Source organism: Glutamicibacter sp. NPDC088483, assembly GCF_044753145.1.
Classification (GTDB): Bacteria; Actinomycetota; Actinomycetes; order Actinomycetales; family Micrococcaceae; genus Glutamicibacter.
In genome coordinates this window covers 455,632-513,302 of sequence record NZ_JBIVMP010000001.1, presented here as the reverse complement: position 1 = coordinate 513,302, position 57,671 = coordinate 455,632, and the positions used below count along the sequence as shown (strand labels likewise).

Sequence of the window (57,671 nt, the reverse complement as noted above, 5' to 3'; positions counted from 1 at the left end):
TCGTACTCAACGGCCGGATGGAATCAAGCATCCCCGAAACCACAAGAGAACGAATCAACCAAACGGCGCGCGAACTGGGCTACCGCCCCAACGCAGCCGCACGAACCTTGGCCAGCAAACGCAGCTCCTGGTTCGGGCTGGTGACCGAAATTGCCACCTCGCCCTTTGCCACTGACGTGATCAAGGGAGCGCAGCAGGCAGCTTGGAAAGACGGCAACTTCCTCCTTATCGCACCCAGCGACGATGATCCAGGCATGGATAACCTCGCCGTTGAGAAGCTGCTTGAACAGCAGGTTGGCGGATTGATCATCGCGACTTCCTGGCACCGCCAAATCACGGTGCCGGAAAATGCAAAATCAGTTCCCTGCGTACTGGTCAACTGCTTCGATGCCGGAGGCCAATTGCCATCAATTGTTCCGGATGAATTCGGCGGCGGATACGCTGCCGCTGAAATCCTGGCCAAGGCCGGGCACACCAGCATCGGGCACATCACTCTCAAAACAGGAATTCCTGCGCAAATCGGACGCCAAGCCGGTATGAAGCAGGCCCTGCGCGATCACGGAATTGAATTCGATGATTCCCGGATCGTGCCTGGTGATGGAACTGCCGACAGCGGGTACCACGGTACGCAAACGCTGCTAAGCCAACTGGATCCGCCTACCGCAATTTTTTGCGGAAATGACCGGATCGCCATGGGCGCCTATGACGCAATCAAGGAACGCGGATTGCAGGTGGGAAAAGACATTTCAATCGTCGGATTCGATGATCAGGAAATTCTGGCACCGCATATGCGGCCAAAGCTGACAACCATTGCCTTGCCCTTCGAAGAACTGGGCATGGCGGGGGTGTCCCTATTGAATCAAATGGTAGAGGGCTCGCCGATCGAGAATCGCCAAATTACCATCGGCTGCCCCCCACGCATTCGTTCGTCTGTGGCCATGCACGGCCGCAGATGAACTTCCCCTCCGCTACACATCACATGAATGGATGAGGAACTTCAATGATAATCAAATACTTACGTCGCGCGCACCTTGCCGTGGCCGCGACCGCTGTGGCCGGCACCCTCGCCTTGAGCGGATGCGTCTCATCGAATCCAGGCGGAACTGATGGGGGCGACGGATCAGCCAACGCCGCGTTCCTGACCATTCCGCGCGAGGACATGGGAACCTTCTCAAAAAACTTCAACCCCTTCTCGCCCAATGCTGCGCCAATGACCGGGCAGTCCATTTACGAATCCATGCTGGTCTACAACCCGGCAGGCGGCGACACCGTGCCTTGGCTGGCCACGGAGTGGAGTGCAGGCAAAGACGGAAAGTCGCTGGCCTTCAATCTGCGTCCGGGCGTTAAATTCTCCGATGGCACCCCGCTGACGTCCAAGGACGTCAAGCTCTCAGTTGAACTGCAAAAGGAACTGCTCGGCGGCTATGACTACCTGAAGTCCATCAAGACTCTCGATGACTCGACCATCGAGTTCCACTTCAAGCAGGCATTCACCCCGGCCCTCTACGAACTGGGCCAGCAGGTGATTGTCCCGGCCCACATCTGGTCCAAGTTCGACAAGCCCGGAAATGAAGAGAACCCGAAACCGGTAGGCACCGGACCATACACCGAAGTAGCCAATTTCCAGGCGCAGTCCTTCGAATTGGGCAAGAACCCATACTATTGGCAACCCGAGAAGCAGAATATCGGCGGCATCCGCATGCTCGCTTTCGCCGGCAACGACGGAGCCAACCTCGCCGCCATCTCCGGCGATGTTGACTGGACGCAAACCTACATGCCGGATATCCAATCGACCTACGTGGACAAGGATCCGGAGCACCGTCATTTCTGGTTCCCGACCACTGGCGCCGAAATCAACTGGCAGCTGAACACTACCAAGAAAGAATTCTCGGATGTTCGCGTACGCAAGGCGTTGAGCATGGCCGTAGACCGCGAACAGGTTGTCAAGGTCGGCATGTCCGACTACGCCAAACCAGCGGACTGCACCGGACTGTCCGGCAACTATGACAAGTGGCGCGACGCTGCGGTCGTCGAACAGTGCGACTGGACCACGCGGGATGTGGAAGGCGCAAAGAAGCTTCTTGATGAAGCAGGCTTCAAGGAGAATGCACAGGGGCAGCGCACCACCGCCGCTGGCAAGCCATTCACCTTCGATATCTCCGTGGGTTCAACCTCCTCGGATTGGCTTTCGGTAGCGAATATCATCGCCCAAAACCTCCAGGACGTGGGCATCAAGGCGACTGTTGATTCGCCGGATTGGGCCGCGGTGACCGCAAGCTACGAAACCGGTGAATTCGACACCGGAATCGTTTGGACCGCTAACGCTCCGACTCCTTACCAGTACTACCTCAACCTCATGGGCAGCCAGAACGTCAAGCCCGTGGGCAAGCAGACCTTTGACAACTACCACCGGTTCAGCGATAAAAAAGCAGATGAGCTGTTGAACAAGTTCGTGGCTGCCGGCGATGAGGGAGAACAGAAGCAGATCGTTAACGACCTGCAGGCTCGCTACAGCGAACTGGCACCGGTAGTACCGCTATTCGCCGGACCGGAATGGGGTGCCTACACCACTGAGAACTTCGTGGGTTGGCCAACCGAAGATAACCCGTATGCCACGTTGAGCAACCGGGCCCCGACCACCGTTCTGGTGCTCACCAGCCTGGAACCAGCGAACTAGCAACATTTTCCCTTCGCAGCGGGCGGATACCGTCCGCCCGCTGCGTTGCGATCCTTAGCCAAGGACACACAACATGAGTTTCCTCCTACGGCGCTTGGGCTTTTATCTCCTAGCCTTCTGGGCGTCAATCACCCTGAATTTCCTTCTACCGCGGCTGATGCCAGGCGATCCCGTCACCCGCATGCTGTCCCGCTCGCAGCAACGGCTTGAGCCACAACAAGTCGAAGCACTTCGAACCCTGATGGGAGTGGACGGCGGCCCCATCATCCCCGAATACTTTGGCTATCTTAGCCGTGTCTTGACCGGCGACTTTGGGATGTCGATTTCCCGTTTCCCCACTCCAGTCTCCGAGGTCATCGCCTCGCAGCTGCCGTGGACCTTGCTGCTGGGACTGACTTCATTGATTTTCGCCGTGATCCTCGGAAACCTCCTGGGCATCCTTGCCGCCTGGCGCCGTGGCGGCTTCTTGGACTCGGTTGCTCCACCGCTGCTGGTGTTCATCGGTTCTTTCCCGTATTTCTGGCTAGCCATGGGGGCCTTGTACATCTTCGGCATCAACATGGGCGTCGCCCCGATGCGCCATGCCTTCTCCGTAGGCCTGGTTCCCGGATTCAATCTCGAATTCATCCTGGACGTTGCAGCGCACCTGGTCCTGCCCGCGCTGACCATCGTGCTGGTTTCCCTGGGCGGCTGGATGCTGGGCATGCGCAACACCATGATTGCCACCAACTCCGAAGACTACATTTTGATGGCCGAGGCCAAGGGGCTGCGACCGCACCGCATCATGCTGAACTACGCGGCACGCAACGCGATGCTGCCATCGGTCACCAGCATGGGCATGAGCATCGGCTTCATCGTCGGCGGCGCACTGCTGACCGAAGTGGTATTCGCCTACCCAGGCGTCGGCTACCAGCTGCTCGGCGCTGTCCAAGGCCTTGACTACCCGCTGATGCAGGGCATGTTCCTGACCATTACTGCCGCGGTGCTGATAGCCAACTTCCTCGTAGACCTTGTCTACGTCCGACTCGACCCTCGCGTGCGGAAAGGCTGATCGCCATGACCCAGAATGCTACAGATCCACAGACTCTGGCTGCCTCGCAACCAGCGGAGGAAAGCGGATCCGCGCGTGCCAGAGTCAGTGCTACCCGGTTGCTGCGGACTTTGCTCCGCAACGGCAAGGCCGTGGCTGGGCTCAGCATCCTGCTTGCCTTTATCATCCTGGCCTTGCTTGCCCCGGCGCTCTTCCCCGGGGATCCGTCGCGGATTACCTCGGCCGGTGCCAGCGCACCAAGCTTGGAGCATTGGCTGGGTACCACCAGCAAGGGCCAAGACGTTTTGGGGCTGACCCTGTGGGGTGCCCGCTCGTCGCTCTTCGTCGGCTTCGCCGCCGGCATCCTCTCCACCATTGTCGGCGTGCTGGTCGGGTTGAGCGGGGCCTACTTCGGCCGCGGCCTGGACGAGGTGCTCTCCCTGGTTACCAACGTCTTCCTGCTGGTGCCCGGCCTGCCGTTGCTGGTGATCCTGGCGGCATTCATGCCGCCTGGTCTTGGCACGGTGATCGTGGTGCTGATGATTACCGGATGGGCAGGCAGTGCACGCGTCATGCGTTCCCAGGCCATGTCCATCCGCGGAAAAGACTATGTTGCCGCGGCTTTGGTATCGGGCGAGCGCCCGCTGCGCATCATGGTCCGCGAAATGCTCCCCAATATGGCCTCGGTCGTCATGACCACGCTGCTTGGCTGCATCATCGGCTCCATCGGCGCACAGGCTGGGCTTGAATTCCTGGGCTTGGGCGACGTGAACACCATCTCCTGGGGTACCAACCTGTTCTGGGCGACCAGCGACGGATCGCTGATGCTGGGCCAATGGTGGATTTTCGTGCCATCGGGCCTGGCCATCGCCTTGGTCGCCTTCGCCTTGGCCCTGTGCAACTACGCGGTGGATGAAATCACCAATCCGCGCCTGCGCCGCCCGAAGCATGCAACGAAAAGCACCGCGGCGACTACCGTGGTGCGAAAGGAAGAAAAATGAGCGTCCCGGTATTGGAAGTCCAGGACCTGACCGTCGAGTACGTCAGCGACGAGAGAGCTGTGCGCGGCGCTGACCGGGTCAGCTTCGCCATCCACTCCGGTGAAATCTTCGGTTTGGCGGGGGAGTCCGGCTGCGGCAAGTCCACCATTGCCAACTCGATCATGCGCTTGCTGAAAGATCCTGCGCGGATCACCCACGGCAAGATCCTCTTTGAAGGCCAAGATGTGCTGGGCATGGACGAAGCGGAACTGCGCGCCTGGCGCTGGAACAACGTCGCCATGGTATTCCAGTCGGCGATGAACTCATTGAACCCGGTCACCCGAATTGGCGAGCAGTTTGTCGACGTGATCCGCACGCACCGTGGCGGCACCCGTGCTGCCGCGGTGCAGCGCGCCGAAGAGCTGCTCACCATGGTGCGCATCGATCCGGCGCGATTGCGGGCCTATCCGCACCAGCTTTCAGGCGGACAGCGCCAGCGCATTGTCATTGCCATGGCCTGTGCGCTGAACCCGCGGTTGCTGATCCTGGATGAGCCCACCACGGCGCTGGACGTAGTGGTTCAGCAAGAAATCCTGGAGCAGATCAGGGAACTGCAAAGCGAACTCGGATTCGCCATCCTGTTCATCACCCATGACATGTCGCTGATGCTTGAGCTCTCCGATCGCATTGGCATCATGTACGGAGGGCGCATCGTGGAGCTGGCACCGGCGCCGTCGTTGCGCCATGGTTCGAAGCACCCCTATACGCAGGCGCTGCTCGGGGCGTTCCCGCCCCTGCACGGACCGAAAGTCAAGCTCACCGGCTTGGCCGAAGGCACCAGATTCACCAACATCAAGGACCTTAGGCAGGTAGGCGAAGGCCATTGGGTCGCCCCGACCCAAGCCCCGGTCCTCACTCAAGGAGAACTGCCATGACCTCGACAGCTGCCAAGCACGCCTCTATGGTGCCAGTGGTGCGTATCCGTTCGCTGAGCAAATCTTTCACCAGCACCGCACTGTTCCGTCGCACGAAGGTTCCGGCCCTGAGGGGTATCGACCTGGATCTGCACCGCGGTGAAATCGTGGCGCTGGTGGGCGAATCAGGTTCCGGTAAATCGACGTTGGCCCGCTGCTTGGCATTGCTTGAGGCACCGGATTCCGGGGAAATGCTGGTCAATGGAAAGGACATATCCGGGCTCAAGGGATCAGCGGCCCGGAACTACCGCAGCGAAGTGCAAATGGTGTTCCAAGACCCTTTCGGTTCGTTGAACCCGGCCTTCCGAGTGGAGCACATCCTGGAACGCGCCTTGGCGCTGCACCAGCCAAGCATCAAGTCCAAGCGCGCAGAAATGGCCAAGCTGGTGTCCACCGTCGGGCTGAGCCCGGATGTGTTGTCCTCATTCCCGCACGAGCTCTCCGGCGGACAGCGCCAGCGCATTGCAATCGCCCGCGTGCTGGCCGCCAAGCCGAAAGTCATCCTGGCCGATGAGCCTACCTCCATGCTGGATGTCTCGGTGCGGATCGGCGTGCTGAATCTGCTGCACAAGCTGCGCGATGAGCATGGGATCTGCATCCTCTATGTCACCCACGACTTGGCATCCGCCCGCTATCTCTCGGACCGGATCGCGGTACTTAACGAGGGGCGAATAGTCGAGTCGGGCGAGTCCGTGCAGCTGCTGGACAATCCCCGGCATCCATACACCCGGCTGCTGGTGGGCGCGGTACCCGACCCGGACCGCGACAGCAGCCAGGATGCGTCGAAGCGCGCGGCCCTGCGTGAACAGATCCACCGCTGGTCGGCCAGCACCACCCTGAAAAAGCACATGATCGATGAATCACGCCAGCACTGGGTGCTGGCCGGCGAAAGCGAAATGAATTGAATCTGGATATGAATGCCGCCTACGGCAGCGCCTCCCGGAGAAATGTTGTCAAAACCCTGGCTGCAGCCACCGCTTTGGGGCTGGCCGGGGTTGGCCCAGATGCAGCCCATGCCGCTCCCGCAGGCAGCTCCAAGACCAAGAAGGGCGTTTCCCCGGCCATGAGCTACCGTCCCAGCTACCACTTCAGCGTCCCCGACAATTGGAAGAACGACCCGCAGCGTCCGGTGTATCTTGATGGCGAATACCTGTACTACTACCTCTACAACGAGGACTACATTCTCGGCGGCAATGGGACCAGCTGGCGCATGGCGAGTACCACTGACCACGTGAATTTCACTGACCGCGGCGTAGCTATCAGCAAGCATGAGAGCCCCAACGGAGACTGCTGGTCCGGATCAATTGTCATCGACCAGCAAAACACCGCAGGATACGGGAAGGGCGCATTGATTGCGTTGGTCACCCAAGCACCCAATGGCATGCAGGCCCAGTACCTCTGGTACTCCACCGACAAGGGGCGCAGCTTCAAGCCCGGAGGGACCGAACCGGTTCTGGCCAACCCGGGCACCGATGCCTTCCGAGACCCGAAGGTGATCTGGCATGAGCAGAGCTCTCAGTGGGTCCTGCTCAATGCCGAGGGAGACCGCATCGGAATCTATGCTTCGGCGGATCTGAAGCAGTGGACGAGAACCAGCGAATTCGTGCGCACCACGCTGGGCATTCTTGAATGCCCGGATCTCTTCCAGATCCAGGCTTCGGATGGTTCCAGGCATTGGGTGCTGGGAACCAGCGCTAACGGCAAGCCCCGCGATTTGCCCGCTACCTACGCCTACTGGATTGGCGACTTCGACGGAAAGGCCTTCACTGCTTCTCAGGCCGAGCCGCAATGGCTGGATTGGGGCTTCGACTTCTACGGCGCGGTGACCTATCCAGACCACCACGCCGATGGCAGCGAAAATCCCGGAATGCGCCGCGCCATTGGCTGGAACAACTTCTGGGATTATCCGCATAATGCTCCGAGCATGGCCACCGATGGCTACAACGGAGACGACATGATTGTGCGCGAGGTGCGGATGGTTGCCGGACCGAATGGCAACTACCTCGCTTCTGTTCCGGTGGCGCAACTGGACAGGCTAGCCCGTGCAACCACCAAGTTCGGCAGCCCTGTGGTTTCGGGGGAGAAGATTCTCCCGTTCTCCAGCAGTGCTTATGTGCTGCAGTGCGAATTGCGGTGGGACCCGGCCAATCCGCCGGAAAACATCGGTTTCGAGCTGTGCCGGGCCGTATCCGGAACGCGTCATGTGGCAACCGGGCTCTATTTGGCCGGCGGGTTCGCCTATGTGAATCGCAAGCCGGGCTTCCATCCGGGGGATAAGGGCGAATCCAAGAGCCCATTGGAGGTACCGAGCGGGAAACTCGACGTGCGCATCCTGGTGGATCGCTCTAGCGTCGAGGTGTTCTTCGGCGACGGGCGGCTCGTCCACTCTCATCGCGTGTTCCCGCTGTCCACTGATGCCGGGATCAAGCTCTTTGTCTCCGGCGGGAAAGCGTCATACAAGAATCTCACGGCGCGCGAGCTGGGCTTCGCATAGGAGGCTGGCTGCTGCCAGGATCCAGGAAGCCCGAGGGTGGCTTGGGGTAAATCGGGTCGCGGGCCATCCTGCGGTGCTTGCCAAGTGCACGACGTAGCCGGCGTTCTGTCCCGAGCAGCAGCACTTGGCGGACGGAAGCGGGCACGCCGCGAGGTTCTGATGCGCTGGATCACAGGATTCGCCGCGTGAAACATCAAACGTCTAATGTTTAAACGTGATCGACAACGCATCAGAATCCGCGGCCCCGCCTCCTGCCAGCAAAGCCGCCAAGCATCCCTGGCGGGCAAGCGCACTGGCAGTTGCGGCGGTGATCCTCGTCGGGCTGAACCTGCGCATGGGTATTGCCTCGGCATCTCCGCTCTTCCATGACCTGCAGGAGATGATGGGGTACGGCACGTTCATCGCTTCGCTGCTGCCGACGATCCCAGTTTTGTGCTTTGCCGTGGCTGGCGCGGCAACGAGCTTGGTGATCCGCAGGACCGGACTGGAACTGGGCATCGCCCTGTCCTTGCTGCTGCTCACCGCTGGGCTGGCCTTGCGCATTGTCGATTCAACTTGGGCTTTGCTGGCCGGCACCGTGGTAGGCATGTGCGGCTTGGCCATCTGCAATGTGGCCATGCCCTCATTTATTCGAGAGCACCATGGGAACCGCGCCGCGTCGATGACCGCGGCCTACACGACCACCATGTCCATCGGCGCGACGCTGGCCTCCGCAATCAGCGTCCCGCTGGCGGTGAAGGCGGGTTCGCCGACGACGGCATTGGCTTTGTGGGCGATTCCCGCCGGCCTGGCTTTGCTGGTCTTTGTGCCGCTGTCCATCTCCGGGAAGCGTTCCGCTGTTCAGAAGGGCACGCATGTTTCTCCATGGCCGCTACTGGCCACGCGCAAGGGCTTGCTGTTCACCACTGTTTTCGGCATCCAGTCGCTGCTGGTCTATACCGTGGTCAGCTGGTTGCCGCATATCCTCATTTCGCGCGGGCTGGAGCCAGTTGATGCCGGCTTGATGCTGGGCATCGTGCAGGGAGTCAGCATCCCGGCAGTCATGATCATGCTCTGGATGGCTTCGAAGCCGGCCCTGCTGCGCAGTGCCTTCGTGCTGACTACCAGCTGCTCGGTACTCGGTTTTATCGCTCTGCTGCTCTTGCCGGTAGAACTGTCCTTGATCAGCTCGGTCTTAATTGGCCTGGGCTTCGGAGTGTTCCCGCTGGTGATGCTCATGCTCAGCCGCAGTGGCGGCAGCGCAGAAGAAACGACAGCAATGTCCACGGTGGCCCAATCTGTCGGCTACCTGATTGCAGCCATTGGACCCTTCGCCCTGGGGCTCATGCAGGGCGCATTGGGATCTTGGACGGTTGGCTTGGTGATCATCCTCGCCTTCGCTGTGGTGCAGCTTCTGTTCTGCTACAAGCTGGGCGGCCTGCGTACCGAAGCCGATTCGCATCCGTTGATCGAAGTGGACGGCTCGGCTGAAGCGGAGCGGCCATGAGCAAGACCCCATTGCGTCCGCCCTTGTCCGAAGAGGTTGTGGCGAAGCTGCAGAGCGCCGTAGCGCAGGGCCGCTGGAAGGTGGGGGACCGCATTCCGGCTGAACCCGAGCTGATGGCGGAAATGGGCGTCTCCCGCGGGACCTTGCGCGAAGCCATCAAGGCGCTGGCCAGCACGGGGATCTTCGAGGTCCGCCGTGGAGATGGCACCTACGTGCGCGCGACCAGCGAGATCAGCGGCACCGCCCAACGGGTGTACCGCGACCACTCCGACCAGGACGTGCTCCAGGTGCGATTCGCCCTGGATACCCAGTCGGCCCGGCTCGCTGCCAAAGCCGCTGATGCAAAAGTAGTCGAACAGCTGCGCGCTTTGCTGGGCCAGCGAAGCGAAGCATGGGGAAACCGGGATTATCCTGCGTGGGCGAAAGCCGACTGGAAATTCCATCTGGAAGTGGCGCGGGCTTCCGGTGTTCCGCTGATGCATGAGATCTATGAGAGCTTCGGGGATGTTTTCCACGGAACCAAGATGGTCCAGAGGCTTTCCGACGGATTCGATGGCTGCCTGCACGAGGGCCACGAATCACTGGTAGACGCAATCGAAGCAGGCGATCCCGAAGCAGCAGCTCGAACTGTTATCAAGAATCTTGATTACTGCATGAGCTGGATGCCTTAATTCCTGACTTCAAGGGCTCTGCCCGGACTAAACAGCCTTCATGCGCCGGACGTTTTCCTGCACCACTGCCTTGAAATCCCCGCCCGAAGCCGCAAAGGTATTGCGCTGCAACTGGTATTCCGCCCCGCGTTCGATCAAGCGGATGATGCCCTGCAGTTCCTCGGCGCATCCCAGCTGCTCGGCAATCGGTGCCAGGCGCTTGACCTCTGAGCGCAGGTGGTCGGTCACGAGCATCTCGTCGCCTTGGGCGTTGAGGATGATGATGGCATCCAGCCCGTAGCGGGCGGCGCGCCACTTGTTCTCCACTCGGAACCAGGCCGGCATGACAGGAATCTTGTAGCCGGCTTCGATTGATAGCGACATGTCGTGCACCAGGCACTGGGTCAGTGCGGTAAAGGCGGCAATGTCATCCAGAGAGCTCACGCCATCGCAGATGCGCATTTCCACGGTGCCCAAACGAGGTACCGGACGCACATCCCAGCGGATCTCGGAGACATCATCAATAACCCCGGTGTGCAGCATGTCTGTAACGTGGGATTCGTATTCGGACCATGAATCGAAGTGGAAGGGGATCCCGGCAGCTGGCAGCTGCTGGAACATCAGCGAACGCTGCGAAGCGTAGCCGGTGTCTTCCCCGCCCCAGTAGGGGGAGGAGGCGCTGAGTGCTTGGAAATGCGGCTGGTAGTTGATCAAACCGTCAGTGATTGGAAGCGCTTTTTCGCGATCGTCCAAGCCCACGTGCACGTGCACGCCGTAGATCACCATCTGGCGGCCCCACCACTGGGTGCGGTCAATCAGCTTGGCATAGCGGTCCTTGTCCGTCACCGGCTGCAAGGTCGGCGCGGCAAAAGGATGGGAGCCCGCGGAATACAGGTCCACGCCGTGGTTTCCGGCGACCTCGTTGAGCATGCGCACGTTGGTGCGCAGTTCCTCAGCCGCGTCTGCCACGTTGGTATGGACACCGGTGACCACCTCCACGGTATTCATCAACAATTCCGGCTTCACTGTCGGATGCTCATCTTCGCGGTCAAGACCGGCCTCATCCTTGAGCTGGTCAAGGATACTCTCGGCAACCGAGCACAAGTCCGCACTTTCGCGATTGACCAAGGCGATTTCCCATTCGACACCGATAGTGGATTGGGAAGAGTGGGCGAACTCGATTTTCTGCACGGCGCTCCTATTGATGACGTCTCGGACGGAATGCTCCGGAGCCGAACAAAGTGGATGGAGCGTCCACCGATTCCTCGATGTTTCTCCATACTCATTGTATGTATTGCGCCGCTCCTGCCGGGACAATGCTCCGGTGGGACCTGCGTCACCCCAGACTAGTGCGGGATGACCTCGAAAGCTACGCGTTTGTCGCCGAGGCGAGCCAGGATCAGCGTTGCCTTGTTCTTGGCGCTCTTGGGGGAGCCTGCCAGCAAAATGCGGCGCAATTCTTCGGGCGTGACGTCGACTCCGCGCTTCTTGATATCCAATGTGCCGATGCCGTTGGATTTCACCCAGCTGCGCAGCTTCTTCACGTTGTAGTCATGCACTGCCATGACTTTGTATCCGCGGGCAAACGGCGTGGAGATCTGCTGGTTATGGGTGAAGTAGGCGATGTGCTCATCGAGCAGGTGGCCGCCAGTGCGCTCCAGCAAGGTCGAGATCAGGTGGGAACGGATCACTGCGCCATCGGGTTCGTAGATGTGCGCTTCCAATTCGCCTACCGGGGCTGGCTGATCATTTGCCGCGGCAGCTGCACTGGCCAACTCGTGGGCGCCGTCCTTGTCGATGACCAGCGCGGCACGGGCGATGTCCTTGCGCTTGAGCTTGCCGAACCAGAGGCAGGCCTCGATGACCGAGCCGTGGTCCGAAATCCAGACAGCCTCGGCGTTCGCCGGAATCGCTTCATGGGGCAGGCCCGGACCAAGTTTCACTCCGACGTCCAGCCCGGAGTCCACCAGCTTCTCCACGAAAGACAGGGGCGGGGAAAACGCCTCGGGGTCAAAGAGTCGGCGGGTGCTTCCCTTCACGTCGGTACGCCGGGCTGGATCCAGCCAGACGCCGTCAACCCCGGTCAGATCGGTGTCCTCGGCGCTGCCGTGGATCACAGTGGCATTGTCGAAGGGCATCAGGTTCAGTGTTGTGGCTGCCGCGGTGGTTTCATCCATCTCTACTGCGGTGACCTGCACGCCAGCGCTGGCCAGCGCAATGGAGTCGGTGCCGATGCCACATCCGAGGTCGGCGACGTGGGTGGAACCGGCATTGGTGTAGCGGCGGGCATGCAGCCCGGCGATGGTCAGGCGCGTGGCCTGCTCCAGTCCGGCCGGGGTCAAGATCAACGAGTCTGCAAAGGGGCCGAATTTCACCCTCGCCCGGAAACGCAGCTCGGCCTGCGCCATGACGGCGCGAACCACCTGGGCGTCGTGGCCTTCCTTGCGCAGCTTCTCATTCAGCGACCAAGCAGCATCCTTGGTGGCCACCATGGACGGGTCGATGGTGGAAAGCAGCTTCCAGCCGTCTTCCGAAAGCAGGGCGGCGAATTGTTCATTGAGCGTGGAGTCATTTGAAGCCTGGGCCATGATCCAAGACTATCGTTGATGCGTCTTGGAACAGACTGGCCCTCTCGGTGTGCCCAGCCCGCAGGGCCAGTGATCTATGTGACAAAAACGCGTCACATTCAGAATTCACAGAATTGCCAAGCGGGCTTCGCCAAGCTCCGGGATCCGGCCGCCCAGCAGTTGCGCCAAGAGCAGTTCGAAGCCGGGAGGTGTGAAGCACTGAAACCAAAAGACTAAGTATCACTATCTCATGGGCATTGATTTGGTTAGAGAGAGTAATGCTTGTTGCTAATTGGATCATCTGGCTAACGAGTAGCCCTATCGCTGTTTTACAGTTCTCCGCCACTAGGAAACGGTTCGCTGGACCAACTCGCCCCGCTTGCTGCAAGCGGCTGCATGTCCTCCGCAAGACCTGAAGTGATCCACGTCGCATTCCCCTGTGGAACTGGTGTTGTATGGCACCTGTGATGAAACCTATGCAGCGAACGACAGTGACGTCGACAACCGGTCCAAAGGCCGTGGATCCCGCACCCCTGGTGCAGAACCAGCTTAAGCGCGGCATGAGCAGCCGCCACCTGCAGATGATCGCCATTGGCGGTTCCATCGGCACCGGGCTGTTCGTGGCCTCCGGCGGCACTATTGCCCAGGCGGGTCCCGGCGGCGCGCTGCTGGCCTACGCCGCGGTGGGTCTCATGGTGTACCTGCTCATGCAGTCCCTGGGCGAGATGACCGCGAAGATCCCGGTGGCCGGATCCTTCCAGACCTTCGCTACCCGCTTCGTTTCCCCCTCCTTCGGCTTCGCCATCGGCTGGAACTACTGGTTCAACTGGGCCATCACTGTCGCGGCGGAACTGGTGGCCGCTGGCATCGTGATGAGCTTCTGGTTGCCTGATGTCCCCGGTTGGGTCTGGGCCGGCTCTTTCCTGGTGGCCTTGACCGCCTTGAATGCTTTGTCCGCCAAGGCCTTCGGCGAAGGCGAGTTCTGGCTGGCCATGATCAAGGTGGTCACCGTCATCGCCTTCCTGGCCGCCGGCGTGCTGATGATCTTCGGGGTGCTCGGCGCGCACACCGATCCGCTGGCCAACTGGCGCGAAGGCAACGATGTCTTCCATGGCGGCTGGCTGTCCATCGTCTCGGTCTTCATGATTGCCGGATTCTCCTTCCAGGGCACCGAGCTGGTGGGTGTCGCCGCAGGCGAAGCCAAGGATCCGCGCCGCGAAGTGCCCAAGGCCATCCGCCGGGTGTTCTGGCGCATCATGCTCTTCTACATCGGTGCCATCTTCATCATCGGCTGCCTGATTCCGTTCACCGACCCGAGCCTGCTGGCCAGCGGCGAAGCCGACGTGGCTTCCTCGCCCTTCACCCTGGTCTTCGAGCGGGCCGGCATCGCTTTTGCCGCTGCTGCCATGAACGCGGTCATTCTCACCGCCATCCTCTCGGCTGGCAACTCGGGGCTCTACGCCTCAACCCGCATGCTCTACTCCATGGCCCACGATGGCAAGGCTCCGAAGATCTTCGGGCGCACCAACTCCCGCGGCGTGCCGATCATGGCTCTGCTGGCCACCGCTGCGGTAGGCCTCTTCGGGTTCCTCACCGCCCTGGTGGGCCAGGGTGCGGCCTATACCTGGCTGCTGAATGTCTCGGGGCTGTGCGGGTTCATCGTCTGGGTGGGTATTGCCGTATCCCACTACCGCTTCCGCCGCGGTTATCTCGCCCAGGGCTACAGCGTGAAGGACCTGCCCTACTTGGCCCCGCTCTTCCCGCTAGGACCCATCGTGGCCTTCCTGATGCTGATTGCCGTGATCGTCGGTCAGAACTACCAAGCGGTGCTGGCCGGCCACGGGCTGGAAGTGCTCTCGGCCTATATCGGGCTGCCGCTGTTCCTCGGACTGTGGCTGGTGCACCGCATGGTGACCAAGTCCAAGATGGTCAAGCTCACCGAGATGGATCTGGACGCTCCGGAGGATATCGAAGAGTCCGCGGCTGTGCGCTCTGCGCGAACCGGTGTGAAGAAGTAGGGCAATGATTAGCACTCGCCTTGACCGAGTGCTAAAGCTCGTCCTAAAGTCATGTGTGGGTGTCACGATGGAAGTCGCATCTGCAGCTTGCAGCGTTACACACCGCCTGACTGGATACCACCAACTGGCACCGCGACGACGGTTGGTCCAATGCCATAGGGCGCACCCCTACAACCATTGGTTCATACACGAAAAGGAGAGACCATGTCTGTCTCCATCAAGCCGCTCGAAGACCGCATTGTCATCAAGCAGGTCGAAGCCGTAACCACCACCGCTTCGGGCCTGGTCATCCCAGACTCCGCTAAGGAAAAGCCACAGGAAGGCGCCGTAGTCGCCGTAGGCCCAGGCCGCATCGATGACAACGGCAACCGCATTCCCCTGGACGTTGCAGAAGGCGACGTAGTCCTGTACTCGAAGTACGGCGGAACCGAGGTCAAGGTCGGCAACGAAGAGTACCTGGTGCTCTCGGCTCGCGACGTACTGGCAGTCGTCGTAAAGTAACGCCAACCTCTCTAAAGTTTCAGGAGAAAATGCATGGCTAAGCAGCTAGCATTCAACGAGGAAGCGCGACGCGCCCTCGAAGCGGGCATTGATAAGCTCGCAAACACGGTGAAGGTCACCCTCGGCCCACTCGGCCGCAATGTGGTGCTTGCCAAGACCTGGGGCGCCCCGACCATCACCAATGACGGTGTCACCATTGCGCGTGAGATCGATCTGGAAGATCCATACGAGAACCTTGGCGCGCAGCTGGCCAAGGAAGTAGCCACCAAGACCAATGACGTAGCAGGCGACGGCACCACCACCGCCACCGTGCTCGCTCAGGCCCTGGTCAAGGAAGGCCTGAAGAACGTCGCCGCAGGCGCCGCTCCGGGCGATGTCCGCAAGGGCATTGAACTGGCTGTGGAGATCGTCTCGGACGCATTGGCCGCTAACGCCGTTGCCGTAGAGGACAAGGTTGCTAACGTAGCCGCGATCTCCGCGCAGTCGGATGAAATCGGCGAATTGCTGGCCAAGGCCTTCAAGACCGTGGGCACCGATGGCGTGATCACCATCGAGGAGTCCTCGACTACCGCTACCGAGCTGGTCCTGACCGAAGGCATGCAGTTCGACAAGGGCTACCTCTCGCCACAGTTCATCACCGACCAGGAGCGCCAGGAAGTTGTCCTGGAAGACGCACTGATCCTGATCAACCCAGCCAAGATCTCCACCGTGGCAGAATTCCTGCCACTGCTGGAAAAGGTCCTGGAAGCGAAGAAGCCGCTGCTGATCATCGCCGAGGATGTCGAGGGCGAAGCCCTTTCCACCCTGGTGGTCAACAAGCTGCGCGGCCTGCTGAACGTGGTAGCCGTCAAGGCTCCAGGCTTCGGCGACCGCCGCAAGGCAATGATGCAGGATCTGGCTATCCTCACCGGTGCCCAGGTTGTTTCCCCGGAACTGGGCCTGTCCCTGGACCAGGTTGGCACCGAGGTACTCGGCTCGGCACGCCGCGTGACCATCACCAAGGATTCCACCACCATCGTTGATGGCGCTGGCACCGAGGAAGATGTCGCAGAGCGCGTAGCCCAGCTGAAGGCTGAGCTGAACCGCACCGATTCGGAGTGGGACCGCGAGAAGCTGTCCGAGCGCCTGGCCAAGCTGTCCGGCGGCATCGGCGTGATCAAGGTGGGCGCTTCCACCGAGGTCGAGCTGAAGGAACGCAAGCACCGCATCGAGGATGCTGTGTCCTCCACCCGTGCTGCCCTGGAAGAGGGCATCGTTGCCGGCGGCGGTACCGCCCTGGTTGACGCGCTGGCTTCGCTGGATACCGATGCCCGCATCGCAGCCACCGAAGGCGACGTAGCAGCAGGCGTTGCGATTGTCCGCCGCGCGCTGGTGCAGCCGCTCTTCTGGATCGCTACCAACGCCGGCTTCGACGGTGCGGTAGTTGCTTCCAAGGTGGCGGAGTCCCCAGCCAACGAAGGCTTCAACGCCAAGACCGGTGTCTACGAGAACCTGCTGCACGCAGGCGTCATCGACCCAGTCAAGGTAACCCGCTCGGCACTGCGCAACGCAGCATCGATCGCGGCCTTGGTTCTGACCACCGAGACCTTGGTGGCAGAGAAGGCTGAAGAAGCTGAAGAGGCGCACGGCCACTAGGGTTTAGCCCGTCACCGAAGCATTGCTTCGTGAGCGAAAGCCGCCGTTGGATCCAGGATTTATCTCCTGGATCCAGCGGCGGCTTTTTGTTCTCAGAAAACGATCCACCCGGGGTGACCCAGCTCATTGACACGATAAATGAGTGCGCTCATAATTGAACTCAGTCAAAGATTGATGCCCATTTCATATCCGTACAGGAGATCTTCCATGCACGCGTTCGTTCTCGAAAACTACAAGGGTGCCCTGGTGCAGGCCGAGGTCGCTGAACCTGAGTTGGGGGAGCGGGAGGTACTCATCGAGATTGCGGCCGCTGGCGTCAACCAGCTTGACGAGAAGATCCGCGCAGGCGAATTCAAGGCAATCCTGCCATACAAGATGCCGCTGGTTCTCGGCCACGACGTCGCAGGGACCGTGATCGGGCTCGGCTCAGGAGTCCGCGGCTTTACGGTAGGGGACCAGATTTTTGCCCGCCCTCGAGATCATCGGATCGGAGCTTTCGCCCAGCGCATTGCCGTGAATGAAATGGATATTGCGAAGGCGCCTGTCTCCATCGACCTGGTGCAAGCGGCCTCGCTGCCCCTGGTTGCACTGACTGCGTGGCAGGCACTAGTTGAGCGGGGAAATCTGCAGCCGGGGCAGCGAGTACTCATCCACGCTGGCGCTGGCGGCGTCGGAACCATCGCCATCCAGCTGGCCAAGCACCTGGGCGCTTACGTCGCGACAACAGCGTCGGCGACGAACGCCGAATTCTTGCAGGATCTCGGAGCCGATGAAGTCATCGACTACAAGACCGAGGATTTCCAGGTAAGTATCTCGGGCTATGACCTGGTGCTTGACAGCCTGGGCGGCGAAACGCTTGCCAAGTCGCTGGGAGTCCTGCGCCCTGGAGGGAAGGTCATCGGCATCTCGGGTCCGCCGACTCCGGCATTCGCCAAGGAAGCAGGGCTGAATCCGGTGATGGGCTTGGCGGTCCGCGCGCTAAGCCGGTCAGTTCTCAAGAAGGCCAAGAAGCTGGGTGTCGGGTACGAGTTCCTCTTCATGAAGCCCAGCGGCCAGCAGCTGCGAGGCATTGCCGAACTGGTGGACTCCGGGGTCCTGACGCCCGTGGTGGGCCAGGTCTTCGGTTTTGCGCAAACTGCAGAGGCCCTTGAATCGATGGAGGCTGGTGGCCGGCGCGGCAAGACCGTCATCTCCATGCAGCAGAAGTAAAGCGAGCGCGTTCGCCTGGGCGGTGGGCGCGCTTTGCTCGTCAGTGGGGGAGGATTGCAGCAATCTGAGCGCGGATGCCCCGGGCGACTTCAGCTGTGGCCAGTGCCGGGTCCGCAGCAGTAGCCATGGCCAGGAACTGGATGGAAGTGATGGCCCGCGCAATCGTGGCTGCCTCCGGCGCCTCCAGATTCCTATGCGTGCCCAGGAGCTCGGCAATCGCCTGTTCGGTCAACGCCGCTATGCGCAGGGCTTCGGCATGATGCGGTTCCGCCGAATCGCCAAAAACCATTTCGCGCAGATAAAAGCGCCCGTTGTCGACATGCTTCCGATTGCAGTCGATGATCGGTACCAAAAGGGCCATGGTTGCCTCCAGCGCGGTCTTTGCTGATTTAGAGGCCTCGATGCCTTGCTCCAAGGAGCGTTCGTAGCGGTGGTTCTGCACCATGAGCAGCAGCTCGGATTTGGACTTGGCGTAGAGGAAAAGGGTTCCGGTTCCGATATCCGCCGCGTCGGCGATCTGCTGCGTGGTGACCTCATCGACACCGTGTGCCGCGAAGAGTTCGCTGGCCGCGGAGATGATCCGTTCAAGCTTCTGCTGCTTGTTGCGTTCGCGTCGTCCTGGCATAGGAGTTGAAGACGTCACCCGGGAGCCTCTCGGCTAGAACTGATCAGAGTTATTCATGAGTCTAATCAAGAAAGCTGCTGTTTCAGAATGCGCGGATTGACTTCGCTCACCTGGCCAAGCAACAATTTGCCGCCGTGCCGACGATGGCTGGGCGGCAAACCGCCGTGGAACTTTGCGCCAGTTCTCGAATTTCGACAGCTAATCCTGAGCAGGTCAGGCCAATACGGTCAATCTATATACGCTGCTTTACAGCGGCAGCAGCGTCAACTCGCACGGTGTGGCCATGGCGAATTGATAAGATGGTTGGTTGTCTGACGTGAATCAAGTAGAAAACGCCGAGGACAATAACCTGTCCCCGACGAAAGCGCAGCCAGTGAGCCATACCTTGGATCAGTCTCGGACAAGCACCCAGCGTGCCGGTTTCCGAGTTGATTTGCAGGGACTTCGCGCCCTCGCAGTCCTGCTGGTGATGTGCTACCACATCTGGTTCTCCCGGGTCTCCGGCGGTGTGGACATCTTCTTGATGCTCTCCGCCTTCTTCCTCACTTCTTCCACCGCACGGCGCATCGCCCGCGGGCAGCGCCCGCCTCTGCTCGACGGCTGGCTGCATCGATTCTCGCGCCTGATACCGCAAGCGGCGGTAGTCATCATTGGCGTGGTCATCGCGGCATGGATCATCCTGCCTAGTACGCGCTGGCTGGAGCTGATCGACCAGTCCAATGCCGCGCTGTTCTACTGGCAGAACTGGTACCTCTCGGATCACCAGGTGGACTACTACGCCTTCAACACAGCCGCCGCCTCGCCGCTGCAGCACTTCTGGTCCCTGTCTGTCCAGGGACAGATCTTCATCATCTGGCCGCTGGTTCTTGCCGGCAGCGCACTGCTCTGGAAGAAGTTCTTCTCCCGGCACAGCTTCGCCGCCGTAGCAGGCGGCGCCTTCGGAGCCATCTTCCTCGGCTCGCTCGCGTATTCCATTCACATCACCGCCACCAACCAGCAGGTGGCCTACTTCCACACGGGCGCGCGCCTATGGGAATTCGCCCTCGGTTCGCTGCTCGCCTTGGCATTGCCGTGGCTCTCCAGCCTGCCCGAGAAGATCCGCCGCATCGGAGGCTGGGCCGGCCTGGCCACCGTCATAGGCAGTGGCGCCGTACTGGATGTGCAGGGGCAGTTCCCGGGCTTCATGGCTTTGGTGCCCACGGTCGCCGCCGCCTTGGTGATCTCGGCTCCGGCACCGCGCAGCTGGGCCAACCCGTCGGGCCTGCTTTCCTTGCCCCCGCTGGTAAAGCTGGGCGACCTGTCCTACGGCATGTACCTGTGGCACTGGCCGTTGCTGGTCTTCTACCTTGAGGTCTCCGGGAACGAGAAGGCCTCCTTCGCTGCCGGCAGCGTCTTGATTCTTGCCTCGATTCTCGCTTCATGGGCTACCACCAAGTTCGTCGAGAAACCGGCCATCGCCTGGCAAGCCAGTGCCAGCTTCTCGCGCCTGATTCCGCAAACCGGGTTCAAGCTCATTGCCCAGTTTGCCGTGGTCGCCGTGGGGCTTGGCGTAGCCAGCCTTCCGGTGATGGCCTGGGAGAACAACGTCGAGCACCGCAGGGCCATGGCCGCGGCGCAGACCGCCACCGACAACCCCGGGGCCAACGCCGAAGATGACTGGGATCCGTCACCTGCGGCTTTGACCCTGCCGCTGGCGACCGAACTGGATAGCGAATGGCAGACTCCCGGCGATGTCTGCGAAGGGGCGAACGCTCCAGATGACGAGCGCATCCACTTCTGCGAGCAGGGCGGCACTTTCGACGGGGGAGCGCCGGACCTGGTAATGCTGGGCGATTCGCACATGCAGCACTGGTCTGCGGCGGCTTCGGCAATGATCGAGGAAGCTGGCGGCAGCTGGATCTTGGTGTACGAACCGGGTTGCCGCTACGGCTCCGATGCTGACCGCGTGGAAGAAGCCTGCTCCGGTTTCCAGGACGCGGCGCAGGAATACGTAGCGGATCTGGCTCCGCAGATGGTGCTGACCACGGCCAGCAAGACCGTAGCGGACCCTGATGACATGTTTCGCAGCCCGGGGGAGCAGGAGATCCTGGTGGACAACTACGCCGAGATGATCCAGCCGCTGCTCGATGCCGGAAGCCGGGTCATCGCGATGCGCGATACCCCGCGCTATACCTACTCCATTCCGGAATGCGTGGATTCGAACAAGGGACTTCCTGCCAACTGCGATGGTTCGGCCGGCTACGCCTTGAACAGCGTGAATCCAGTGGAGCAATTCCTGGATTCCAATGATTATGGCGACCAGGTTGTTTCCCTGGACATGACGGGGTTGCTCTGCCCCGAGGGGGTCTGCAAAGCTGTCATAGGCAACGTCTTGACGTACCTGGATGATTCGCACCTGTCCAAGACCTTCGTGCTCAGTGCCAAGCGCCAGTTCGCTTCTTCTTTCAAGGATGCAACAAACTGGGAATAAATCACCCCTGATGCGGGATGGGACATGAGGTTGAACACAGTGCGCCAAGAAGGAATAACCGGAACGCCAAAAGAGCTCTACCATTTAATCAACCTCCGCTGTCGCCCCGAAAGGTTCCCCCGTGACTGAGTTCAACCCCTTTGCCTTTGAAGGACTCACCTACGACGACGTTCTGCTGTTGCCTGGCCCGACGGATGTGATTCCTTCGGAGGCGGACACCACCACCCGCTTCACCAAGCGCATCAACATCCAGGTGCCCATCAGCTCCGCTGCAATGGACACGGTGACCGAAGCACCCATGGCAATCGCGCTGGCACGCCAGGGCGGTATCGGCGTGATCCACCGCAACCTTTCCATTGAGTCCCAGGCCAAGCAGGTTGACCAGGTTAAGCGCAGCGAGTCGGGCATGATCACCGACCCAGTCACTGTGCACCCGGGTGCCACCTTGGCTGAATGGGATGAGCTGTGCGCTCAGTACCGCGTCTCCGGTCTGCCAGTGGTAGATGAGAACCGCAAGCTGTTGGGCATCATCACCAACCGCGACACCCGCTTTGTTCCTCGCGAACGCTACATGACCACCAAGGTCTACGAAGTGATGACCGGCATGCCGCTGGTGACCGCTCATGACGGTGTAGCTCCAGAGAAGGTAATCGAGCTCCTGTCCAAGAACCGCATCGAGAAGCTTCCACTCATCGATAACGACGGCAAGCTCACCGGCTTGATCACCGTCAAGGACTTCGACAAGGCCGAGCAGTACCCGCTGGCGACCAAGGACGACGAAGGCCGTCTGCGTGTTGCAGCTGCTGTTGGCTTCTTCGGCGAAGGCTACGAGCGTGCCATGACCCTGATCGACGCCGGAGTTGACGCACTGGTTGTCGACACCGCCAATGGCCACTCGCAGGGCGTGCTGGAGATGATTGCACGCCTGAAGAAGGATCCAGCGGCCGCGCACGTGGACATCATCGGCGGCCAGGCAGCCACCTATGACGGTGCCAAGGCACTGATCGATGCTGGCGCTGACGCCATCAAGGTCGGCGTTGGCCCGGGCTCCATCTGCACCACCCGCATCGTTGCCGGCGTGGGCGTTCCCCAGGTTACCGCTATCTACGAAGCAGCCAAGGCAGCTATTCCAGCTGGCGTTCCATTGATCGCTGACGGCGGCCTGCAGCACTCGGGCGATATCGGCAAGGCCCTGGTGGCCGGCGCCGACTCGGTCATGCTCGGCTCCCTGCTGGCAGGTACCGCTGAGTCCCCTGGCGATCTGGTCTTCATGGGCGGCAAGCAGTTCAAGGCCTACCGCGGCATGGGCTCGCTGGGCGCAATGGAAACCCGTGGCAAGAACACCTCGTACTCCAAGGACCGCTACTTCCAGGCTGACGCGCCATCGAACGAGAAGCTGATCCCTGAAGGCATCGAAGGCCAGGTCCCTTACCGCGGCCCGCTGTCGGCTGTCACCCACCAGCTCGTGGGCGGCCTGCGCCAGACCATGTTCTACGTTGGCGGACGCACCGTTCCCGAGCTGAAGGCACGCGGCAAGTTCGTCCGCATCACCGCAGCAGGCCTGAAGGAATCGCACCCGCACGACATCATGATGACCGTTGAGGCACCGAACTACCGTTCGCGCTAAGGCTCATCTGATGCGGAAAACCCCATCACCACTGGCGCATTGCCAGAGGCGATGGGGTTTTTCGCATCTCTGCTAGCTGATTCAGGAGGCCAGCCAGCCACCGTCGACGTTGAGCATCTGTCCAGTGATGTACCGGGATGCTTCCGAAAGCAAGAAAACCACCGGTCCGGCAAAGTCATCAGTGTGCCCCAGCCTATTCATCGGGATCCGTGAGAGGATTCGTTCTCTGTCTGCCGGTTTGGCCAGGAGATCTGAAGTGAGCTGCGTTTGGACGTATCCGGGAGCAATGCCGTTCACGCGGATGCCTTGTTGCGACCATTCCCGGGACAGCGCGCGGACAGCTCCGAGTACGGCTGACTTCGACATGACGTATGGTGCGACATTGGGCAGCCCAATGGTGCTTGCCAGGGAGCAGAGGAAGACGTGGCTTCCGACCGCGCTGCCGCGGGAGATCTCCCGCCGCGCGATCTCGGTGCTGAGGAACAGAGGGGCTTCGGCATTGACCTTCTGTACCCATCGCCATTCCTCAGGATCCAAATCGATGGCCTGCTTGCGCAGCTGCACACCCGCAGCATGGATCACGGAATCAACCGGACCGTTGCCTTCGGCAAGGTCTACAAGTTCATTGGCTTTGCCGGTTTGCGCTACATCCCAGGTATAGGTGTGCAGGCGTTGCCCATCGAGTCCGGCAAGCTGCCGTGTTTGCTCCAGCTGGGACTCCGTGCGGGACACTGCGCTGACACGTGCGCCGGCTTTGACGGCTGCCAGTGCCATAGCCTGCCCGATGCCGCGGCCAGCTCCGGTCACCAAAACGTGACGGTTGGCCAGTGAAAACTGTTCAAGACTCATGGGAATTCCTTGTTTGCGTGCTCGTTAGAAAATGTAGGTGGGCAACAGCAAGATGAAGAGGAATACCGCACCGCTGATGACCAATGAAACAAAGGTGTACTTCAAGATGGATCTCACTCCGAGCCCCGCGATCGCCAAGATCGGCAATGCGAAGAACGGCTGGATCATGTTGGTCCAGGTGTCGCCGTAACCGATTGCCATGATGATCAAGGCGGGATCCGTGCCCAAGGCGTTGGCCGCTTCGATGAAAATCGGTCCCTGAATGGCGAATTGGCCGCCACCACTGGGCACGAAGATGTTTACCAAGCCGGCGGCGAGGAAGGCGACAATCGGCAATGAGTTCGCGTTGGACATCGAGATGAACGCATCGCTGAGCACGGTGATCAGTCCCGTCGTTGTCACGATCCCCAGGATGCCGGCGTACAGCGGATACTGCAGCAGCACTTCGCCGGTGACTGTCGAAGCGTTCTTGATCAGCCCGGCCAACGCTACAGGGGAGTCAACCAGCAAGAGGATGATCGCGAGCATCGACCAGTTCACGATGTCGAAGGTCAAAACGAAGCCCAGGCGCATGAAGTGCCCGACGATGAAGACGCTGAGCAGTAGTCCCAGTCCGGTCGTGACGTAGCGCTTGGATTCAATCCAATCTGCCGGGCTTTCCGGTTTCCCAGCTTGACGGGCCTCCGTCTGGGAATCCGGGTTGCTGAGCGGGATCTCCAGGATCTCCTCGTCGGTCTTAGGCCGGGACATCGCCATGCCGATGACCAGCGCGGGAATCATGATGAGCAGGCCAGTCATATTCCACCAGCTGAAGACCGTTTCCGTAACCGGGACCGGAGCACCCAGGAATTCCTCGATGAAGCTGCCAGGAGTGGCCGAAGTCAGCGGGGCTGCCCCTGAATATCCCATATGGTAGGGAATAAAGCCGGTGTAGGCGGCAGCGACCAACAAAGGGAAGTGGACTTTGATGCCGCGTTCGCGGCAGCTGGTGGCGATACCCTTGGCCAGAATCGCTCCGACGATTAGTCCCAGGCTCCACTGGGCCCAGGACACCAAGCAGGTCAGCAGGGTGACCCAGGCGTAGGCCTGCACCGCGTTCTTTGGAATGCTTGATACTTTCGACAGCACCCCCTGGACCTGGCGGGTATGGGCCAGTGCATGCCCGAAGAGCAGGGCCAGGCACATCTGCGTGATGAAGGCCAGTAGCCCTGTCAATCCTTCGCCCCAAGCATTCACCACGGCGACCGGAGACGAGTCGGTCATCGTCAAGGCCATGAGCATCACGATCAACGTCAGCAGGACGGCGAATACCATTGCTGAGGGCATCCATCGTTCGACAAGACGAGTCACAGGCTTCATTGCGGTTGTGAGCATCGTGCACCTCCAAGAGTAGGCCGATCAATTTGCTGGAGAGGAATATGACTGCCGTCACATCCTTTCGAGGACGCTACTAGTGCGGTTCGGCATTAAGCAATCGTAAGTGGCTAGGCATCCTATCTCCGGTTGCACCCGGTGCTTCAGGTGCATGAATAAGGTGATTCAGAAGATTTAGCTTTTGAAGCTTAATGTTGCTTAACGTATTTCCATGCCATGTAATGGTGATCACAAACATTCGCAGGTTCTTATCCGATTTCACCAATGGAGGTGCGCGTTGACCACCCAGTCGCATTTATCGCTTCGACCAGCGCGTGTCTCTGCTGCTGCTGTTGCCCGAGCTGCAGGGGTCTCTTCTGCAACGGTCAGCTACATCATGAACGGTCGACCCGGTGCCTCGCCTGAGACCCGGCGCCATGTGCTGAAGGTGGCGAACGAACTTGGCTACCGTCCCGCCAACCATGGGCAGCAGCAGGACCCGCTTCTGACCCGCGTGGTCGGCCTAGTGCTGCCGAACATCGTGAACCAGATGTATACGATCTGGGCACAGCACATCATCAATGCCACCGCCGCGGCCGGGTTCGATGTCTTTGTCGCAACAACGGGGGACGACCCCGAGGCGCTGGATCAAGTTGCTCGTACCCTGGCTGCCCGGAATGTTGATGGCGTCATTATCGCCGCTGCAATCAAGGAAGATTCGCGTTCTCTGAGGACCTTTCGCCAGAAACGAATTCCCTATGTCTGCCTGTCGCGCAATTCCGAGCATCTGCCTGGTGATTTCGTCGGGATCGATGACGACGCGGCTGCGGGGGAACTCATGTCCCACGTTCTGGATCACGGCTATTCGGAGGTGGCCACTGTCATCGGGCCGCGTTCCTCTACTGCGTCTTTGTTGCGCGAACAGGCTTTTGTCCGGGTTGCCCAACAAAGGGGTGTCCGGGTTGCGGGAGAACGCCTGATCAGTACCAAGCTCAGTTCGGAAGGCGGGCAGCTGGCCGCCAAAAGATTGTTCAGCTCGGCGCATCCGCCACGGGCTGTGGTCTGCGGATCGGATGAAATTGCCATTGGTGTCATGGAGCATGCGCTGTCGCTGGGCCTGCGCATTCCACAGGATGTCGCGATCGTCGGCTGTGACGGACTCAGGCACAGCCGCTCGAAAATCATCGGGCTGACAACAATTGTCCAGCCGGTGAAAGACATGGCGGAAAGGTCCTTCGAGCTACTCCTGGAACAGATCGTCGAGCCGCGGAACACCTACAAGCACACGATCTGCGAGCACAGCCTCCATATCGGTAGGACTTGCGGGTGCCCTGCTACAGGGCGAATGCCTGCCCTCTAGCTCACCACTAGACATTCTCAAAGCCAAGGGCCTGGTGCCCTCTACTCGTCATGCCTGCATGCGGAAGGAACTGACCGTGCAAACTACCAACGCGACACGTCGGATGCGCTCACCGGAAATGCTCAACAAGCTGATTTTCCGGCGCATCATGCCGCTGCTGATCGCAGCCTATGTCATGGCTTTCATTGATCGCACGAATATCGGCATGGCCAAAGACCGGTTGGAAATCGATCTGGGTATCTCGGCTACAGCGTACGGCGTGGGTGCCGGGCTGTTCTTCTTGACCTACGCGCTTTCGGAGATTCCCTCAAACCTGATCATGCACAAGGTCGGCGCACGGTTCTGGATCATGAGGATCATGATCACTTGGGGAATCCTGTCTGCCTGCATGGCACTGGTCCAGGGGGAGTGGTCCTTCTATATCCTGCGCATGCTGCTGGGCATCGCTGAGGCGGGCCTATTCCCGGGAGTCATCTACTTCATCACCCAGTGGTTTGTCGTCAAAGACCGCGCCCGGGCCAACGGACTCTTCTTGCTCGGCGTAGCCCTGGCGAACGTCATCGGGGCGCCGCTGAGCGGCCTGCTGCTGACTATGGACGGCGTTGGCGGGTTGCACGGATGGCAGTGGATGTTCATCATCGAGGGGTTGCCAGCGTGCTTCTTGGCTATCGCAGTTTGGAAACTCCTGCCCAACAAGCCCACCGAAGCTAAATTCCTCACCCAGGCCGAGGCCGAGGACTTGGAAGCGCGAATCGCGGCTGAGGAAATCGCCGGCGCGCAGGCTGCTGGAAATTCCAAGCTTCTCCATGTTCTCAAGGACAAGCAGATCCTGTTGGTCGTTGCGATCTACTTCTCCCACCAGATCGCAGTCTACGCATTGAGCTTCTTCTTGCCTTCGATCATCGGTACATACGGAGAGCTATCCACCATCCAGATCGGCTTGCTCACCTCGATACCGTGGGTCTTCTCTGCCGCAGGCGCCTTGCTGATCCCCAAGCTTGCCACCAATGGCTCGCGATCGCGGATCGTTGCCAGCGCAACCATGACCGGCATCGTTGCCGGGTTCACCCTCGGTGCGCTTGGCGGACCGGTGCTCGGACTGATCGGCTTCTCGCTAGCCGCGTTCAACTTCTTCGCGTTGCAGCCGATCCTGTTCACCTACCCGGCAACCCGCCTTTCCGGTGCGACTCTGGCTGGCGGCATTGCTTTCGTGAACACCGTCGGGCTGTTCGGCGGATTCCTTGGTCCCTACATCATGGGGCTGATGGAAGAAGCTACTGGAAGCAAGATGTCGGGCCTCTGGTTCATTGTCGCGATCTGCGCCGTTGGCGCACTGCTCACTCTCAAGCTCAAGCAAGGCACCGAGGATCCCGCTAAAGCCGCTGTGTCCGGCCACTAGGCATCTAACTAAGGAGCAACGAACTCTAATGAATACCCATAACATGAAAATGGACTTTGACGGACTCCGGGTTCTCGTCACGGCTGGAGCTGCGGGCATCGGCCTGGCGATCGCTCAAGAGTTCAGGAACCATGGCGCACAAGTCTTCGTTACGGATATCAATCCTGAAGCAGTGCGTGCCGCCGCGTCGGCGGGTTTTGCCGCCTCCGTGAGCGACGTGTCGGATGAAGATCAGGTACGTGGATTGCCCGATCAGATCCAGCAGTCTCTAGGGGGACTGGACGTCCTGGTGAACAATGCCGGAATCGCCGGTCCTACCGGGCCTATCGAGACTCTTGAATCCGAAGATTGGATGACGACTTTCGATATTAATGTCCACGGACAATTCTTCTGCATCAAGCACTTGCTCCCGTTGCTGCGCCAGTCCACCCGCGGATCCATCATCAACTTGTCCTCGGCCGCTGGCCGTCTGGGCATGGCAGGTCGCAGTCCGTACTCGGCATCGAAATGGGCAGTGATCGGGCTGACCAAGACGCTTGCCATCGAGCTCGGCGGTGAAGGAATCAGGGTCAATGCCATCTGCCCGGGGGCAGTCAATGGCCCGCGCATCCAATCCGTCATCGAGGCGAAGGCGCGAATGCTCCAGCGTCCGGTGGACGAAGTCTCCGATCTGTACCACGCGCAGTCATCGCTCAACAAGCTGGTCGAGGCCGAGGACATCGCCAATATGGCGGTGTTCCTGGCCAGCCCGATGGCACTTCGGATCAACGGCCAGGCCATGGCAGTCGATGGCAACACCGAGAAACTGTACTAGGAAGGCGTATTGTGAAAAACAAGCGAAAAGTCATCATTACCAGCGCTGTCACCGGCGCTATCCATACCCCCAGCATGTCGCCGCACCTGCCGGTGAGCGCCGATGAGATTGCCGAAGCTGCGCTTGGCGCCGCCAAGGCTGGCGCGGCCATAGTCCACATGCACGCGCGTGATCCCAAGGACGGCCGCCCATCTCAGGATCCCAAGCATTTCGAACCGATCTTGGAGAAGCTCAAGAACGGCACCGACGCCATCGTCAACATCACCACCGGTGGCTCCCCGCATATGACCGTCGAAGAACGCATGCTTCCGGTGGCAACCTTCGAACCTGAACTCGCTTCGCTCAATATGGGATCAATGAACTTCGGACTGTATCCCATGCTGGACCGGTTCACGGAGTTCGAACACGATTGGGAACGAGAAGGCCTGGAAAATTCACGGGATCTGGTCTTCAAGAACACCTTTGCCGATATCCAGAGGATCCTGGAAATCGGTAACGCCAATGACACCCGGTTCGAATTCGAATGCTACGACATTTCCCACCTAAATAACCTGAGTCACTTCCACCAGCGCGGGCTGGCCCGTGGCCCGCTTTTCGTGCAGTCGGTTTTCGGTCTGCTCGGCGGCATCGGGGCGCATCCGGAAGACTTGATGCATATGCGCCGCACGGCTGACCACCTGCTGGGAGAGAACTACGAATGGTCCATCCTCGGTGCAGGCAAGAACCAGATGCCGTTAGCTACCATTGGAGCGGCCATGGGATCGCATGTACGTGTTGGGCTGGAAGATTCCTTGTGGATCGGACCGGGGCAGCTCGCCGCTTCCAATGCCGAGCAAGTGACCCGTATCCGGACCATACTGGAAGCACTGAATTTCGAGGTCGCGACTCCCGAGGAAGCCCGGGAGATGCTGGAGCTCAAGGGGCGCGACAAAGTCGGTTTCTAGGCGCCAAATGCCTTCGGCCTGAATAGCAGCACAAAATCAAACAGACTCGAGGCTCCATCTGTCCTGCCCCATGCAGGCATAGATGGAGCCTTGTTTTGTCCTAGTCCCAGTTTGACGCCGCGCATTGGCGCGCGCCGTGGCGTATCCAATCCCACTAGAACATCGCGGGACTCGCTCGCCGCGGACACGTAGACTTGTTCGATGGCGGCGCTTCCCTGCGCGTGCGGGAAACCTCGCGCCAATGCGCCGGTGACGGAAGGACAATCAGTACATGGGCCAGCCAGCCAACCTGAAGAAGCAAACCCGACAGCGTATGGAACGCACGGGGGAGAGCTACACCACCGCGCGCAAGAACATCTTGGCCGGCAAGCCTGAAAGCCCTCGGGCCGCTCGCGCTGCCGCCGCACGCGACTACGCCAAGGAAGCACGCGAAAAGGCCAAGGCGCAGGAGCAGAAAGGCAAGAACGCTCCGGCTGCTTCGCCAGCTGACGAACTGCCTGAGTACCCAGCGCCAAAAGATGTCATCCAGTACGATGCTGCGCTCTGGCACCGAGTCCTAGTCCAAGCTGGCGTCACCAACAAGCACACCGGCGAACCGCTGAGCCAGGCATTGCTCGCTGGCCTTGCCGGCGGTATCGGCTTCATGGCTTTTACCCATGAAGGCGGCGAAGAGACTGCAGTAACCTTGGTGACCCGCCACAACCCGGAACCCTATACACAGAACCTGCTGGCTCGTTGCGGTGCTACGGTGACCGAACGTACCACCGGCTCAGCCGAACGCGCTGTCGAATACATGGACGCTGCCCTGGACGCAGGCCGCACCGTGGTGGTTCGCGTGGCAATCAGCGCGCTGCCATGGATTGACGGCAACACGGTTGATGAGGCCGAGACCCTGGATCTCGTCGTCGTTGGCGAGCACAAGAAGGACCTGATGGTAGATGACGGTTCAGGTGCGCTGAACCTTATAAGCCCCAAGGAACTGGCCATCGCCCGTGCGATGCGCAAGAAGGAAAAGCACTGGCAGGCATGGATCCCGTCCTCGCGCTCGCCGAAGGCCGAGACCCTGGCCGCCAATGCTGTCGAGGCGATTGGGGAAACCACCGCTCGCCTGCTGGGCACCAGCGAGCTTTCCGGGGTTCCAGTGCACTTTGCCAAGAACTTCGGCATTACCGGCATGCGCACCTTGGCCACGCGACTGCGCGATAACGAGTCCAAAACCGGTTGGTCCCAGATCTTCGCAAGCCAGCAAGCGCTGGCCAACGGCTTGGACCAGCTCGCAGGTTTCTTCTCCGACACGCGTTTCAGCGGCGAGGGCGCGTTGCGCGGCCTGTACGCGGAGTTCCTTTCGGAAGCGGCGGAACTTCCAGGCCTGGCGGCGCTGGCAGCTCACGTAGATGCTTACCGGCAGCTCTCCACCCAGTGGGATGAGTTCGCGGACCTGATTGATCCAGAGACCGAGTTCGCCAAGCGTGCTGAGCACTTCGCCGTATTGGCTGACGCGATTGAGCGCATTGCCGATTCTGAAGAGCGGGCCGCCACCTCCTTGGCCGCGACCGCCAAGAAGCTTGCATACGAGGCAGCCAAGTAAACCTGGCTCAACATAGGCCCTGCCATCCGGTGATCTTACTCACCGGATGGCAGGGCATTGTTGTCCCGGTGTGCCACTTGCGGCCCCATGCGCCAGAGCCAGCGCAGAAACATCGCCTAAAGCCAATGCGCTATCAAAAGCGGGATTATCCGGGAATCTTGATAACCTAGTTAGGTGAGTAACGAGATTGAGATCGGCCGCGGCAAGCGGGCAACTAAGGCATATTCCCTGGACGACGTAGCGATCGTACCGAATCGCCGTACCCGTGATCCGAAGGACGTATCGGTGTCCTGGCAGATCGACGCCTTCCAGTTCGACACCCCTATCCTGGGCGCACCAATGGATTCGGTGACCTCCCCATCTACTGCAATCGCCTTGGGCAAGCTCGGCGGCCTGGGCGTGCTGAACCTCGAAGGCCTGTGGACCCGCTACGAGGACCCGGAAGCAGTGCTGGCTGAAATTGCCGGCCTGGAGTCCGAGGCGGCAACCCGCAACGACCCGAAGATCACCGCAAAGCTGCAGGAACTGTACTCGGCTCCCATCCAGCCTGAGCTGATCACCTCGCGCATCTCCGAGATCCGCGACTCCGGCGTTGTCGTTGGAGGCTCGTTGACCCCGCAGCGCACCCAGGAGCACTACAAGACCGTTGTCGCTGCCGGCGTGGACATCTTCGTCATCCGCGGCACCACCGTTTCGGCCGAGCACGTCTCGAAGACCACCGAACCGCTGAACCTCAAGCAGTTCATCTACGAACTCGATGTCCCAGTGATCGTGGGCGGCGCAGCAGGATACACCCCGGCCATGCACCTGATGCGCACCGGTGCAGCCGGCGTGCTCGTTGGCTTCGGTGGCGGCGCGTCCTCCACCACCCGCCGCACTCTGGGTATCCACGCGCCGATGGCTACTGCCATCGCCGACGTTGCAGCCGCACGCCGCGACTACATCGAAGAGTCCGGCGGACGCTATGTCCACGTCATCGCCGATGGCGGCATGGGGAACTCCGGCGACATCGTCAAGGCCATCGCCATGGGCGCCGACGCAGTGATGCTCGGTACCGCACTGGCCCGTGCCGATGAAGCACCAGGCGCCGGCTATCACTGGGGCATGGAAGCAGTTCACGAGGCCAGCCCACGTGGCGACCGCGCCAAGGTCGGCACCGTCGGCTCGCTGGAGAAGGTCCTGCACGGCCCATCGCACGAGACCAACGGCACCTCGAACCTGGTTGGTGCACTGCGCCGCTCGATGGCCACCACCGGCTACTCGACCCTCAAGGAATTCCAGCGCGTCGACGTCGTGCTGTCCCCGTACGAATCCGATCGCTTCTAGCGGATCCTGATCTGGCCCTGCTCTTCTTTCGAAGGGTGGGGCCAGTGTCGTTTAAGCGCTTGGTCTCAACGAATGAATAAGCAAGTTGGTTCCACCAGCGGAAAATAAGGCAACAGGGCTAATCTCACGCCATCGCATTTCGAGTTCTACGCCAAATAGAAGTACCGTTAGAGTGTGCTTAAAACCGCTCTGAAGCCCAAATGGATCGGCGCCCTCTTTGCCGCGCTAGCTCTCGCCACCGGATTCGTTCTCTTGTCCGGATGGCAGTTCGGCGCCTCCGAAACCGAGCCGCCGGTCAAGATCGACAAGACCGAGAAGCCGGTCGCGCTGATCGAGCATCAGGAAGTCGGCAAGGAGCTGCTGGGCATCAAGGCAGACCAGATCGTCACCATGTTGGGCGAATTCGTCCCCGGCACCGATCAGCTGATTGCGCCTCGGCTGAATGGCGATCAGCGCGGTGTCTGGGTCATCACCCAATTCAAGGTCGAGGGCGCGGCCCAGGACGCCGGTATTGCGGTGGTACGCGGCTGGCAGCCTGAAGCAACCAAGCCAGCTCCGGCACCTGAAGGCGAACTGGAGATCACCGGGCGCCTGCTGCCTAGCGAAGGCCCGGAATTCCGCGAAGACCTGCGCAGCGCAACGCTGCCAACTCTCGCCTCGGCACAGCTGGCGAACATCTGGGATTCGGTCCTCTTTGAAGGATTCGTCACGGCCCACGAAATCACCACTGCCAAGGGCGAGACCGTAGCGCAGCCGGGCCTGGAAATTGTCGACGTCGGTCCGCAGCCCCAGGAAGCGCAGATCAACTGGCTGAACGTTTTCTACGGCTTGGAATGGGTCCTCTTCGCAGGGTTCGCCATCTTCCTCTGGTACCGCATGGTGCGCGATGATTACCAGCGGGATCTTGACGAGATTGCTGAGCGCGCTGCCGAAACACATATCAAGGGCGGCAACGCCACCCAAGCTGGAAACAGCAACGAATAGCATTTCACGCACACCGCACTTCTTACCGAAATCGGAAGGAATCACCAACGATGTCCAGCACCACCCCGGCACCGAAGCCCCGGAAATTCGGCGGCACCCCTAAGCAGATCCGTGCAGCCGCAACCTTCTACAAGGTCTTCGCCTACATCACCGGCGTGATGCTGCTGCTGCTCGTGCTGGAAATGATTTTCAAGTACTTCTGGTCCCTGGAACTCTTCGTGGGTGGCACCTTGGTAGATGGCACCTCCAACGCCGTCGGCATGTACAACCGTGCCGAGGTGGCCGGGGGACTGAACCTCTCGCTGGGCATCCTGATCGCCCACGGCTGGCTATACGTGGTGTACCTCTTTGCAGACTTCCGCCTGTGGACCTTGATGCGCTGGCCATTCATGCGCTTCATTACGATCGCCCTCGGCGGCGTCGTCCCGTTCCTTTCCTTCTGGACCGAAGCCAAGGTGCACGCAGAAGTAGACCGCGAGCTGGCCGCGCATCCAAAGGCCGCCAAGCGCTACTGACACGTGGCTGCATTCATTGCCAAAGGGCAGATCCGTTCATCGAAAATGAACAGATCTGCCCTTTGCCTTTGCCAAAAATCCACTAGGTGACGCTGATGACATCACCTTGGCTGTCTCGCGCGCAGTGAACCGCGTAGACTGTAACGGTGACTACTGCTCCCCTCAATCCAGAACATAAGCCGGTTCTGGTCGTCGACTACGGGGCCCAATACGCGCAGCTTATCGCTCGCCGCGTACGTGAGGCCCGTGTGTACTCGGAGATCGTTCCGCACACCCTGTCCACCGAAGCCATCCTGGCCAAGAACCCTGCAGCGATCATCCTCTCCGGTGGTCCTTCCAGCGTTTACGCCGATGGCGCCCCTTCCGTCGGGGCTGACCTGTTTGAAGCCGGCGTGCCGGTCTTGGGCATCTGCTACGGCTTCCAGGCCATGGCTAACGCCTTGGGCGGTACCGTGGCCGAAACCGGCCTGCGCGAGTACGGCCGCACCGCAACCAACTTTGAGGGCGATGCCCGCTCCATCCTGGCAGGTGCCGCTCAGGCCCCTACCGTCTGGATGAGCCACGGCGACTCCGTCTCCAAGGCCCCAGAAGGCTTCGAAGTGCTGGCCACCACCGCTGGTGCTCCGGTTGCCGCTTTCGCAAATGAAGCAAAGCGACTGTACGGCGTGCAGTGGCACCCAGAGGTGAAGCACTGCGAGTTCGGCCAGGATGTCCTGGAGAATTTCCTGTACAACGGTGCTGGCCTGAAGGGCGACTGGACCGCTGACAACATCGCTGACGAGCAGATCGAGCGCATCCGCGCCCAGGTCGGCACCGGCAAGGCCATCTGCGGCCTGTCCGGCGGCGTGGACTCCGCTGTTGCAGCTGCCCTGGTGCAGCGCGCCATTGGCGACCAGCTCACCTGCGTGTTCGTCAACCACGGCCTGCTGCGCGAAGGCGAAGCCGAGCAGGTTGAGAAGGACTTCGTAGCTTCCACCGGCGCCAAGCTGTACATTGCCGACGAGCGCGAGCGCTTCCTGACTGCTTTGGACGGTGTCACCGACCCGGAGACCAAGCGCAAGATCATTGGCCGCGAATTCATTCGCGCCTTCGAAGCAGCGGAAGCGGCGATCATCGCCGAGGCCGCTTCCGAGGGCGAGCCAGTGAAGTTCCTGGTCCAGGGCACTTTGTACCCGGACATCGTCGAATCCGGCGGTGGCGAAGGCACCTCGAACATCAAGAGCCACCACAACGTGGGCGGCTTGCCAGAGGACCTGGACTTCGAGCTGGTTGAACCACTGCGCACCCTGTTCAAGGACGAGGTCCGTGCAGTGGGCCGCGAGCTCGGCTTGCCTGAGGAAATCGTTGGCCGCCAGCCATTCCCTGGCCCAGGCCTGGGTATCCGCATCATCGGTGCCGTCAACGAAGAGCGCCTGTCCATCCTGCGCAAGGCTGACGCGATCGCTCGCGCCGAGCTGACTGCTGCAGGACTGGATGACGAAGTTTGGCAGATGCCAGTAGTGCTGCTCGCTGACGTACGCTCGGTAGGCGTACAGGGCGATCACCGCACCTACGGCCACCCAATCGTGCTGCGTCCGGTTTCCTCCGAGGATGCCATGACCGCTGACTGGTCGCACCTGCCATACGATCTGCTCTCGAAGATCTCCAACCGCATCACCAACGAGGTAGATGGGGTGAACCGCGTGGTGCTGGACGTTACGTCCAAGCCACCTGGAACCATCGAGTGGGAGTAAATCCCCAAGACTGCTAATTCACTGCGCTTTGGCGGGTGAATGGGAAGCGGATCCGGTACGCCGGTTCCGCTTCCCGCAGTTAAAACGTGTTTCGCGCACCGGTTCTGCACGGTGCGTGCACTACGTTAGAAAGAGGCGTATCTGCACCTGTGGTGCGCCCGAATGTGGTCGGTTCAGTGAAGGGAATGACTGTCGTGACTAGTGGACAGAATGCTGCCGCCGAGCGTGTAGCTGCCTGGGTGAAATCCCTGGGACAGAGTGCCGGGGCGGATACCACCCTGCGATTTGCTCCGTCGACCTCCAATAGCATCGACATAACCCATGCCAATCCATCGGGATTGGCCCAGTTCCTTGCCGGACGGCGTACCCGCCTGTCCACGCTGCTGCACGATGCGGACCAGTACGCTACCGCGCGCCGCACTGCCCGTGCGCTCTCGGCCAAGATCAATGAACTGTGGGAAGAACGCGGCATCGACGTCGGCTACCTGGCCGCCGGTGTCGCCAACTGGCGCGCGGTCCACGATGGCAAGAGCGAGCCTGTCTCGGCTCCCATCATGCTCGGCCGCATCACACTGACCAAGCACGTTGATGCTGACGACTACGACCTGCAGCTGGTCGGCCGCGCCACCGTATCCCCGGCCTTCGTGCGCCAATTCGAAGCCGACCACAACGCCAAGGTCGATGTCGCCGCGGTGGACGCCGAAGCGTACTCCATCGCCCGTTTCGACCCGGTCCGCGGAATGGATGCCCTGCGCCACCAGATGTCCGAGGTTCCCGGCGTAGTGGTGGGCCACCGCCTGCTGCTCTCCACCTTCTCCGAGCTGATGGACCCAGCTGACCCGGCCAAGCTCAATGGGTCCCACCCGGTCATCGAGGCGCTAATTCGTCACGACTCCGCGGAAAAGCAGGCTGGGAACAGCCAAAGCAGCAAGACCTCCGAAGCGCTGGCCAACCTGGTCGCTTCCAAGCCGGGCGCTTCCAAAACCGAGGGCTCAAAGCCTGAAGAAGCCAAGGACGAGTCTGCCGCTGAAAAGAAGCAGGACGAAGAGCAGCCTGAAGCGCAGGCCGCCGATGCCAAGGGCCATGAAGCTGCCGGCTCCCGCCTGAGCCGCGTGAAGAACATTCTCAAGGAAACCGCGCGCTCGCGTAAGCAGAGCCTTGCCTCCGAAGGATCTTCTGCCCGCAAGGTCCACACCGGAACCACCACCATTGCCAAGTCTTCTGATGACCGTGATCCGGAAGATGAACTGTTCTTGCTGGACGCGGATGAGTCCCAGTCCAAGATGCTTGACTACATCGCTGCCGGTGAATCGGTGGCCATCAACGCCGCTGCCGGTACCGGTGCTACCCAGACCGCGCTGAACGCAGCCGCGCTGCTGGCCGCCCAGGGCAAGCGAGTACTGGTGGTTGCGGAACAGCGTTCTGCCGCCGAAGAATTCGTGACCCGCTTCAACGAGCACCTGGATGCAGGCAGCATGCTGCTGGAACCCAACGAGGATCCAGAAGCGCTGCGCGCGATGATGACCAAGGCAATTCTGCGCAACGAACGCGCTGCCGAGCCGCAGCTGGGCTCCATGTTCAAGCGCCTGCGCGAATCCCGCCACGCACTGCACGAGCACGTGAAGTCGCTGCACTCGGTGCGCAGCCGTTGGGGTTGCTCGCCATACCAGGCAATGCAGGAACTGGCACGTCTCTCCGCACTGGAACCAGCGCCATCCACCACCGTGCGCCTGAAGCGTTCGGTGCTGGATTCCATGGGCCAGCGCGGACATGTTGCCGCACAGCTCAAGCGCGCAGCGCAGCTTGGCGCCTTCTCCAAGATGCACACCACCAGCCCATGGCATGGTGCACCGCTGCGCAACACCGAAGCCACCGAAAAGGCCTTGAACCTGGCCAGCGGGCTGGGCCGCGACCTGCCCATCCTGCATGAGCACATGCTGCAGATCGCCGAGCGTTCGCAGATCCGCCTGGAAGAAAGCTACGACAAGTGGGGAGACCAGCTGCAGTTGCTGGTCGCCGTCCGCGGATCGCTGGACAAGTTCGAGGCCGACATCTTCGAGGGCGACATCGATGATTTGATCGCCGCTACCGCAACCAGCGCATGGCGCCGCGAGCACGGCGTGGAGATGGGCTCCATTGTCCGTTCCCGGCTGCGCAAGATTGCCAAGGAATACGTCCGCCCGGGCATGCACGTAGCTGACCTGCAGTCCGCTCTGCAGGCGGTGGCGGTCCAGCGCGATGCCTGGCGAGCCATTGCCACCAGCCAGCGCAACCCGCAGGTCCCAGGCGGCCTGCTGGATGTTGAAGCCGGATACCACGACGCCGGTGCCCGCATCGACAAGCTGGCCGAAATGCTGCCGTCCTCCCTGGGCTCGGGCCTGCGCGAAATGCCCATCAAGGAGCTGCTCTCGGTGATTGCAGCGCTGGTCGAGCGCCGCGAGGACCTGGGCGAGCTGCCCGAGCGCACGTTGATCTCCGAGCAGCTGGCTGAAGCCGGGCTGGGCGACCTGCTCGATGACTTCGCCGAACGCGAGATCGACGCCGACCAGGTAGACAGCGAATTGGAGCTTGCCTGGTGGCAGTCCGTGCTGGATGCCATGATCTCCGGTGACGACTTCCTGGCCATGAATGACGGCTCCAAGCTGGAGAAGATCGAGGCTGACTACCGACTGGCTGACGGCGCGCACATCGCTGCCGGCCCGCAGCGCATCCGCTGGGCGCTGACTCGCAACTGGAAGGCAGCGCTGGCTGACCACCGAGCCGGTTCCCGCGCGCTGCGCGAGATGCTCAAGGGCGGAACCCCGAGCATTGCCGGGCTGCTGGATCTTGGAGCACCGCTGGCCAATTCGCTGACCCCGGTCATCGTCTCGGCTCCGCTGCTGCTGGGCAGCGCCCTGCCGGAGGACACGAAGTTCGATGCGGTCATCCTGCTGGAAGCCAACTACCTCACCCTGCGTGAAGTCCTGGATGCGATCCGCCGCTCCGGCCAGGTCATTGCCATTGGCGATGAAATGCTGGGCGGTCCGAAGCGCTTCGAGGTCTCCGTAGACCCGACCGCACGAGTTCGCGAGCAGAGCGTGGACCGTTCCGCGCTGGAAGCCCTGAACAAGGTCCTGGTGACCGGTTCGCTGTCCACCGTGTACCGCGGCATTGACGAAGGCCTGGTGGAACAGCTGTCCGCCACCTACTACGATTCGGCGCTCTCGCGCCTGCCAATGGCGGTGAACCTCACCGGCGACTCCTCGCTGCTGCGCGGCGAATACGTGCCAGATGCCACCGGCTCACTGTCCAGCAGCGAAGACGGTGTGCAGACCACCGCAGCAGAAGTGGCGCGCGTGGTGGATCTGGTCTTCGGCCACTTCAAGAACCACGGGGGCGAATCGCTGGCAGTCATTGCCTCGAACCGCAGCCATGCCTCGGCCATCGCCGAAGCGATCCGTGTCCAGCTGCCAAACCACAAGTACGCGATGGAGCACCTGCGCTCCAAGCGCGAACCATTCGTGGTGACCACCATGGACCGGCTGATCGGCCTGCGCCGGGACTCGGTCATCTTCGCCTGGGGCTACGGACGTACTCCGCACGGCAAGACCCTGCACGAATTCGGTGCACTGTCCCGCGAGGGCGGCGAACAGCTGTTCGTCGCCGCCATGACCCGATCGCGGACCCGCATGACCTTGGTGTCCAGCCTGTTGCCCGAAGACGTGGACCTGAACCGCGTCTACCGTGGTGCCCGACAGTTCTTCGAACTGTTCGGACGCGTGCAGGCAGGGGATTCCGGAGTCAGCTCGATGCGCAATCCGCGCTTCGATCCATTGGTTTCCGATCTGGCCCGCCGCCTGCGCGAAAGCGGTGCCATCGTTTCCGAGGACTACCGCGGTGTGCTGGACCTGTCGGCTCACGCCTACGACTCTGCGCACAGCGGCATCCGCCCATTGGCTGTGGTCTACGACGGCACCGAGCACTATGCCGGACTGACCGTGCGTGAACGCAGCCGACTGCGCCCGGAATTCTTCGAGAAGCACGGCTGGCGCTATGTTCCGCTGTGGACCATTGACGTCTTCACCGATCCGGGTGCTGTCACCGATCGCCTGGCCCATGCACTGGGATTGAAAAAGCCTGCGGCCCCGGCCCAGGCTTCGACCCGTACCGGTGTGGCCGCCGCTCGGCCGGTGTCGGCCCGTGAAGTCACCACCGAGGCGGAAACGCCGAAGGAAAAGTCCAATCTGCTCAAGTCCGCCAAGGCTCGACTGGAACCAAAGGCCGAGACCAAGCAGGAAGCGCCAGCTGCTGAAAGCGGTGCCAAAGCTGAAGCTGGCGACGCACCTGCAAAGGACAGCGCGGATAAGCCACTGACTCCAGCCCCTGTTCCGGCTACCAGCAAGAACGAGGATCCGGAGCCAAAGAAGTAATGACTTCTGAGCAAGAACCAACGCGCGGCCGCCGCAAGCGGCCGCGCGTTGTCGCACCCCCGCAGCATCTGACTGCTCGCGTTGAACTCACCGGCAGCTACGCGCCAGTGCCGCATTCAGACTCCGTGAACCGGGCACTAGCCGGCCACCAGCCCGCCGAGACTTCTGCTGCGGCGATGGCGTCCCGCGCTAAGCAGCCGGCCGCCGATCCGCTGTCCGAGTTGCTGGCCGAAGACCAGGACCCGAGAAACTGGGGCGACGCCAAGGAAGACCTGGCTGAGATGATGAAGCGCGAGAAGCCGCCGCACTGGGGCTGATTTCCTAATTCACCAAGACGGCTGAAACCTTGCCGCGCGATACTGCCCCGGCCAGATCATCCGAGAGGCTGCTGGCAGCCGCGACCACCACAATTCCTTCACCGGTCGGAGCCGCGCCGCTGAGCATGCCGAATTCGGAACTGCTGGCATTATCCGGAACCCAGAGCACCGGCACCGCCTTGGCGATGGTCTGCGAGCTGATTTCCTTTTCAAAGCCATCTCCGGTGGTCAATACGATATCCACCAGTTGCCCTGGATGGAGCAGCGTCACGGTGGCAGGATCGCTCAAGCGCAAGGGAACGGCCACGGTGCCTTCCGGCGAACCGGTCAAAAGTTGAGGACCCACCAAGGAATAGTTGCGCAGCACCGTTCCGGCAGTCAGTGCCACGGCTGCCCGTTGCCCCGAGATGGCATCGATGCTTTCAAAGACTTCGGCATCTTCCGGGGCCAGCCGCACCGTTTGCACCGTCAGCTGGTTGGCGGATATGCGGGACCCGGCAGGAATGTCGCTCAGCGCCACCACGACTTCGCGCTGCGCTAATTGCCCGGAGGAAAACACATTGAGCACGCCCGCCAAGGCCAGCAGCGCGCAGGCGATGGCCAAAGGCTTCCGGTAGCGGCGCAACAATTCATTGCGGTTGCGCACGGGACGGATCTTCGGCTTGGGAATCACCGGGGGCCGGGAGGCAGCATGCGGTCTGGAGAAGAAGCTCATAACCCCATGCAACCTTCAGGTCCAGCGGCCCACTGCGAGCTGCCCGCGAGCTGTGGGTAAATCAGATGATTTGATGCACCTGCTGCGGAGTGAACACCAAGTCCACGGGTTGGTCATGCTCATCGATCTGGAAGGAACCGGCCGGAACATACTCGTGCTCATAAACCACGGCCGCCACACGGACCGGCGCATCGTCGATCAAGGGCAGGAAGCGATCGTAGTAGCCACCGCCTTGGCCTAAACGCAGCCCGTTCGAATCGATGGACAGCGCAGGCATGATCAGCGTATTGATCTCGTCAAAGAGCTCTGTGCCCATCCGCTTGCCCACCGGCTCCATCACCGGGGCCAAGGTACTTGGCTGGAATTCCATGCCGGGGGAGTACTCAACCCACGAGAGCGCGTACTCCGGTTCGCACACTGGCAGGTAGACTTCAATGCCTTCCTTGGCCAAAGCATCCAAGAGCGCCTCGGTGGACGGTTCATCCGGACCCGAGCAATAGGCCGCGACCTTCTGGACGACACCGGTGCTCTGGCTCAGATAGCCAATCACCGTGTGCGCCAGATCCAGTCCGAACTGCTCACGCTTGCTCGGATCAAGTGCCCTGCGCCAAGTGCGCACAGCGGCACGCGCGGCCTTCTTGCCGGCGCCAGAATTCAGATCAGCGGTGGGATTCATGCCTACAGCTTACGTGCAAGAAACGAAACGCTGCCTGCTAGCGCTGTTGCCAGCTGCAAGCATGACGAAGTAATACGATGTGCACATGTTCTTCTCTCGTCGAGCAAAACGCCTGGTTCCGGATCTGGCCTCGGAACGGCTGTTGTTGCGCCAACTGACTGCCAGTGACGAAGCCGAGTGGATCAATCTGCGCTACGCCAATTCCAAATGGCTCAAGCCATGGGATCCCACCAGTCCCTTGGGCCCGCCAGAAGCCATGACTTTTCGCGAGATGCTCAGGGCCAAGGATGAATCAGCAGTTGACGGCAGCGGATTCACCTGGGCCTTGGCTCTTCCCCAGCTGCACAAGGGGCGCCCGCCATTAATCGGGCAGGTTTCCGTGGCGTCGGTGCAATATGGTGCCGCGCGCACAGCGTCCATCGGCTACTGGCTGGATCGCAACCATGCCGGCTTCGGCCTGATGCCCGAAGCCTGCGCCTTGGTCATAGACCATTGCTTCGAGCAACTGCAGCTGCACCGCCTGGAAATCAACATCCGTCCGGAGAATTCGGCCAGCCTGCGGGTGGTGGACAAGCTCGGGTTCCGCGATGAAGGGCTGCGCAAAGGCTATCTGCACATCGATGGGCAGTGGCGGGATCACCGCACCTTTGCGTTGACCCGTGAAGAGGTGGAAACGACGCTGCTCGAACGCATCTACGAATACTGAGGCGGATTTCGTGCTATTTCGTTCAATCGAGCTCTGATATGAGAGAACTGCATTGAAAACATGCAGACACGCCAAGGGATGTGCATGAGCGCGCACCCAAGGTTGCATAGTGTTGATTCGGAGGAACCATATTTAGTTCCACGAGGATTTGACCGACTCAATCGGTGATGGAGGACCCACATGGCTGGCACGTCACAGAGAGCTTCGCAGGAAAGTGCTGCGACCAAACTCAAGATTCGTGTGCGCTATGGCCGGTTGTCCGTCGCGCTCGTCGGTGCCTTGGCTGTCCTCGCGACCGTCTTCGGTCTCATCCTGGCTCCTTTTACGGCTCTGACCTTCGGCACCGTAGGCCTGTTCGCGCTGATTGCCGTAGCATCCTTCGCCACCCTGCGCGGGCTGGCTGTCCGTGACCGCAACCGCAAGCTGCTCGAGCACCTCGAAGCCACCCGGCAGCAGGCGCTGCGGACTCCCGCTTTTGACGACGCGGCTAACCAGGTCATCTCGCGCAAGCATGAGGATGACGAGGTCTTCGACGCTCGCCCGGGTTCGTCCCGCCGCGCTCCAGCGATTACCGCTGAAGAGCTGCGCGCCGAAGCGCTGCGAGTGGCCCACGGCTATGGCGGTGTAAAGCAGCCAGGTACTTGGGAACCAACGCACGTGCCCAAGCCAACGTACGTGGAAGCCAGCGAGCGCATCGCCAAGACCGCGGAGCTGGCAGCTGAACAGGGTGCCAAGCGGACCCACAAGGCAGCACTGCCGGTGAAAGAACCGCTGCGTCCGAGCAAACAGATCAGCCTGAAGGCATCGGAAGATGCAAAGCGCCTGGCCACCGAAGTTTCGGCCGAAGAGCGCGCAGCGGTCGCTTCGGTAGTTGCCAAGCGTACCGAGAGCGCACCAGCTGCCAAGGAAACCGTTGCAGCGCCATCCCCCGCACCGGAAGCCGCACCCGTGGCTGCCGCGGGTACCAAGCCTCGCCTGAACCTGGACGCGGTCATGCAGCGCCGCCGCGCATAAGCATTCCAAGCACAAAGACTTGTGGCCCGGACCTCGCGAGGTCCGGGCCACAAGTCGCTTAAGCGCTGCTAGCTGATCATGTCATCGAATGGCAGCGGGCCGCGGTTGCCGCGGTGGTGCGCGAAGACCAAGGTGGTTTCGGTATGGCCCACCGACTCGTCGGTGGCGAGGTTGTCCAGCACCCAGTCACGCAGTGCATCGGTGGAACCGACCGCGATATGCAGCAGGTAATCGGTGCCGCCGGAAACATGGAACATGGACAGCACCTCGGGCAGCTGCGGGATGCGTGCCACGAAAGCGTCAATCTTCTCGCGGTCGTGGGCGCGCAGCTTGACCGAGATCAGTGCCTGCACGGTACGGCCTACAGCGCCCAGCGATACCTCGGCGTGGTAGCCGGTGAGGATGCCGCGCTCGACCAGCGAACGGGTGCGCAACAGTGCGGTGGATGGAGCGATGCCCGCACGCTGTGCGAGGTTCGCATTGGAGATACGTGCATTAGCGACCAATTCGTCGATGATGATTCGATCGATTTCGTCCAGATCGACGTTTGATGAAAGCTCTGATTGCTGGGCCATAAGAATATTTCATCATATTCGCGAGATATCAGTGGGATCTTTGGCAGAAAAATCAGCGTATGCCGTCCGCGTACGAGTAAATAATCGGTGAACAAACGGATATATTGGGGATATGACACGTCGTTCTGAGCACACCGGTGAATCCTTTGATACCAGGCTGGCGGCCTATTGCTTGGTGGAACACGAAGGAAAGGTACTGCTTACGCTCTGGGATATGCGTCATCGCGATCCACGCTTCACCCCGCGCTGGTCCCTTCCCGGCGGCGGCATCGACTTGGGGGAGCCTATCGAAGAAGGCGCGCGCCGTGAAGTCTATGAAGAGACCGGCTACGCGGTGGGCGAGCTGGGGCTCCTGGATGTCAGCACGGGAGTTATTCCCGGTTCCAAGCGCTACTCGGGCGAAGGCCATGCCATGCAAACGGTGGCGGTCACCTATCGGGCCAAACTGACCGGTGGAGAACTGCGCCACGAAGTCAACGGTTCTACCAGCCAGGCCGCCTGGTTTACCCGCGAGGAGATTGCCAAGCTGAACTGCATTGAACGCGTTGAGAGCATCTTGCGACTGACCGCACCCGGCAAGTAGCGACGGATCGCCGCTGGCCTGCCCTAGAATCAATAGGGACATGAACTTGCGAAATACCATCACCGTTGGCGCACTCAGCGCAACCCTGCTGCTAACCCTGTCTGCTTGCACCGAAGAGGCAACGCCGACGGCCGAGCCAAGCAAGGCCATCACCTTGCAGATTGCTGCCGGTTCTCAACCTGCAGACCAGGCCTTGGCCCATGTCTATGCCAATGCGCTGAAAGCCGAAGGCTACAAGGTGTCGCTGAACAAGCCCAGTGCTGATCCTTACCAGCAGGTGGTCGACGGGAAAGCCGATTTGGCGGTAGACCAAGCGGCCAAGGCCCTGCCCCTGGTTGCTGACCCGGCGGCTATAACCGGTGAAGATCAATTGCTGAGCGTCGAAGAATCCAAGAACCTGCGCAGCGCCATCAATGACGCTGAGGGGGAGCTTTCTGCCTTGGAACTCAGCCCAGCTGATGCGGGAAAGGTCTTGGTCATGAGCCAGGCCCAGGCAACCTTGCACAAGGTCGATTCGGTGGAAACCCTGATTGCGGCTTGCACAGATCTGACGATCATTAGCGATGAAGCCAACGCCGCATCCTTGAAGGCATCATTGGAGGACGCTGGCTGCGAGAAGCCGAAGGTCGTGGCTGAGGAGCCGGCGAAACTGGCCAGCAAGCTGCGTGCCTCGGTGGACAGCGTGGTGGCGCTCGGGTCGGGAGATGCCGTCATCTCCGATGAAGGCTTCTACAGCATTCCGGGAAGCGCCGCCTTCTTCAACGCCGAGCAGTACATGGTGCTGGCCAACGGCGACGTGAATGACAAGGCCCGGGCAGAACTGGACAAGATCACCGGCGAATTCTCGCAGCAGTCCCTCGTGGACCTGAACCGCATGGTCAGCCAGGCCGACGGACTGAGCCCAGAGCAAGCGGCCACCCGTTGGGAATGGATCATCGAAGAGTAGGCCCCAGCCAGCTCTCCCAGGATTTCGACCGCTGACCATAGCGGTCGAGTAACAAGGTGTGTCGATCGCACCTGACGTGAGAAAGTGTAACCATGGCAGAATTCAAACAATCAACGAAACTGCACAACGTCCTCTACGACATCCGCGGCCCGCTGCTTGAGCACGCCACGCGCATGGAGTCCGAAGGACACCGCATCCTGAAGCTGAACATCGGCAATCCCGCCCCGTTCGGCTTCGAGGCGCCCGACGCGGTGCTCGTTGACATGATTCGCAACCTGCCTAACGCCCAAGGATACTCCGACTCCCGCGGCATTCTCTCGGCACGTACCGCCGTCTCGCAGTACTACCAGACCCGTGGCATCCAGACCATTGGCGTGGATGACGTCTACCTGGGCAACGGTGTCTCCGAGCTGATCACTCTCTCGTTGAATGCGCTGCTGAATAACGGCGACGAGATCCTGATTCCCGCCCCTGACTACCCGCTGTGGACCGCTTCGGTTTCGCTGGCCGGCGGCACCCCGGTGCATTACATGAATACCGAGGAAGAAGGCTGGCTTCCTGATCTTCAGGACATGGAAGCGAAGATCACCGATCGCACCAAGGGCATCGTGATCATCAACCCCAATAACCCGACCGGTGCGGTGTACCCCAAGGAAACCCTGGAGGGAATCCTCGAGCTGGCGCGCAAGCACAACCTGATTGTGTTCTCGGACGAGATCTACGAAAAGATCCTCTACGAAGACGCCGTGCACATCAACACCGCTTCGTTGGCAGATGACGTGCTGATACTGACCTTCTCCGGCCTGTCCAAGGCCTACCGCGTGTGCGGCTTCCGTGCTGGGTGGATGGCTATTTCCGGTCCCAAGCACCAGGCCGGCGACTACATCGAGGGCATCAACCTGCTGACCAACATGCGCCTGTGCGCCAATGTGCCGGCGCAGCACGCAATCCAGACCGCCTTGGGCGGGTACCAGTCGATCAATGACTTGATCCTGCCTGGCGGACGCCTGCTTGAACAGCGCGATGCGGCCTACAACCTGCTCAGCGCGATTCCTGGCGTGAGTGTCCAGAAGGCCAAGGGCGCGCTCTACATGTTCCCGAAGCTGGATCCCGAGGTCTACCCGATCCACAACGATGAGACCTTCGCCCTTGAACTGCTCAAGGCGCAGAAGATCCTGATCTCCCAGGGCACCGCCTTCAACTGGATCCGTCCGGATCACTTCCGTTTGGTCACCTTGCCCAACGTGCGCGACCTGACTGATGCGGTTGGACGCATCGGACAGTTCCTGGAGGATTGGCGCGCTCGCGCATAGGCTGCCCGGATGCGGAACCGGCCCAGAATCACCCACGTGATTCTGGGCCGGTTGTGCGTTAAGGCGACTATCGGGGAATGCGGTCCCCGGAATTTCAGGGATATCGCCTGCCAGCGACTGCGATCGGAGAATTTGGTGTCCTGCAGCCGAAGAATTGCGTTTTCGCGGGGCTCAGCGATCCTGAGCATCGAGCCGTGATGGGTGCTTCGCCGTTGACGAATACCGCTTCTCACGGCGCCCGCAGTGGCAGTAGGCTGGCAACAACGAATCGCATCACTTCGACACACGCGTGAGGACTTAATGATGAGCGCCTATCCTGCCAACCTGTTAGAAGCGCTACGTGCAGAACCGGGCGTGGAGCTTTCAGAGCGCGCAACCAAGGATGCTGATTGGTGGCCCGGCGACGCCCCGCAGGATAAGAAGGCCGCCGAGAAGCGCATGGAGCAGCTGGCTGAACTGCTCTCGGATCTGCAAGAGAGGCTCTTCGCCGCCTCGGTAGCTGGCGGGCAAGGCCCAGCAGTCCTGCTCATTTTGCAGGGAATGGATACGTCCGGCAAAGGAGGGACTGTTCGCCACGTCCTTGGCATGCTGGATCCGCAGGGCGTCAAGCACCATGCCTTCAAGGCGCCAACCGAGGAAGAAGCAGCCCATGACTTCCTCTGGCGCATCACCAAGCAATTGCCCGCCGGGGGACTAGTGGGAGTCTTTGACCGTTCCCACTATGAAGACGTTCTGGTCGCCAAGGTGAAGGGCTTCGCCACCCCGGAGGCGGTCGAGTCCCGCTACGGGAAAATAGTCGACTTCGAGAAGCAGCTGATCGAGCAGGGCATCCACCCGATCAAGGTGATGCTCCACATCAGCCGAGAAGAACAATTCGAGCGCCTCTCGGCACGCCTGGAGCGTGCCGACAAGCATTGGAAGTACTCGCCGGGCGACGTCGATGATCGCCTGCTGTGGGATGACTTCCAGTCCGCCTACGAGGTGGCGATTAACCGCACCGATAACCAGGGCGCACCATGGCATATCGTTCCCGCTGACCAGAAGTGGAAAGCCCGCTTGTGCGTCGCCGAGCTGCTGCTGGCTACCCTGGAGCGCGTCGCTCCCGACTGGCCCGTTGCCACCTTCGATGTGGAGCAGGAGAAGGCCCGGCTGGCGGCCACGAAGTAGGTCCGGGTGAGGACGGGCTATTCGCCGGCGGCCTGCTCGTGGTTGGCGCGGGCCTGCTCCAGACGCTGAGAGACACCGTTGAGCCAGTTCTCGCAGTGGGCTGCCAGTGCTTCGCCACGCTCCCACAACGCCAGCGAGGCTTCCAGCGCAACTCCGCCGGTCTCGAGCTGGTTGACCACGGCCAGCAGTTCTTCGCGAGCCTGCTCGTAGGAAAGCTTGGCAATGTCGTCAGGGATTTGTGCAGTCATGATTACTCCAAATTGGTATTCGTGGTGATTAGCTTGCGTTGTTGCCGGCAGGGAGGGATTCAAGGGTTCGTGCAACCAGCTGCCCGGAAGCCACCCGGATGAGCACCTTGCTGTCTGCTGGCGCCTGGGCTGCCTCTCGCACGATGCTTCCGTCCTCCAGCTGGGTGACCGAATAGCCGCGGTCCAGGGTCTGCTGCGGGGACAGGGCACGCATCTGGTTCTTCAGATGATTGATCTCGTCGTTGGCGCGCATCACGCGGTGGCGCAGCAGATCCGTCGAGCGCTGCTTCCAGCGCTCCAGGTCTTCGGCACGGGAGGTGACCATCACCTGCGGGTTGGCCAGCACCGGGCGTTCGCGCACCGAGGCCAGCAGCTGGGCTTCGCGCTGGAGAAGATTGTTGATGGAACGGTCCAAGCGGCTGCGGGCGATTTCCAAGCCGGCGAATTCTTCTTGCAGATCCGGGACAATGCGCTTGGCTGCATCGGTGGGGGTCGACGCGCGAAGATCGGCCACATCGTCCAGGATCGGGCGGTCCGCTTCGTGGCCGATGGCCGAAACCACCGGCGTCTGGGCTGCGAAGACCGCACGCACCAGATCCTCATTGGAGAAGGGCAAGAGGTCTTCCAGGGCCCCGCCGCCACGGGCGATGACGATGACGTCGATGTCCGGGTCCGCATCCAGCTGCTGCAGGGCTGCGATGACCTGGTTGGCGGCATCCATTCCCTGCACGGCGGTATTGATGACCTTGAATTGCACGGATGGCCAGCGCAGGCTGGCATTGCGCAGCACGTCCTTCTCCGCATCCGAATCACGCCCGGTAATCAGGCCGATGCGGTGGGGAAGAACAGGCAGCGGGCGCTTGTGCTCAGGGGAGAAGAGGCCTTCTGCTCCCAGCGCCTGGCGCAATCGTTCCAGGCGCACCAGCAGCTCGCCCAAGCCTACCGGTCGCAGGTCCGTGGCATTCAAGGAAAGCCGGCCTGTTTTCGCGTAGAAGCTCGGTTTCACCTGGGCCACCACGCGGGAGCCCACCTGCGGGGTGGCATCCAGCTTGCGCATCGTCGAGGCCCAAATGGTCACCGAGAAAGAGAAGTCCGCATCGACATCGCGCAGGGTGAGGTAGGCGTGTCCGTTGCGCACATTGGCTTCCAGCAGCTGGCCTTCAACCCAAACCACCGGAGAGTTCTCGATATGGATTTTCAGCTTTTCCGAGAGCAGCCGCAGCGGCCAAGGATTGTCCGCGGTGGTCTGCCCGGCGGTCGCCGGCAAACTGGCGGGGGCTTGGGGATCCATCGGTGCCGCTCCTTGGAAGGTCGAATCTCTGGTGCATCTGTGAGACTACCGCATGGCACCGACGGCTGGCCGGATCCCCGGGGGCTGGGGCAAGGCCGCGGCAGGTGGAGCGCAGGTATCGCAATGGGCGATTTTCATACCCGATTGGCCCCGCAAGACCCGGGGAAACGGGGTTTTCCAACGATTGGGACAAGCCTGCCTGCGGGCATTGCGAGGGGCAATGTGCGGGTGGACACTATTGAGCATTGGGGAAGCACTTCAGAAGGATGCAGGGCCATGCGTGGGGCATTGGGGAATAAGAATATTGCGCGTTCTGGGTGGACTTGGGTGGCAGCGCTCAGCTTGCTGGCCGGTTCCATTCCGCTCTCCGCCGCGGCCTCGATGCCCGCGCTGGCGGCTGCGGCAGTGCCGGCCGCAACGGTGCACGTTGCCAGTGCCATATCCATCGACTTGCCGGTCCGGGTGCGCACCACGGCGGATCTGAATATGCGCACCGGCGCCTCGACCAGTTACCGGATCCTGGTGCAGATACCCACGGGGACCTCGGTTCCGGTATCCGGGCGTGCCTCCAACGGCTGGTACAAGGTCAGCTACAACGGGTACACCGGGTACGTCAGCGGCTACTACGTGGTCGCCGCTTCGGTGCGCACGCTCGATGACCTGAATCTGCGCACCGGCACATCCACCAGCTACCGGGTCCTGCTGAGCATCCCGAAAGGGAAGACGGTTCCCGCCTACGCCCGCGCCTCCAACGGATGGTACAAGGCCAGTTACGGAGGGTACACCGGCTGGGTCAGCGGCAGCTACGTGACCACCTATCCGAAGCCGCCCTCCGCCCCGCAGTCCACCGGTCCCAACCGGACATCGAGGGTGGTGCTCACCTTCGATGACTGCCCGCGCACGCTGAGCGCCTTCACCTCGGTCATGGATTACGCCGCCAGCAGCAACATCGGCCTGGTGATCGCTCCCACCGGCGATTGCCTCGGCTCGTTCAAGTCGCGCTACGGCGTGGACCTGGCCGCGCTGGCCCGGGCCAAGGGCCAATGGGTGATCAACCATTCGATCAGCCACCCGGATCTGCGCCCGCTGTCCTGCCAGCAGGCCGGTGCGCAACTGGGCGGCTCCGGCGTGCACACGAATTTCGGGCGCCCGCCCTTCGGAGCCATCGACGCTTCGGTGCGTTGCGGCTACGACAGCCGCGGGATGGCCATCTGGACCTGGTCCCGCGACACCCGCGACTGGGACGTGAAATCCAAGTCGATTACCGTCTCTCGGGCCTCGGCCGCGGTGCCCGGGGATACAGTGCTGATGCACATGCAGTGGTACGGCTTCTCGCCCGATGCGCTGCGCCAGATCAAGGCGAACCTCGGCGCCCGCTCGGTGGGCGTGTGCCGGGCCTACCACGGGTCCGATGGCACCGGCGCGGTGGTGCGCACCCCGGTGCTGCTGCCCAGTTCGCTGCCTTGCTGAACCGGCAAGCACCCTTCGGAGGCAGATCTCACAGTCCCCGGGGGGTGGCGCGCATCATATGAGCATGGGCTTACTTGCATGCACTTCGTAGACTAGAGGTATGGCTACTTCCACTTCCACTACGGTCTCGCTGTCAATGCCTCGGATCCCGCGGGTGCGCCGCACCCCGGCCGAGATTGCAGCTGCCTCCCCAACGGTCACCGAGCGCAAGGTCCTGCTGGCCGCTCCTCGCGGCTACTGCGCAGGCGTGGACCGGGCAGTGGTTGCCGTTGAAAAGGCGCTGGAGCACTACGGTCCTCCGGTGTACGTGCGCAAGCAGATCGTGCACAACCTGCACGTGGTCTCCGAGCTGGAATCCCGCGGAGCGATTTTCGTCGAGGAGAACGAGGAAGTGCCCGAGGGCGCCCTAGTGGTTTTCTCCGCCCACGGCGTCTCCCCGGCCGTAGTGCAGTCCGCGGCGGACCGCAACCTGCAGACCATCGATGCCACCTGCCCGCTGGTCACCAAGGTGCACCGCGAAGCCGTGCGCTTCGCCAAGAACGACTATGAGATCCTGCTGATCGGCCACGAAGGCCATGAAGAGGTCGAGGGCACCTACGGCGAAGCCCCGGAAGTCACCACCATCGTGAACAACCCCGAGGAAGCCGACACCGTCCAGGTGAAGAACCCGGACAAGCTGATCTGGCTCTCGCAGACCACCCTGAGCGTGGACGAGACCATGGAAACCGTGCGCCGGCTGCGCGAGCGCTTCCCGAACCTGCAGGATCCACCCAGCGATGACATCTGCTACGCAACCACCAACCGCCAGGCCGCGATCAAGAACATTGCGCCGCAGTCTGATCTGGTGATCGTGGTCGGTTCGGCGAACTCCTCGAACTCGGTGCGCCTGGTCGAGGTGGCACTAGACCACGGGGCAAAGGCTTCCTACCGCGTGGACTTCGCCAACGAGGTGGACGAGGCCTGGTTCGAGGGCGTCTCCACCGTTGGCGTGACCTCCGGTGCCTCGGTGCCAGAGGTGCTGGTCCGTGAAGTCGTGGCGCTGCTGGCAGAGTACGGCTTCACCGACGTTTCCGAGGTCACCACCGCGCAGGAAGACATCATCTTCTCGCTGCCCAAGGAAATCCGCGGCAAGCTCAAGGAAGCCGGGGACGAGGAACGTGCCCTGGGCGGACACGCTCGCCCGCAGGCCTGATTTCTCCATAAGAATTCAAGCGCCAGTACACCATTGCGCGCTCATCACTAGTAAAAGGTAGAATTTCCTCCCGTGGCTCTTACTATCGGAATCGTCGGACTGCCAAACGTCGGCAAGTCCACCATGTTCAACGCGCTGACCCGTGCCCAGGTGCTGGCAGCCAACTACCCGTTCGCAACCATCGAACCCAATGTGGGTGTCGTGCCGTTGCCTGACTCGCGGCTGAAGGTGCTCGCCGGAATCTTCAATTCCGAGCGCATCCTGCCTGCGACCGTCTCCTTCGTGGATATCGCCGGCATCGTCAAGGGCGCTTCGGAAGGCGAAGGCCTGGGCAATAAGTTCCTGGCGACCATCCGCGAAGCTGATGCGATCTGCCAGGTCACCCGCGCATTCGTGAATGACGACGTGATCCACGTGAACGGCAAGGTGGACCCGGCCTCGGATATCGAGACCATCGCTACCGAGCTGATCCTCGCGGACCTGCAGACCATCGAGAACCAGCTGCCTCGCCTGGAAAAGGAACTACGCACCAAGAAGATCGAGAAGTCGTTCCTGGACGCAGTGCTCAACGCGCAGAAGGTGCTCGAAGAAGGCATCACCTTGTTCGCCGCCGCGAAGACCAAGGGTGTGGACCTTGAAGAGCTCGCGCCGATGCAGCTGATGACCACCAAGCCATTCATCTACGTGTTCAACACCGATGAGGCCGGCCTGGCCGATACCGAGATGCAGGCCAAGCTCTCCGAGCTGGTTGCCCCTGCCGAGGCGATCTTCCTGGATGCCCAGTTTGAATCCGAACTGGCTGAACTGGAAGAAGACGAAGCGGCCGAAATGATGGAAGATGCCGGCATCGTCGAGTCCGGCCTGGGCAAGCTGGCCCGCGTCGGCTTCGACACCCTGGGCCTGCAGACCTACCTGACCGCTGGCCCGAAGGAAACCCGCGCATGGACCATCGCCAAGGGCGCCACCGCGCCTGAGGCAGCCGGTGTCATCCACACCGACTTCCAGCGCGGCTTCATCAAGGCCGAGGTCATCGGCTTCGAAGACCTCGTTGCCGCTGGTTCGGTGGCTAATGCCAAGTCTGCGGGCAAGGCCCGCATCGAAGGCAAGGAATACATCATGAAGGACGGCGACGTCGTGGAGTTCCGCTTCAACGTGTAGTCGCGTTCCGCTTCAATGTCCCGCTCAAGTGCCCGGATCTCCCTGTGGAGATCCGGGCACTTGATCTATGTGCGACCAGCAGGCGAGTCGCCGTGCCAGGGACTAGCGAAATGTTCGGCTGATCGCGCTGCCGGTCTGGAACAGGGTGATCCACACCAGGAACTTCTGGACTGGACGCAGCGGCCATGCGACAAGTCCTCGCCACCCTTGGCGTCGCGACCAGGACCTGCTGATCCGCAGCTGTGTGCCACCGGTCGCGTTCGCCAAGGTGAATTCAGTCAGAATCGAATTACCCTGCGCGACGTCGGGATAGCCAAAGCTCCATGCGATCCTGTCCGGTTGGTGAATTGCGATGAGCTCAACACTGCGTCGACGAAACTGAGGCTTGATCTTCACAGGTTTGCCGTCTGGATAGATTGCGGGTGCCGTGCCCTCCCAGACCGTACCCGGCATCGCTTCTTGACCGGTCTGGTCGAGGGTGCCGATGCTCGGTTCCCACTCGGGGATACGTGCGGGATCTGTGAGGTACGCCCACACTTCGTCCAGTGGTGCGGATACGAAAGTCTCAATCGTTCCCGTGGTCCGTCCCTTCACTTTCGCTGCGAGGGGCATGGACTTCATAGAGGGCAAGACGGCCCGATCGAGGCGTTCGATGAGCGCATCGGATGTCGTGCCAAGGCGGCCGAGGATACCCGTGATCAGGCCGCTGGGCTCTGCGACGAGTTCCCGGAGAACGGCGGCAGCGTCGCCCGACTTGCCTTTGCTGCTGGATTTCGCGATGAGGTCCCGAGCGCGACGAGTCCACTCGTACCCATCCGTCTCATGGAACATGATGCGCCCGGCCTCGGGGAACGACGCCTCGATGCCGAGTGAATTCAGCTGTGCATCACGTTGGTCCTCGACGGCGAGACGGGCGCTGTCAATGTCGATACCCAGTTCGCGCAGTGCGCGGCCGGCAGACTGGTCGTTGATGACCAATGCGAGGAACAGGTGGTCGATGTCGGCTTCGCGGAGCCCGAGCCGGGATGCTTCCTCCATGGCGGCCAGGGAAAGCGATTGGCTGGTCTGAGCGGCGCGGACGAGTTTGTTCATCTGTTCCTCCTGGGTGTCGAGATCGCGGGGTCAATTCTTTTGGAGTGCTTCTTGTGGGCAGCTTGTCGCGTCACTCCGAGCGCGTCGGCGATCTCCTGCCAACTCATGCCCGAACGCAACGCGGCCTCGACCTGCCGGAGTTCCAAGGTGTCAGCGAGCACGCGCAAGGACGCTACGGCCCGCAATCCTGCTTTCGGGTCGCTGGTATCGGCTGCTACTGCTGCGATCCGCGGAGACTCCATGTCGTCAACCTATGTTGCTAAGTGGCCGGATGTCAACCTGGGTTGCCTATTTGCTCGGCGAGTTTGGTGTTCGCAGGGCCAAGAGAGGGTCGACGCTTCGGGGATTCGCCGGGTACTGAGAGGTTGGTAAGAGCGGCGACGTGGTGGAGTTTAGATTTTCGAACTAGAGTGCGGACTTGAGGACAGCCCAGAAGCGCGCTTCCGGGCCTGTCGAGCCCGGACGCTCTTCAAGCATCAGTCTGAGCGCGGTTGAGCCCCATGGAGACATACGCGGAGAACCCCGCTCGCTTCGCGAACTTGATGCGTCGCCGCTGTGTCTCGGTGAAGCCGAGCTTGGCGTACAGCCCGAGGGCGGGGGTGTTGGTGTCCTTGATGTCGCGCAGCACGAACTTGTCGGAGGGCAGTTCCAGGAGCCGGCGCATCAGCGCAGTGGCTACGCCTTTGCCCTGATGCTGCGGCGCTGTCGTGACGAACGCAATCTCCGTCAGACCGGTGCGGGCACCGTCATAGGCCCCCATGAATCGACTGCGGATGATCCGATAGCTGATCATGCCGTGTATTGGACCGAGCACGCGCTGGAGCTCGCGCCGATCCGGCTCGAAGCACTCCTGCTCGCCTTCGGTGACGACCGCGACCGCGGCGGGCTCGCCGTCGACGAGCGCGACGTGGAAGCGCTCCAGGATGAGCATCGGGGCGAACGCGTCGGCAAGCACACCGGGGTCCTTGGAGAAGAACGCGAAATCCTCGGCGAACCCTTGCGTGAGAACTTCAGCGATCCTGTGCCGATACCCCTCACCCAGTTCGTCTGCGCGCGCGACTTCGATCTTCATCGGGGTCCTCCTGTGAACATTCGTAGGATCAGCTCGACATCGGGCTCCGCAAATCCCTCCCGAAGAGCAACGTGCATCGTCGTTATACCGGCAAGCATGGCGAAGTAGTGAGAAGTCATTCGGGTTGGGTCTCCCGCGGTGATTTGGCCTGCGGCCTGACCTCGACTGATGAGCAAGGCGAAGGCCCGCCAGAGCGCCCCCTGCGTTGCGGCCAGTCGCGCCGCAGTCCCCTCAGGAGTGTCCGTCGAGAAGCCCTGGTTGATCACCATGTAGAACTCGGCCGCGCCGTTGTTCGCTGCGAGGTCTGCCACGTATACCTCGGTGAAGGATCGGATCATGGAGAGCGGATCCCCTTCGGTCGAGAGCTGAACGGCGACAGCCTCGAGCCCGCGTGAGGCCTGATCGATTAGTTCATCGAACAGTTCTTCCTTGCTCGCATAGTGCCGGTAGATCGACCCAGTGCTGATCCCCGCCTCGACGGCGATCTGACGCATGTTCGTGGCCGCGAAACCACGGTGCGCGAAGACCCGGACGGCGGCCGTCTCCACAGCAGCGCGTGTGGCTGAACGCAACGCTTCATTCTGTTCCGTCGTCCGCGGCACGAAGATCCTTTCAATGAATTTCTGTTCATTTTATGCTTCGATTGCAGACGGCACAACTCTGTGCTCTTCCTGGGCTGGTGCCCGCGAGGTGCCAGGTGGTCGGTGGATTGATTCGTGGCACCGGTTCGGCACCCAGCGGTTGGTAGTGCCGGAACTCGGTGGAGTTCCGCTTCAACGTGCAATTCTCATGTCTCAATCGCCCTCGATTTCTTTTGGAGCCGGGGGTGATTTTTTGCCTCGTGCCATTGATTCATCACGAAGTGGCGCCGGAAGGAAAGCTCCTCCACATTAGCGATGCCGTTCAAGGTGCATGGGCCTTTTCCCTTATGGGGCAACGCCGCAAGCAGGCTGAGGAACCAGGCCCCGCGTTGCGGCGATTTAACCGACGGTCTGGGAGCCGGATCCGCGCGGCAATCCGGACGAACTCCGCCCTGCGCTCTAGAGCTCTTACTTGGGTGGAGCCCCGAAGCGCGATTAGGGACCTGTTGAGTTCATGGGCACTCAAGTATCGGCCTGAGCTCCCTGCGGCCACTGCCCGCGGCGCGCAAGGAGCTGCCCTGCCGATCATGCCCCGCAGAGGACGGGATTCTCCGGCGCCTTGTGCGTGCGGAAGTCAGGCGCGATCCATCGCGTCGATGTATCGCGTCAGCGCGTCGCGGTTCTGCTGGAGCAGGACGATGCGCTCGGCCAGCTTGTCGCGCTGTTCGACGAGCATCGCGCGCAGTTCGGGATCGGGATCGGCAACGATCGTGCTGCCAATGTCGTTCAGGCACGGCAGCATGTCGCGGATGATCCGGGTGGGGACCCCTGAGTCGAGCAGCCTGCGGATTTTCAGCACGCGCTCCACGAGATATTCGTCGTAATCGCGGTACCCGTTCTCCAGCCGCAGCGGCGTGATGAGTCCCTGCTCCTCGTAGTACCGGAGCATGCGCGTGGGCACCCCAGTTCGATTGGCCAGCTCGCCGATCCGCATTCCAGTTCTCCTTCACATCCATGTCAAGGATACGGGTCGGAACCGCCTCCCGGCCACGGCAGCTCTCCGCGAATCCGCCCGCAGGCTGCGCAGTCTGCCTTGGTGCCAGAGTCCGCGGGCCTGCAGGCACGGTAATTTGACCTTTACATGGATGTCAATGTTCGATGATGGTTCCATGAACAAGGAACAACGCAAGATGATTCTCGGCTTGTCGCTGACTGACGGCTACGGCACCCTGCCCGGTGCCTGGCGGGCACCGCACGTCGACCCCGGAAACTACTCGAAGGTCGAGGCGAACATTCGCTACGCCCAAGCCGCCGAGCGCGGTGGCTTCTCGTTCGTAT

The 57,671-nt window shown here is 61.2% G+C and carries 51 protein-coding genes (2 of these 51 only partly in view); 36 read left to right on the top strand and 15 right to left on the bottom strand.

Annotated features, from left to right (window positions below; genetic code table 11):
* The 9 genes from ACIP6G_RS02435 to ACIP6G_RS02395 all read left to right on the top strand — a co-directional run.
* Window positions 1-956: the 3' portion of a LacI family DNA-binding transcriptional regulator gene (locus ACIP6G_RS02435; protein WP_105657624.1), read on the top strand. Its footprint begins 70 nt before the window's first position; 956 of the gene's 1,026 nt are visible here — the last part of the coding sequence; its start codon lies off the left edge, out of view; it ends in the stop codon at window positions 954-956.
* A 44-nt stretch (window positions 957-1,000) separates the two neighbouring features.
* Window positions 1,001-2,677, top strand: coding sequence for an ABC transporter substrate-binding protein (locus tag ACIP6G_RS02430; RefSeq protein ID WP_400288484.1), 1,677 nt, complete (start codon window positions 1,001-1,003; stop codon window positions 2,675-2,677).
* 73 nt (window positions 2,678-2,750) lie between these two features.
* A complete protein-coding gene (locus ACIP6G_RS02425; RefSeq protein ID WP_105657622.1) occupies window positions 2,751-3,728 on the top strand; it encodes an ABC transporter permease in 978 nt (325 codons plus the stop codon).
* A gap of 5 nt (window positions 3,729-3,733) precedes the next feature.
* Complete coding sequence (locus tag ACIP6G_RS02420) at window positions 3,734-4,708, top strand: ABC transporter permease (RefSeq protein WP_400288482.1); 975 nt, start codon at window positions 3,734-3,736, stop codon at window positions 4,706-4,708.
* Window positions 4,705-5,622 carry an ABC transporter ATP-binding protein gene (locus tag ACIP6G_RS02415; RefSeq protein WP_105657620.1) on the top strand — a complete coding sequence of 306 codons (918 nt, stop codon included), beginning with the start codon at window positions 4,705-4,707 and terminating at the stop codon, window positions 5,620-5,622. Before ACIP6G_RS02420 ends, ACIP6G_RS02415 begins: the two co-directional genes overlap by 4 nt.
* Entirely contained in the window at window positions 5,619-6,566 is a 948-nt protein-coding gene (locus ACIP6G_RS02410; protein WP_105657619.1) for an ABC transporter ATP-binding protein, read from the top strand. The genes ACIP6G_RS02415 and ACIP6G_RS02410 overlap by 4 nt, the downstream gene beginning before the upstream one ends.
* A gap of 8 nt (window positions 6,567-6,574) precedes the next feature.
* A complete protein-coding gene (locus ACIP6G_RS02405; protein WP_400288481.1) occupies window positions 6,575-8,155 on the top strand; it encodes a glycoside hydrolase family 32 protein in 1,581 nt (526 codons plus the stop codon).
* 214 nt (window positions 8,156-8,369) lie between these two features.
* On the top strand, window positions 8,370-9,641 hold the full coding sequence (locus tag ACIP6G_RS02400; protein WP_400288480.1) for a CynX/NimT family MFS transporter: 1,272 nt from the start codon (window positions 8,370-8,372) through the stop codon (window positions 9,639-9,641).
* The gene (locus ACIP6G_RS02395) at window positions 9,638-10,312 is read left to right on the top strand and encodes a FadR/GntR family transcriptional regulator (protein WP_400288479.1); all 675 of its coding nucleotides are present in this window, start codon (window positions 9,638-9,640) and stop codon (window positions 10,310-10,312) included. Before ACIP6G_RS02400 ends, ACIP6G_RS02395 begins: the two co-directional genes overlap by 4 nt.
* Window positions 10,313-10,339: 27 nt before the next feature.
* Here the strand turns inward: ACIP6G_RS02395 and ACIP6G_RS02390 are convergent, their stop codons facing one another.
* Together ACIP6G_RS02390 and ACIP6G_RS02385 are read right to left on the bottom strand one after the other, a co-directional pair.
* Window positions 10,340-11,482 carry a glutamate--cysteine ligase gene (locus ACIP6G_RS02390; RefSeq protein ID WP_332731262.1) on the bottom strand — a complete coding sequence of 381 codons (1,143 nt, stop codon included), beginning with the start codon at window positions 11,480-11,482 and terminating at the stop codon, window positions 10,340-10,342.
* A gap of 155 nt (window positions 11,483-11,637) precedes the next feature.
* Window positions 11,638-12,879 carry an SAM-dependent methyltransferase gene (locus ACIP6G_RS02385; RefSeq protein WP_400288475.1) on the bottom strand — a complete coding sequence of 414 codons (1,242 nt, stop codon included), beginning with the start codon at window positions 12,877-12,879 and terminating at the stop codon, window positions 11,638-11,640.
* A gap of 455 nt (window positions 12,880-13,334) precedes the next feature.
* On the opposite strand from ACIP6G_RS02385, the gene ACIP6G_RS02380 reads away from it, so the two are divergent.
* From ACIP6G_RS02380 to ACIP6G_RS02365, 4 genes are all read left to right on the top strand, one after another.
* Window positions 13,335-14,876, top strand: a complete 1,542-nt coding sequence (locus tag ACIP6G_RS02380; protein ID WP_400288473.1) for an amino acid permease — start codon at window positions 13,335-13,337, stop codon at window positions 14,874-14,876.
* Between the two features lie 204 nt (window positions 14,877-15,080).
* Window positions 15,081-15,377 carry a co-chaperone GroES gene (gene groES, locus ACIP6G_RS02375; protein WP_133833647.1) on the top strand — a complete coding sequence of 99 codons (297 nt, stop codon included), beginning with the start codon at window positions 15,081-15,083 and terminating at the stop codon, window positions 15,375-15,377.
* A gap of 33 nt (window positions 15,378-15,410) precedes the next feature.
* On the top strand, window positions 15,411-17,012 hold the full coding sequence (gene groL, locus ACIP6G_RS02370; RefSeq protein ID WP_105657612.1) for a chaperonin GroEL: 1,602 nt from the start codon (window positions 15,411-15,413) through the stop codon (window positions 17,010-17,012).
* Window positions 17,013-17,219: 207 nt separating this feature from the next.
* Window positions 17,220-18,221 (top strand): NADP-dependent oxidoreductase, encoded by a 1,002-nt coding sequence (locus ACIP6G_RS02365; RefSeq protein WP_400288471.1) that lies wholly within the window; start codon window positions 17,220-17,222, stop codon window positions 18,219-18,221.
* 40 nt (window positions 18,222-18,261) lie between these two features.
* Here ACIP6G_RS02365 and ACIP6G_RS02360 read toward each other — a convergent pair whose 3' ends face one another.
* Window positions 18,262-18,846 carry a TetR/AcrR family transcriptional regulator gene (locus ACIP6G_RS02360; protein ID WP_400288470.1) on the bottom strand — a complete coding sequence of 195 codons (585 nt, stop codon included), beginning with the start codon at window positions 18,844-18,846 and terminating at the stop codon, window positions 18,262-18,264.
* Window positions 18,847-19,162: 316 nt separating this feature from the next.
* Between ACIP6G_RS02360 and ACIP6G_RS02355 the strand changes: the two genes are divergently transcribed.
* Entirely contained in the window at window positions 19,163-21,316 is a 2,154-nt protein-coding gene (locus ACIP6G_RS02355; RefSeq protein WP_400288760.1) for an acyltransferase family protein, read from the top strand.
* A 121-nt stretch (window positions 21,317-21,437) separates the two neighbouring features.
* The gene (gene guaB / locus ACIP6G_RS02350) at window positions 21,438-22,943 is read left to right on the top strand and encodes an IMP dehydrogenase (protein WP_105657608.1); all 1,506 of its coding nucleotides are present in this window, start codon (window positions 21,438-21,440) and stop codon (window positions 22,941-22,943) included.
* An 81-nt stretch (window positions 22,944-23,024) separates the two neighbouring features.
* On the opposite strand, the gene ACIP6G_RS02345 is transcribed toward guaB, so the two are convergent.
* Both ACIP6G_RS02345 and ACIP6G_RS02340 read right to left on the bottom strand, forming a co-directional pair.
* A complete protein-coding gene (locus ACIP6G_RS02345) occupies window positions 23,025-23,792 on the bottom strand; it encodes an SDR family NAD(P)-dependent oxidoreductase (protein WP_105657607.1) in 768 nt (255 codons plus the stop codon).
* Between the two features lie 24 nt (window positions 23,793-23,816).
* Window positions 23,817-25,151 carry a short-chain fatty acid transporter gene (locus ACIP6G_RS02340; RefSeq protein WP_400288758.1) on the bottom strand — a complete coding sequence of 445 codons (1,335 nt, stop codon included), beginning with the start codon at window positions 25,149-25,151 and terminating at the stop codon, window positions 23,817-23,819.
* A gap of 292 nt (window positions 25,152-25,443) precedes the next feature.
* Between ACIP6G_RS02340 and ACIP6G_RS02335 the strand changes: the two genes are divergently transcribed.
* From ACIP6G_RS02335 to ACIP6G_RS02285, 11 genes are all read left to right on the top strand, one after another.
* Window positions 25,444-26,505, top strand: a complete 1,062-nt coding sequence (locus ACIP6G_RS02335; RefSeq protein WP_286134196.1) for a LacI family DNA-binding transcriptional regulator — start codon at window positions 25,444-25,446, stop codon at window positions 26,503-26,505.
* 76 nt (window positions 26,506-26,581) lie between these two features.
* A complete protein-coding gene (locus ACIP6G_RS02330; protein WP_332731638.1) occupies window positions 26,582-27,904 on the top strand; it encodes an MFS transporter in 1,323 nt (440 codons plus the stop codon).
* A gap of 28 nt (window positions 27,905-27,932) precedes the next feature.
* On the top strand, window positions 27,933-28,718 hold the full coding sequence (locus tag ACIP6G_RS02325) for an SDR family oxidoreductase (RefSeq protein WP_286134194.1): 786 nt from the start codon (window positions 27,933-27,935) through the stop codon (window positions 28,716-28,718).
* A gap of 11 nt (window positions 28,719-28,729) precedes the next feature.
* Window positions 28,730-29,662, top strand: coding sequence for a 3-keto-5-aminohexanoate cleavage protein (locus ACIP6G_RS02320; protein ID WP_400288467.1), 933 nt, complete (start codon window positions 28,730-28,732; stop codon window positions 29,660-29,662).
* Window positions 29,663-29,933: 271 nt separating this feature from the next.
* Window positions 29,934-31,250, top strand: a complete 1,317-nt coding sequence (locus tag ACIP6G_RS02315; protein ID WP_400288465.1) for a BtrH N-terminal domain-containing protein — start codon at window positions 29,934-29,936, stop codon at window positions 31,248-31,250.
* A gap of 174 nt (window positions 31,251-31,424) precedes the next feature.
* Window positions 31,425-32,576, top strand: coding sequence for a GuaB3 family IMP dehydrogenase-related protein (locus tag ACIP6G_RS02310; RefSeq protein WP_400288463.1), 1,152 nt, complete (start codon window positions 31,425-31,427; stop codon window positions 32,574-32,576).
* Window positions 32,577-32,750: 174 nt separating this feature from the next.
* Window positions 32,751-33,560 carry an SURF1 family cytochrome oxidase biogenesis protein gene (locus tag ACIP6G_RS02305; protein WP_400288460.1) on the top strand — a complete coding sequence of 270 codons (810 nt, stop codon included), beginning with the start codon at window positions 32,751-32,753 and terminating at the stop codon, window positions 33,558-33,560.
* A 50-nt stretch (window positions 33,561-33,610) separates the two neighbouring features.
* A complete protein-coding gene (locus ACIP6G_RS02300) occupies window positions 33,611-34,075 on the top strand; it encodes a DUF3817 domain-containing protein (protein ID WP_105657600.1) in 465 nt (154 codons plus the stop codon).
* A 146-nt stretch (window positions 34,076-34,221) separates the two neighbouring features.
* Window positions 34,222-35,808 carry a glutamine-hydrolyzing GMP synthase gene (gene guaA / locus ACIP6G_RS02295; protein ID WP_105657599.1) on the top strand — a complete coding sequence of 529 codons (1,587 nt, stop codon included), beginning with the start codon at window positions 34,222-34,224 and terminating at the stop codon, window positions 35,806-35,808.
* Between the two features lie 185 nt (window positions 35,809-35,993).
* Window positions 35,994-40,217: a DUF4011 domain-containing protein gene (locus ACIP6G_RS02290; RefSeq protein ID WP_400288457.1), complete on the top strand. Its 4,224-nt coding sequence runs from the start codon at window positions 35,994-35,996 to the stop codon at window positions 40,215-40,217.
* Complete coding sequence (locus tag ACIP6G_RS02285) at window positions 40,217-40,534, top strand: hypothetical protein (protein WP_400288455.1); 318 nt, start codon at window positions 40,217-40,219, stop codon at window positions 40,532-40,534. Before ACIP6G_RS02290 ends, ACIP6G_RS02285 begins: the two co-directional genes overlap by 1 nt.
* A gap of 4 nt (window positions 40,535-40,538) precedes the next feature.
* Here the strand turns inward: ACIP6G_RS02285 and cpaB are convergent, their stop codons facing one another.
* Together cpaB and ACIP6G_RS02275 are read right to left on the bottom strand one after the other, a co-directional pair.
* A complete protein-coding gene (gene cpaB, locus ACIP6G_RS02280) occupies window positions 40,539-41,249 on the bottom strand; it encodes a Flp pilus assembly protein CpaB (RefSeq protein WP_400288453.1) in 711 nt (236 codons plus the stop codon).
* Window positions 41,250-41,310: 61 nt separating this feature from the next.
* Complete coding sequence (locus ACIP6G_RS02275; RefSeq protein WP_105657595.1) at window positions 41,311-41,925, bottom strand: 5-formyltetrahydrofolate cyclo-ligase; 615 nt, start codon at window positions 41,923-41,925, stop codon at window positions 41,311-41,313.
* Between the two features lie 85 nt (window positions 41,926-42,010).
* On the opposite strand from ACIP6G_RS02275, the gene ACIP6G_RS02270 reads away from it, so the two are divergent.
* Entirely contained in the window at window positions 42,011-42,631 is a 621-nt protein-coding gene (locus ACIP6G_RS02270) for a GNAT family N-acetyltransferase (protein WP_105657594.1), read from the top strand.
* A 180-nt stretch (window positions 42,632-42,811) separates the two neighbouring features.
* Entirely contained in the window at window positions 42,812-43,645 is an 834-nt protein-coding gene (locus ACIP6G_RS02265) for a hypothetical protein (RefSeq protein WP_400288450.1), read from the top strand.
* Window positions 43,646-43,713: 68 nt separating this feature from the next.
* On the opposite strand, the gene ACIP6G_RS02260 is transcribed toward ACIP6G_RS02265, so the two are convergent.
* The gene (locus ACIP6G_RS02260; protein ID WP_400288449.1) at window positions 43,714-44,220 is read right to left on the bottom strand and encodes an Lrp/AsnC family transcriptional regulator; all 507 of its coding nucleotides are present in this window, start codon (window positions 44,218-44,220) and stop codon (window positions 43,714-43,716) included.
* Between the two features lie 112 nt (window positions 44,221-44,332).
* Between ACIP6G_RS02260 and ACIP6G_RS02255 the strand changes: the two genes are divergently transcribed.
* From ACIP6G_RS02255 to ACIP6G_RS02240, 4 genes are all read left to right on the top strand, one after another.
* Window positions 44,333-44,803 (top strand): NUDIX hydrolase, encoded by a 471-nt coding sequence (locus ACIP6G_RS02255; RefSeq protein WP_105657591.1) that lies wholly within the window; start codon window positions 44,333-44,335, stop codon window positions 44,801-44,803.
* A gap of 40 nt (window positions 44,804-44,843) precedes the next feature.
* A complete protein-coding gene (locus tag ACIP6G_RS02250; protein ID WP_400288446.1) occupies window positions 44,844-45,749 on the top strand; it encodes a glycine betaine ABC transporter substrate-binding protein in 906 nt (301 codons plus the stop codon).
* A 92-nt stretch (window positions 45,750-45,841) separates the two neighbouring features.
* Window positions 45,842-47,062, top strand: coding sequence for a pyridoxal phosphate-dependent aminotransferase (locus ACIP6G_RS02245; RefSeq protein WP_105657589.1), 1,221 nt, complete (start codon window positions 45,842-45,844; stop codon window positions 47,060-47,062).
* Between the two features lie 303 nt (window positions 47,063-47,365).
* Window positions 47,366-48,229, top strand: coding sequence for a PPK2 family polyphosphate kinase (locus ACIP6G_RS02240; protein ID WP_400288443.1), 864 nt, complete (start codon window positions 47,366-47,368; stop codon window positions 48,227-48,229).
* Window positions 48,230-48,246: 17 nt separating this feature from the next.
* Here ACIP6G_RS02240 and ACIP6G_RS02235 read toward each other — a convergent pair whose 3' ends face one another.
* Window positions 48,247-48,477, bottom strand: coding sequence for an exodeoxyribonuclease VII small subunit (locus ACIP6G_RS02235; protein WP_400288441.1), 231 nt, complete (start codon window positions 48,475-48,477; stop codon window positions 48,247-48,249).
* 28 nt (window positions 48,478-48,505) lie between these two features.
* Window positions 48,506-49,768 (bottom strand): exodeoxyribonuclease VII large subunit, encoded by a 1,263-nt coding sequence (gene xseA / locus ACIP6G_RS02230; protein WP_400288440.1) that lies wholly within the window; start codon window positions 49,766-49,768, stop codon window positions 48,506-48,508.
* Between the two features lie 276 nt (window positions 49,769-50,044).
* Here xseA and ACIP6G_RS02225 point away from each other — a divergent pair, with 276 nt between their 5' ends.
* The 3 genes from ACIP6G_RS02225 (at window position 50,045) to ychF (ending at window position 53,588) form a co-directional block, all read left to right on the top strand.
* Window positions 50,045-51,238 carry an SH3 domain-containing protein gene (locus tag ACIP6G_RS02225; RefSeq protein ID WP_400288438.1) on the top strand — a complete coding sequence of 398 codons (1,194 nt, stop codon included), beginning with the start codon at window positions 50,045-50,047 and terminating at the stop codon, window positions 51,236-51,238.
* Window positions 51,239-51,338: 100 nt separating this feature from the next.
* A complete protein-coding gene (locus ACIP6G_RS02220) occupies window positions 51,339-52,430 on the top strand; it encodes a 4-hydroxy-3-methylbut-2-enyl diphosphate reductase (protein ID WP_105657584.1) in 1,092 nt (363 codons plus the stop codon).
* Window positions 52,431-52,502: 72 nt separating this feature from the next.
* Complete coding sequence (gene ychF / locus ACIP6G_RS02215; protein ID WP_105657583.1) at window positions 52,503-53,588, top strand: redox-regulated ATPase YchF; 1,086 nt, start codon at window positions 52,503-52,505, stop codon at window positions 53,586-53,588.
* Between the two features lie 102 nt (window positions 53,589-53,690).
* On the opposite strand, the gene ACIP6G_RS02210 is transcribed toward ychF, so the two are convergent.
* The 5 genes from ACIP6G_RS02210 to ACIP6G_RS02190 all read right to left on the bottom strand — a co-directional run bounded on the left by ACIP6G_RS02210 (window position 53,691) and on the right by ACIP6G_RS02190 (window position 57,327).
* Entirely contained in the window at window positions 53,691-54,680 is a 990-nt protein-coding gene (locus tag ACIP6G_RS02210) for a Clp protease N-terminal domain-containing protein (RefSeq protein WP_400288435.1), read from the bottom strand.
* Complete coding sequence (locus tag ACIP6G_RS02205; protein WP_096146702.1) at window positions 54,677-54,922, bottom strand: hypothetical protein; 246 nt, start codon at window positions 54,920-54,922, stop codon at window positions 54,677-54,679. Before ACIP6G_RS02205 ends, ACIP6G_RS02210 begins: the two co-directional genes overlap by 4 nt.
* A 227-nt stretch (window positions 54,923-55,149) precedes the next feature.
* Window positions 55,150-55,752: a GNAT family N-acetyltransferase gene (locus tag ACIP6G_RS02200; protein ID WP_400288433.1), complete on the bottom strand. Its 603-nt coding sequence runs from the start codon at window positions 55,750-55,752 to the stop codon at window positions 55,150-55,152.
* On the bottom strand, window positions 55,749-56,354 hold the full coding sequence (locus ACIP6G_RS02195; protein WP_400288432.1) for a TetR/AcrR family transcriptional regulator: 606 nt from the start codon (window positions 56,352-56,354) through the stop codon (window positions 55,749-55,751). Before ACIP6G_RS02195 ends, ACIP6G_RS02200 begins: the two co-directional genes overlap by 4 nt.
* Before the next feature lie 613 nt (window positions 56,355-56,967).
* On the bottom strand, window positions 56,968-57,327 hold the full coding sequence (locus ACIP6G_RS02190; protein WP_400288430.1) for a MerR family transcriptional regulator: 360 nt from the start codon (window positions 57,325-57,327) through the stop codon (window positions 56,968-56,970).
* Window positions 57,328-57,502: 175 nt separating this feature from the next.
* Here ACIP6G_RS02190 and ACIP6G_RS02185 point away from each other — a divergent pair, with 175 nt between their 5' ends.
* Window positions 57,503-57,671, top strand: the 5' end (the start) of a protein-coding gene (locus tag ACIP6G_RS02185) for an NtaA/DmoA family FMN-dependent monooxygenase (RefSeq protein ID WP_400288428.1). It continues 1,163 nt past the right edge of the window; only the first 169 of its 1,332 coding nucleotides appear in the window; the start codon lies at window positions 57,503-57,505; its stop codon lies beyond the right edge, outside the window.

Coding starts and splice junctions, on each gene's coding strand:
- ACIP6G_RS02430 (WP_400288484.1), top strand. CDS start 1,001: ATGATAATCAAATACTTACGTCGCGCGCACCTTGCCGTGGCCGCGACC.
- ACIP6G_RS02425 (WP_105657622.1), top strand. CDS start 2,751: ATGAGTTTCCTCCTACGGCGCTTGGGCTTTTATCTCCTAGCCTTCTGG.
- ACIP6G_RS02420 (WP_400288482.1), top strand. CDS start 3,734: ATGACCCAGAATGCTACAGATCCACAGACTCTGGCTGCCTCGCAACCA.
- ACIP6G_RS02415 (WP_105657620.1), top strand. CDS start 4,705: ATGAGCGTCCCGGTATTGGAAGTCCAGGACCTGACCGTCGAGTACGTC.
- ACIP6G_RS02410 (WP_105657619.1), top strand. CDS start 5,619: ATGACCTCGACAGCTGCCAAGCACGCCTCTATGGTGCCAGTGGTGCGT.
- ACIP6G_RS02405 (WP_400288481.1), top strand. CDS start 6,575: ATGAATGCCGCCTACGGCAGCGCCTCCCGGAGAAATGTTGTCAAAACC.
- ACIP6G_RS02395 (WP_400288479.1), top strand. CDS start 9,638: ATGAGCAAGACCCCATTGCGTCCGCCCTTGTCCGAAGAGGTTGTGGCG.
- ACIP6G_RS02385 (WP_400288475.1), bottom strand. CDS start 12,879: ATGGCCCAGGCTTCAAATGACTCCACGCTCAATGAACAATTCGCCGCC.
- ACIP6G_RS02380 (WP_400288473.1), top strand. CDS start 13,335: ATGCAGCGAACGACAGTGACGTCGACAACCGGTCCAAAGGCCGTGGAT.
- groES (WP_133833647.1), top strand. CDS start 15,081: ATGTCTGTCTCCATCAAGCCGCTCGAAGACCGCATTGTCATCAAGCAG.
- groL (WP_105657612.1), top strand. CDS start 15,411: ATGGCTAAGCAGCTAGCATTCAACGAGGAAGCGCGACGCGCCCTCGAA.
- ACIP6G_RS02365 (WP_400288471.1), top strand. CDS start 17,220: ATGCACGCGTTCGTTCTCGAAAACTACAAGGGTGCCCTGGTGCAGGCC.
- ACIP6G_RS02360 (WP_400288470.1), bottom strand. CDS start 18,846: ATGCCAGGACGACGCGAACGCAACAAGCAGCAGAAGCTTGAACGGATC.
- ACIP6G_RS02345 (WP_105657607.1), bottom strand. CDS start 23,792: ATGAGTCTTGAACAGTTTTCACTGGCCAACCGTCACGTTTTGGTGACC.
- ACIP6G_RS02340 (WP_400288758.1), bottom strand. CDS start 25,151: ATGAAGCCTGTGACTCGTCTTGTCGAACGATGGATGCCCTCAGCAATG.
- ACIP6G_RS02325 (WP_286134194.1), top strand. CDS start 27,933: ATGAATACCCATAACATGAAAATGGACTTTGACGGACTCCGGGTTCTC.
- ACIP6G_RS02315 (WP_400288465.1), top strand. CDS start 29,934: ATGGGCCAGCCAGCCAACCTGAAGAAGCAAACCCGACAGCGTATGGAA.
- ACIP6G_RS02300 (WP_105657600.1), top strand. CDS start 33,611: ATGTCCAGCACCACCCCGGCACCGAAGCCCCGGAAATTCGGCGGCACC.
- ACIP6G_RS02290 (WP_400288457.1), top strand. CDS start 35,994: ATGACTGTCGTGACTAGTGGACAGAATGCTGCCGCCGAGCGTGTAGCT.
- ACIP6G_RS02285 (WP_400288455.1), top strand. CDS start 40,217: ATGACTTCTGAGCAAGAACCAACGCGCGGCCGCCGCAAGCGGCCGCGC.
- cpaB (WP_400288453.1), bottom strand. CDS start 41,249: ATGAGCTTCTTCTCCAGACCGCATGCTGCCTCCCGGCCCCCGGTGATT.
- ACIP6G_RS02275 (WP_105657595.1), bottom strand. CDS start 41,925: ATGAATCCCACCGCTGATCTGAATTCTGGCGCCGGCAAGAAGGCCGCG.
- ACIP6G_RS02270 (WP_105657594.1), top strand. CDS start 42,011: ATGTTCTTCTCTCGTCGAGCAAAACGCCTGGTTCCGGATCTGGCCTCG.
- ACIP6G_RS02265 (WP_400288450.1), top strand. CDS start 42,812: ATGGCTGGCACGTCACAGAGAGCTTCGCAGGAAAGTGCTGCGACCAAA.
- ACIP6G_RS02260 (WP_400288449.1), bottom strand. CDS start 44,220: ATGGCCCAGCAATCAGAGCTTTCATCAAACGTCGATCTGGACGAAATC.
- ACIP6G_RS02255 (WP_105657591.1), top strand. CDS start 44,333: ATGACACGTCGTTCTGAGCACACCGGTGAATCCTTTGATACCAGGCTG.
- ACIP6G_RS02250 (WP_400288446.1), top strand. CDS start 44,844: ATGAACTTGCGAAATACCATCACCGTTGGCGCACTCAGCGCAACCCTG.
- ACIP6G_RS02245 (WP_105657589.1), top strand. CDS start 45,842: ATGGCAGAATTCAAACAATCAACGAAACTGCACAACGTCCTCTACGAC.
- ACIP6G_RS02240 (WP_400288443.1), top strand. CDS start 47,366: ATGAGCGCCTATCCTGCCAACCTGTTAGAAGCGCTACGTGCAGAACCG.
- ACIP6G_RS02235 (WP_400288441.1), bottom strand. CDS start 48,477: ATGACTGCACAAATCCCTGACGACATTGCCAAGCTTTCCTACGAGCAG.
- xseA (WP_400288440.1), bottom strand. CDS start 49,768: ATGGATCCCCAAGCCCCCGCCAGTTTGCCGGCGACCGCCGGGCAGACC.
- ACIP6G_RS02225 (WP_400288438.1), top strand. CDS start 50,045: ATGCGTGGGGCATTGGGGAATAAGAATATTGCGCGTTCTGGGTGGACT.
- ACIP6G_RS02220 (WP_105657584.1), top strand. CDS start 51,339: ATGGCTACTTCCACTTCCACTACGGTCTCGCTGTCAATGCCTCGGATC.
- ACIP6G_RS02210 (WP_400288435.1), bottom strand. CDS start 54,680: ATGAACAAACTCGTCCGCGCCGCTCAGACCAGCCAATCGCTTTCCCTG.
- ACIP6G_RS02205 (WP_096146702.1), bottom strand. CDS start 54,922: ATGGAGTCTCCGCGGATCGCAGCAGTAGCAGCCGATACCAGCGACCCG.
- ACIP6G_RS02200 (WP_400288433.1), bottom strand. CDS start 55,752: ATGAAGATCGAAGTCGCGCGCGCAGACGAACTGGGTGAGGGGTATCGG.
- ACIP6G_RS02190 (WP_400288430.1), bottom strand. CDS start 57,327: ATGCGGATCGGCGAGCTGGCCAATCGAACTGGGGTGCCCACGCGCATG.